General features: G+C 63.3%; 50 protein-coding genes, 1 tRNA gene, 3 rRNA genes and 2 pseudogenes (1 of these 56 running past the window's edge). 39 read left to right on the forward strand and 17 right to left on the reverse strand.

Annotated elements, in window-relative coordinates; all coding sequences use genetic code 11:
• A protein-coding gene (locus ACTXG5_RS13335; RefSeq protein ID WP_445164084.1) for an SDR family NAD(P)-dependent oxidoreductase crosses the window boundary here: on the reverse strand, nt 1-565 show its 5' portion. Its footprint begins 224 nt before the window's first position; the window shows 565 of its 789 coding nt (coding positions 1-565); its start codon is at nt 563-565; its stop codon lies off the left edge, out of view.
• Between the two features lie 55 nt (nt 566-620).
• On the opposite strand from ACTXG5_RS13335, the gene ACTXG5_RS13340 reads away from it, so the two are divergent.
• Together ACTXG5_RS13340 and ACTXG5_RS13345 are read left to right on the forward strand one after the other, a co-directional pair.
• Nucleotides 621-1187, forward strand: coding sequence for a carboxymuconolactone decarboxylase family protein (locus tag ACTXG5_RS13340; protein WP_445164085.1), 567 nt, complete (start codon nt 621-623; stop codon nt 1185-1187).
• A 2-nt stretch (nt 1188-1189) separates the two neighbouring features.
• Nucleotides 1190-1690 carry a nitroreductase family deazaflavin-dependent oxidoreductase gene (locus ACTXG5_RS13345; protein ID WP_445164086.1) on the forward strand — a complete coding sequence of 167 codons (501 nt, stop codon included), beginning with the start codon at nt 1190-1192 and terminating at the stop codon, nt 1688-1690.
• Nucleotides 1691-1707: 17 nt separating this feature from the next.
• Here ACTXG5_RS13345 and ACTXG5_RS13350 read toward each other — a convergent pair whose 3' ends face one another.
• Entirely contained in the window at nt 1708-2367 is a 660-nt protein-coding gene (locus ACTXG5_RS13350; protein WP_445164087.1) for a transmembrane-type terpene cyclase, read from the reverse strand.
• A 100-nt stretch (nt 2368-2467) separates the two neighbouring features.
• On the opposite strand from ACTXG5_RS13350, the gene ACTXG5_RS13355 reads away from it, so the two are divergent.
• From ACTXG5_RS13355 to ACTXG5_RS13365, 3 genes are all read left to right on the forward strand, one after another.
• A complete protein-coding gene (locus ACTXG5_RS13355) occupies nt 2468-3106 on the forward strand; it encodes a TetR/AcrR family transcriptional regulator (RefSeq protein ID WP_445164088.1) in 639 nt (212 codons plus the stop codon).
• Between the two features lie 102 nt (nt 3107-3208).
• Complete coding sequence (locus ACTXG5_RS13360; RefSeq protein ID WP_445164089.1) at nt 3209-3850, forward strand: hypothetical protein; 642 nt, start codon at nt 3209-3211, stop codon at nt 3848-3850.
• An 81-nt stretch (nt 3851-3931) separates the two neighbouring features.
• Entirely contained in the window at nt 3932-4432 is a 501-nt protein-coding gene (locus ACTXG5_RS13365; protein ID WP_445164090.1) for a DUF4232 domain-containing protein, read from the forward strand.
• Nucleotides 4433-4590: 158 nt separating this feature from the next.
• Here the strand turns inward: ACTXG5_RS13365 and ACTXG5_RS13370 are convergent, their stop codons facing one another.
• From ACTXG5_RS13370 to ACTXG5_RS13380, 3 genes are all read right to left on the reverse strand, one after another.
• Complete coding sequence (locus ACTXG5_RS13370; protein ID WP_445164091.1) at nt 4591-5100, reverse strand: hypothetical protein; 510 nt, start codon at nt 5098-5100, stop codon at nt 4591-4593.
• Nucleotides 5101-5264: 164 nt separating this feature from the next.
• Nucleotides 5265-5600, reverse strand: coding sequence for a hypothetical protein (locus ACTXG5_RS13375; protein WP_445164092.1), 336 nt, complete (start codon nt 5598-5600; stop codon nt 5265-5267).
• Nucleotides 5601-5878: 278 nt separating this feature from the next.
• The gene (locus ACTXG5_RS13380) at nt 5879-6367 is read right to left on the reverse strand and encodes a TNT domain-containing protein (protein ID WP_445164093.1); all 489 of its coding nucleotides are present in this window, start codon (nt 6365-6367) and stop codon (nt 5879-5881) included.
• Between the two features lie 696 nt (nt 6368-7063).
• Here ACTXG5_RS13380 and ACTXG5_RS13385 point away from each other — a divergent pair.
• Complete coding sequence (locus ACTXG5_RS13385) at nt 7064-8227, forward strand: hypothetical protein (RefSeq protein ID WP_445164094.1); 1164 nt, start codon at nt 7064-7066, stop codon at nt 8225-8227.
• Nucleotides 8228-8311: 84 nt separating this feature from the next.
• The gene (locus tag ACTXG5_RS13390; protein ID WP_445164095.1) at nt 8312-8926 is read left to right on the forward strand and encodes a hypothetical protein; all 615 of its coding nucleotides are present in this window, start codon (nt 8312-8314) and stop codon (nt 8924-8926) included.
• 290 nt (nt 8927-9216) lie between these two features.
• Here the strand turns inward: ACTXG5_RS13390 and ACTXG5_RS13395 are convergent.
• A tRNA-Arg gene (locus ACTXG5_RS13395) sits at nt 9217-9292 on the reverse strand.
• Nucleotides 9293-9419: 127 nt separating this feature from the next.
• On the opposite strand from ACTXG5_RS13395, the gene argS reads away from it, so the two are divergent.
• The 22 genes from argS (at nt 9420) to ACTXG5_RS13505 (ending at nt 32587) form a co-directional block, all read left to right on the forward strand.
• Nucleotides 9420-11072, forward strand: coding sequence for an arginine--tRNA ligase (gene argS / locus ACTXG5_RS13400; RefSeq protein WP_445164096.1), 1653 nt, complete (start codon nt 9420-9422; stop codon nt 11070-11072).
• A gap of 35 nt (nt 11073-11107) precedes the next feature.
• Nucleotides 11108-12487, forward strand: coding sequence for a diaminopimelate decarboxylase (gene lysA, locus ACTXG5_RS13405; protein ID WP_445164408.1), 1380 nt, complete (start codon nt 11108-11110; stop codon nt 12485-12487).
• A gap of 3 nt (nt 12488-12490) precedes the next feature.
• Nucleotides 12491-13816 (forward strand): homoserine dehydrogenase, encoded by a 1326-nt coding sequence (locus ACTXG5_RS13410; RefSeq protein ID WP_445164097.1) that lies wholly within the window; start codon nt 12491-12493, stop codon nt 13814-13816.
• On the forward strand, nt 13813-14898 hold the full coding sequence (gene thrC, locus ACTXG5_RS13415; RefSeq protein WP_445164098.1) for a threonine synthase: 1086 nt from the start codon (nt 13813-13815) through the stop codon (nt 14896-14898). The genes ACTXG5_RS13410 and thrC overlap by 4 nt, the downstream gene beginning before the upstream one ends.
• A 19-nt stretch (nt 14899-14917) precedes the next feature.
• Nucleotides 14918-15853: a homoserine kinase gene (gene thrB / locus ACTXG5_RS13420; RefSeq protein ID WP_445164409.1), complete on the forward strand. Its 936-nt coding sequence runs from the start codon at nt 14918-14920 to the stop codon at nt 15851-15853.
• 266 nt (nt 15854-16119) lie between these two features.
• Nucleotides 16120-18018 (forward strand): transcription termination factor Rho, encoded by a 1899-nt coding sequence (gene rho, locus ACTXG5_RS13425; protein WP_445164099.1) that lies wholly within the window; start codon nt 16120-16122, stop codon nt 18016-18018.
• A 22-nt stretch (nt 18019-18040) separates the two neighbouring features.
• Nucleotides 18041-19615, forward strand: a complete 1575-nt coding sequence (gene fadD1, locus ACTXG5_RS13430) for a fatty-acid--CoA ligase FadD1 (protein WP_445164100.1) — start codon at nt 18041-18043, stop codon at nt 19613-19615.
• A gap of 184 nt (nt 19616-19799) precedes the next feature.
• Nucleotides 19800-20042, forward strand: coding sequence for a 50S ribosomal protein L31 (rpmE, locus tag ACTXG5_RS13435; protein ID WP_445164101.1), 243 nt, complete (start codon nt 19800-19802; stop codon nt 20040-20042).
• Nucleotides 20043-20162: 120 nt separating this feature from the next.
• Complete coding sequence (gene prfA / locus ACTXG5_RS13440) at nt 20163-21236, forward strand: peptide chain release factor 1 (RefSeq protein ID WP_313863734.1); 1074 nt, start codon at nt 20163-20165, stop codon at nt 21234-21236.
• Complete coding sequence (prmC, locus tag ACTXG5_RS13445) at nt 21233-22081, forward strand: peptide chain release factor N(5)-glutamine methyltransferase (RefSeq protein WP_445164102.1); 849 nt, start codon at nt 21233-21235, stop codon at nt 22079-22081. Before prfA ends, prmC begins: the two co-directional genes overlap by 4 nt.
• Nucleotides 22074-22727: an L-threonylcarbamoyladenylate synthase gene (locus ACTXG5_RS13450; protein WP_445164103.1), complete on the forward strand. Its 654-nt coding sequence runs from the start codon at nt 22074-22076 to the stop codon at nt 22725-22727. Before prmC ends, ACTXG5_RS13450 begins: the two co-directional genes overlap by 8 nt.
• 41 nt (nt 22728-22768) lie before the next feature.
• Nucleotides 22769-23989 (forward strand): glycosyltransferase family 4 protein, encoded by a 1221-nt coding sequence (locus ACTXG5_RS13455; protein WP_445164104.1) that lies wholly within the window; start codon nt 22769-22771, stop codon nt 23987-23989.
• A 224-nt stretch (nt 23990-24213) separates the two neighbouring features.
• Nucleotides 24214-24672, forward strand: coding sequence for an ATP synthase subunit I (locus ACTXG5_RS13460; protein WP_445164105.1), 459 nt, complete (start codon nt 24214-24216; stop codon nt 24670-24672).
• Nucleotides 24665-25423: a F0F1 ATP synthase subunit A gene (atpB, locus tag ACTXG5_RS13465; RefSeq protein ID WP_445164106.1), complete on the forward strand. Its 759-nt coding sequence runs from the start codon at nt 24665-24667 to the stop codon at nt 25421-25423. The genes ACTXG5_RS13460 and atpB overlap by 8 nt, the downstream gene beginning before the upstream one ends.
• A gap of 82 nt (nt 25424-25505) precedes the next feature.
• Entirely contained in the window at nt 25506-25754 is a 249-nt protein-coding gene (locus tag ACTXG5_RS13470; protein WP_156671142.1) for a F0F1 ATP synthase subunit C, read from the forward strand.
• A gap of 9 nt (nt 25755-25763) precedes the next feature.
• Nucleotides 25764-26267, forward strand: a complete 504-nt coding sequence (locus ACTXG5_RS13475; protein WP_445164107.1) for a F0F1 ATP synthase subunit B — start codon at nt 25764-25766, stop codon at nt 26265-26267.
• Nucleotides 26268-26273: 6 nt separating this feature from the next.
• Entirely contained in the window at nt 26274-27614 is a 1341-nt protein-coding gene (locus ACTXG5_RS13480; protein WP_445164108.1) for a F0F1 ATP synthase subunit B/delta, read from the forward strand.
• A gap of 44 nt (nt 27615-27658) precedes the next feature.
• Entirely contained in the window at nt 27659-29341 is a 1683-nt protein-coding gene (gene atpA / locus ACTXG5_RS13485; RefSeq protein ID WP_445164109.1) for a F0F1 ATP synthase subunit alpha, read from the forward strand.
• 6 nt (nt 29342-29347) lie between these two features.
• Nucleotides 29348-30265 carry a F0F1 ATP synthase subunit gamma gene (locus ACTXG5_RS13490; RefSeq protein WP_445164110.1) on the forward strand — a complete coding sequence of 306 codons (918 nt, stop codon included), beginning with the start codon at nt 29348-29350 and terminating at the stop codon, nt 30263-30265.
• 25 nt (nt 30266-30290) lie between these two features.
• Nucleotides 30291-31742, forward strand: coding sequence for a F0F1 ATP synthase subunit beta (atpD, locus tag ACTXG5_RS13495; protein WP_445164111.1), 1452 nt, complete (start codon nt 30291-30293; stop codon nt 31740-31742).
• Between the two features lie 29 nt (nt 31743-31771).
• Nucleotides 31772-32137, forward strand: a complete 366-nt coding sequence (locus tag ACTXG5_RS13500) for a F0F1 ATP synthase subunit epsilon (RefSeq protein ID WP_445164112.1) — start codon at nt 31772-31774, stop codon at nt 32135-32137.
• 6 nt (nt 32138-32143) lie between these two features.
• Entirely contained in the window at nt 32144-32587 is a 444-nt protein-coding gene (locus tag ACTXG5_RS13505) for a DUF2550 domain-containing protein (protein WP_445164113.1), read from the forward strand.
• A 41-nt stretch (nt 32588-32628) separates the two neighbouring features.
• On the opposite strand, the gene ACTXG5_RS13510 is transcribed toward ACTXG5_RS13505, so the two are convergent.
• On the reverse strand, nt 32629-33213 hold the full coding sequence (locus ACTXG5_RS13510; protein WP_445164114.1) for a cob(I)yrinic acid a,c-diamide adenosyltransferase: 585 nt from the start codon (nt 33211-33213) through the stop codon (nt 32629-32631).
• Nucleotides 33214-33283: 70 nt separating this feature from the next.
• On the opposite strand from ACTXG5_RS13510, the gene murA reads away from it, so the two are divergent.
• From murA to rrf, 4 genes are all read left to right on the forward strand, one after another.
• Nucleotides 33284-34537, forward strand: a complete 1254-nt coding sequence (gene murA / locus ACTXG5_RS13515) for a UDP-N-acetylglucosamine 1-carboxyvinyltransferase (RefSeq protein WP_445164115.1) — start codon at nt 33284-33286, stop codon at nt 34535-34537.
• 385 nt (nt 34538-34922) lie between these two features.
• Nucleotides 34923-36442: ribosomal RNA gene (locus ACTXG5_RS13520) — 16S ribosomal RNA — on the forward strand.
• Nucleotides 36443-36721: 279 nt separating this feature from the next.
• A 23S ribosomal RNA gene (locus tag ACTXG5_RS13525) occupies nt 36722-39808 on the forward strand.
• 92 nt (nt 39809-39900) lie between these two features.
• A 5S ribosomal RNA gene (gene rrf / locus ACTXG5_RS13530) occupies nt 39901-40013 on the forward strand.
• The 16S, 23S and 5S rRNA genes sit together here, the layout of an rRNA operon.
• A 47-nt stretch (nt 40014-40060) precedes the next feature.
• Here the strand turns inward: rrf and ACTXG5_RS13535 are convergent.
• Nucleotides 40061-40552 carry a methylated-DNA--[protein]-cysteine S-methyltransferase gene (locus ACTXG5_RS13535; protein ID WP_445164116.1) on the reverse strand — a complete coding sequence of 164 codons (492 nt, stop codon included), beginning with the start codon at nt 40550-40552 and terminating at the stop codon, nt 40061-40063.
• A complete protein-coding gene (locus ACTXG5_RS13540; RefSeq protein ID WP_445164117.1) occupies nt 40549-42036 on the reverse strand; it encodes an AlkA N-terminal domain-containing protein in 1488 nt (495 codons plus the stop codon). Before ACTXG5_RS13540 ends, ACTXG5_RS13535 begins: the two co-directional genes overlap by 4 nt.
• 118 nt (nt 42037-42154) lie before the next feature.
• Here ACTXG5_RS13540 and ACTXG5_RS13545 point away from each other — a divergent pair, with 118 nt between their 5' ends.
• Nucleotides 42155-42631: a VOC family protein gene (locus ACTXG5_RS13545; protein WP_445164118.1), complete on the forward strand. Its 477-nt coding sequence runs from the start codon at nt 42155-42157 to the stop codon at nt 42629-42631.
• Here the strand turns inward: ACTXG5_RS13545 and ACTXG5_RS13550 are convergent.
• Nucleotides 42628-43497 (reverse strand): LysR family transcriptional regulator, encoded by an 870-nt coding sequence (locus tag ACTXG5_RS13550; RefSeq protein ID WP_445164119.1) that lies wholly within the window; start codon nt 43495-43497, stop codon nt 42628-42630. The two genes, ACTXG5_RS13545 and ACTXG5_RS13550, sit on opposite strands and share 4 nt — an antisense overlap.
• A 90-nt stretch (nt 43498-43587) precedes the next feature.
• On the opposite strand from ACTXG5_RS13550, the pseudogene ACTXG5_RS13555 reads away from it, so the two are divergent.
• Nucleotides 43588-44796, forward strand: a pseudogene (locus ACTXG5_RS13555) (MFS transporter); the annotation flags it as partial.
• A 29-nt stretch (nt 44797-44825) separates the two neighbouring features.
• On the opposite strand, the pseudogene ACTXG5_RS13560 reads toward ACTXG5_RS13555, so the two are convergent.
• The 4 genes and pseudogenes from ACTXG5_RS13560 to ACTXG5_RS13575 form a co-directional block, all read right to left on the reverse strand.
• Nucleotides 44826-45254, reverse strand: a pseudogene (locus ACTXG5_RS13560) (cupin domain-containing protein); the annotation flags it as partial.
• A gap of 277 nt (nt 45255-45531) precedes the next feature.
• On the reverse strand, nt 45532-46305 hold the full coding sequence (locus ACTXG5_RS13565) for a PIG-L deacetylase family protein (protein ID WP_445164120.1): 774 nt from the start codon (nt 46303-46305) through the stop codon (nt 45532-45534).
• 224 nt (nt 46306-46529) lie between these two features.
• Nucleotides 46530-47462: an LLM class F420-dependent oxidoreductase gene (locus ACTXG5_RS13570; RefSeq protein WP_445164121.1), complete on the reverse strand. Its 933-nt coding sequence runs from the start codon at nt 47460-47462 to the stop codon at nt 46530-46532.
• Nucleotides 47463-47571: 109 nt separating this feature from the next.
• On the reverse strand, nt 47572-49215 hold the full coding sequence (locus tag ACTXG5_RS13575; protein WP_445164122.1) for an adenylate/guanylate cyclase domain-containing protein: 1644 nt from the start codon (nt 49213-49215) through the stop codon (nt 47572-47574).
• 45 nt (nt 49216-49260) lie between these two features.
• On the opposite strand from ACTXG5_RS13575, the gene nucS reads away from it, so the two are divergent.
• Both nucS and ACTXG5_RS13585 read left to right on the forward strand, forming a co-directional pair.
• Nucleotides 49261-49932: an endonuclease NucS gene (gene nucS / locus ACTXG5_RS13580; protein ID WP_445164123.1), complete on the forward strand. Its 672-nt coding sequence runs from the start codon at nt 49261-49263 to the stop codon at nt 49930-49932.
• Nucleotides 49933-49955: 23 nt separating this feature from the next.
• The gene (locus tag ACTXG5_RS13585; protein WP_445164124.1) at nt 49956-50264 is read left to right on the forward strand and encodes a hypothetical protein; all 309 of its coding nucleotides are present in this window, start codon (nt 49956-49958) and stop codon (nt 50262-50264) included.
• A gap of 13 nt (nt 50265-50277) precedes the next feature.
• Here ACTXG5_RS13585 and mce read toward each other — a convergent pair whose 3' ends face one another.
• The gene (gene mce, locus ACTXG5_RS13590; protein WP_445164125.1) at nt 50278-50745 is read right to left on the reverse strand and encodes a methylmalonyl-CoA epimerase; all 468 of its coding nucleotides are present in this window, start codon (nt 50743-50745) and stop codon (nt 50278-50280) included.
• Nucleotides 50746-50823: 78 nt separating this feature from the next.
• Here mce and ACTXG5_RS13595 point away from each other — a divergent pair, with 78 nt between their 5' ends.
• Both ACTXG5_RS13595 and ACTXG5_RS13600 read left to right on the forward strand, forming a co-directional pair.
• Nucleotides 50824-52017: an acetyl-CoA C-acetyltransferase gene (locus ACTXG5_RS13595; RefSeq protein ID WP_445164126.1), complete on the forward strand. Its 1194-nt coding sequence runs from the start codon at nt 50824-50826 to the stop codon at nt 52015-52017.
• Between the two features lie 190 nt (nt 52018-52207).
• On the forward strand, nt 52208-53122 hold the full coding sequence (locus ACTXG5_RS13600) for a co-chaperone YbbN (RefSeq protein WP_445164127.1): 915 nt from the start codon (nt 52208-52210) through the stop codon (nt 53120-53122).
• Here ACTXG5_RS13600 and glgB read toward each other — a convergent pair whose 3' ends face one another.
• Complete coding sequence (gene glgB, locus ACTXG5_RS13605; RefSeq protein ID WP_445164128.1) at nt 53123-55327, reverse strand: 1,4-alpha-glucan branching protein GlgB; 2205 nt, start codon at nt 55325-55327, stop codon at nt 53123-53125.
• A gap of 24 nt (nt 55328-55351) precedes the next feature.
• A complete protein-coding gene (locus ACTXG5_RS13610) occupies nt 55352-57442 on the reverse strand; it encodes an alpha-1,4-glucan--maltose-1-phosphate maltosyltransferase (protein ID WP_445164129.1) in 2091 nt (696 codons plus the stop codon).
• Between the last annotated feature and the right edge of the window lie 229 nt (nt 57443-57671).

Raw genomic sequence — 57671 nt, forward strand, 5'->3', positions numbered from 1 at the left:
TGGTGTTCGCCCGTATGCCCTGCTTTCCCTCGCTGGTCGCCACATACATCGTCAGGGCGTGCACCCCAGCCTTCGAGACGCCGTAGGCCAACCGGGTCCGGTCGCCCGACAGGGCGGCGCCCGACGACATGTTGATGATCGAACCGCCTCCGGTGCTTCGCATTTCGGGGACAGCGTATTTGCACATCAGCATCTGACTTCCGAGATTGACCTGCAACGACCGCTGCCATACGTCGAGCGAAATCTCGGAGACCGTGGTGTCGCGGGCCAAGAAGCTGCTGGCGGTCAGCGCCGCGTTGTTGTGCAGGACATCGAGTCGGCCGAACTCCGCCACCGTGGCCTGCACCACCGACCTCGCCACGTCTTCCTCCGCGAGGTCGCCGCCGAGGGCGATTGCTTGGGCCCCGGTGCGCCGAATCGCGTCAGCGACTTCGCCGGCCTTTGCCTCGTCGATATCAACGACGGCAACGGCCGCGCCTTCGCGGGCCAATTCGTCTGCCGTCGCCGCACCAATCCCGCCCGCACCTCCGGTAACTATCGCGACTTTTCCGGCAAGTCTGGACATCGAGTTCTCCTGGTCGCTTCTTTTCAGTGACGCATAAAAAAGATAGCCTGAATTCATGCCGCGTATTGCACCAATCCCGATGGAAGAGCTCAGCTCGCACTCCCGCGAAATCGTCGATGCCGGTGTCGCCGCCGGGCTGTACGCGACGCCGGTGCCCTTGCAGATCTTCGCCTATCGCAGCACGCAGCTCGAACAGGTCAATATGGCGAGGACCCACCTCGGTGCCGGCACGCTGCTCGGCGGCAGGATCCTGGAGTTATTGCGTATCCGCAGCGCCCAGCTCGGTGAATGTGAACCCTGTAGCCAGTCTCGTAAGCATGATTCGATCACCGACGAGGATGTCGCTTGCCTGCTCGCGCCGGGCCACGGCGAGCTCACCCCGCAGGAGCAGATGGCCGTCGAGTTCATCGACCTGCTGTCCGCCGATCACCACGCCATGGACGACGAGTTCTACAAGCGGTTGGGTGAGCATTTCACTGCCGCGCAGATCATCGAGCTCGGTTTCACCTGCGCGGGCGTGATGGGATTGCACCGCTTCATCCACACCCTCAACGTGTACGGCGACTCGGCGCCTGTCATCGAATATGACCAGGACCAGGTCGACAGCGCTAAGCCGGTGTGAGGATGCCAAGCCGATCCTTCAACGATGCCAACGCATTTCATCGGGCGATGCGCACCTTCGCTGCCACCAAGCTCGGGTCCGCAGTCTTCCGCCCGACCGCACACCACCTGGACCGGCTCGCCAGCAGGCTCACCGGTGGTAAGCGCAGCTTCGCTGGGCTGGTAACCGGTGTCCCTGCCGTCACTCTCACCACGATTGGGGCGAAGTCGGGTGAACCGCGAACTGTCGCGGTTTACGGAATCCCGCATTCCGAGGGCCTGGCCGTCATCGCGTCGAACTGGGGTGGCGCCAAGCACCCGGCCTGGTACCACAACCTCAAGGCCAACCCACAAGGCACCGTGTCGATCGAGGGCAGTACCTGGGATGCGGTGGCGCGGCCCGCCACACCTCGCGAGCGTGACGAGATCTGGGCAAAAGGACTCGAGCTGTATCCGGGCTGGCGGAAGTACGAAGCGCGGGCTGGCGAACGCCACATCGAGGCATTCGTCCTCGTCCGGAGTTGAGGCTGACTCGAATCTCGCTAGACCGATGCTGTCGCAGGGTCGGCGCTTACCTTGTCGCGTTGATACCGCGGGGCTTTCGACAACAGGAACACATAGAGCGCATCGAGAACCAGAATCTCGACGTAGATCACCAGCCAGACGACGTTTCCCGGGGCGTAGAGGCACTGGGAGATGGAAGCGGTCACAGTGCCCAGCAGCTTGCCCCAGGCTATCCACATGCTCTGGCCGCGCCGGTCACCGCGACGCATGAGCATGCTCAGGAACAGTGCAGACATGATCAGGTTGTCGACGTAAGCCGTGTAGACCGAACCGTTTTCGCGCCCGAACACCGACACCGTGGCGACCATCATCGGGGTCACCATCACAAAAGCGAAGACGAACTTGGGCCAAAAGTAATACTGGGGAAGGCTTTTCGGGTAGTCGGAGCGCCAGTGCTTCACGAAGACCGCGAGGATGGCGATATCGGCGGCGAACCAGATCGCGTTGATTACCTCCTGGATCATCCCGCCGACCGACGGGTAGACGAACGTGAACAGGAACTCCCAGGTGATGTTCATTGCTAACGCGAGAAAGGGCATCGCGTAGCTGCGGTCGAGCAGGCCCTGCCGTATCACGCACGCGTAGGTGATGATCCAGAAGATCCCGCTGGCAAGCCCGAACATGTCGATCAGGGACACAGGAGACCTCATTCCGCCGTAGTCAGATACAGACTAGTAGTCTGTATCTTGTGGCGTGGCCGAATGAACGACACAGTGCCGGACACCGGAGCGTCGGACGATGACGAGACGAACTCAGGCGGATCGTCGTGCCGCAACCCGCGCGGCCATCCTCGCGGCCGCCCGCGAGTTGTTCACCGAGCACGGCTATCACGGGTGCAGCATCGACGCGATCCTGAATCGCGCCGGATCCAGCAAAGGGGCCTTCTATCACCACTTTTCGGACAAAGCCGCGGTGCTCGAGGCGCTGCTCACCGACTTCGAGGAGGAGGGCGTCCGCAGGGCCAGGGAGTGGAGTGCCGGGATAACGTCGCCGCTGGAGATCATGCGGGTGTCGGCCCGCAATCTGTTGGATTGGTGCACGGATCCATACATCCGGCAGGTCGTGCTGACCGACGCGCTATCGGTGCTGGGCTTCACCCGGTGGCATCAGATTGACGACCGCTACACCCTCGACGTTCTGGATCAACTGCTGCAGCGCGGGATCGCCGCTAAAGAGGTGCGACCGCTGCCCTCGACCCGCATGACCGCCCGGCTGATCATCGCCGCAATAAATGAGGCGGCGCTGTTCGTCGCAAACGCGGTCGATGTCGACTCCGCCCGCGCGGAGGCGCTTGCCTCCATCGACTTCATGATTACGTCGATCGCGGCCGCGGGCCCAGCCGGTCGGCGCGGCGACGGACGCAGTGGCAACCAATAACTGTGTGGCACGGCCGATTACATCTTTCGATATTCCGCTAGCGACCATGGGCGGCAGGATTCTGTGCACGAACGTGGGAAATTGAGAGGGAATGGACTGGAAATGGGGTCATCACCGATGATGAGGTCTCGCTCAATCGCGCCGCTCGTTGTCATTGTCGCGCTGATCGCAAGCACCGCCGTCACAGCGTGCGGTCGAGGCCAAGAAGCGCCCGCGGCCGATTACGCCGTCTACGCGGAATACTCGCTGTCGAACAAGCCGATGGTTGCCGGCTGGAACGCACGCGTCTTCAACAAGAAGGAAGTTCAGGAAGGCGGGAACATCAGCCTCGACGAGCGGACCGGCGTTGTAACGCTGAGGGCTGGTCGGTATCACGTCACGGCTATGTCGCTCGTCAATTACTACGACGTGGCGAACCCGACCATCATCCCAACGTCGGTGACGCCACCGGCCGGCTACGCGCGCCTGCGGTATCTCGAGGATGCCCTGAGCCCCGATGTCGTCCCGACGGTTGACGTGATCAACGCCAGCAACGCCAAGGCGCTCTCCGTCGGCACGGGAAGCGACGCTAACGCGCTGCCGAGCTTCATGGACACGTTCGTGAGAGTGAAGGACAAGGCCAACCTCGTTGTCGAGCACCAGGTTGGCAATGAGGTGAAGGGTCTCTATTTGCAGGTCAATGCGAACGGCTCGGTCTGGCACGTCAACGCACGAATCACGATCCAACGTATGGATGCGGGCTAGGCGGTTAGAGTTCTCGCACCGGCCTTGAAATACGAAGGTGCGAAGGCGAACCCGATGAGACTCTCACGATGCGCGGCCGCCATGACCCTTGCAGCTGTACTCGCTCTGCCGGCAGCGACGAATACGACCGCGGCAGCCGTGCCATGGTGCGGTGCCGATTCGCTGAGTCTTCGTACCAGTCCACCCATTTCACCCGGCCAACAGGTATATCTGCACTTTTACGTGATTTTGACGAATGTCTCTCAGCAGACCTGCACCCTGCGGGGCTATCCCGGTGTGGACCTCGTCGGCCCCGATGATCCGACGCTAGGGCCGGTCTACAGCCTGCCGAGGGAGAGCGGGGATGTTCAGCCCGTCGTAGTCGCGCCCGGGGCATCCGCCGCCAGCCTTCTGGCCTTCCTGCCGAAGATGGGCCCCGACGGTTTGGAGCCGGCCTGGCCGCCGACCACGATCGTGGTGACTCCGCCGGACTCCACGACACAGCTCCAGACTCCGTGGATTCCCGGCGAATTCACTGTTCTACGACAGGGCGATGGGACACACGCAGGTGGCCACATCGGGCCGCTGCAGCCGTACCGCTAAATCTCTTGAACGCGTGGGTGAATGCCCCTTCCGAGGAATAACCGACCTCGGCTGCCACCGAACTAACGGTGCGTGCGGTGGACCGACAGCAGCCGAGATGCCGCGCGCTTGACGACGCAGCGACTCCTCGAAGCTCACGTCCTCGGCGACAGTTCCTGCTATCCGGTGAAGGTGACGACGTTCCCCGCGAACAACTGCCCGCCCGGTTGTGGCGGCCGTGGTCCGCAGGATCGGTCCGCGCTCGCCCAACAGTTCACCGAGCTGGACCACACGTCATTGCCGCCCGCGTCGAACTGAATGTCCATGGTGGCCATGCCGGCCGGGATATCGGTGCCTGCGGCGTTGAAGGTGTGGAAGTTGGCCTTGATTGTGGTGCGCCCGTTGTACCGCTTGTCCTGCCGGCTGCCCTCCATCTGGCGAAGGGCGAAGGTGAACTTCTGCCCGGGCTTGGCGCGGTCGCCGTGATTGGGACCTGACTGCGGGTACTTGTCAGTGGTGCTGTAATCCCAGAACACAAGGTCATAGTTGGTGTTGTTCACGATGTCGAAAGGGCTGGTGTTGTAAACCGGATCGGCGGCGGCGGTCCCGGAACCGCCTGCGGTGAAAGCGATACCGACGATCGTTGTTAATACCGCCGCTCGCATCAGCTGATTCGCCGACGATGTCATCGTCCTCCTCCTTCAAGCGCGTAGTGGCCGTGCGGTATTACCGTGAAACAGTACGGCTTCGTCAGGAGTATCGCTGCGAGATGAACTAAGGCGCTAGCGAAGACGTCGCGGGCGCCACTCAACGCCTGAAATGCTAAGCAAGCGAGTCTCTGGGCCTACGCTGTTCACTCGCCCACGTTCGGGATGATCGGCATGTTCGGCCATGGGATCGTGCCGGGCGGACACTGAAACCATTGAAACTGCGGGAGGACACAAGCTTTTCCTTCCCGAACGTGGTTGCCCGTGGTGCCGTAGTCGTGGCAGACGGACGTGTCCCAAGCCGGGTAGATGGGAACCGGCATCATTCCGCCATTTGGAGCCGGCGCAGCTCCCATGACCGGGGGATCACCGGGGCACCAGTAAAAAGGCTTGGCGTCAGCGGTCCCTGCGCCGAGGCCTACTGCCGCTGCCGCGACGGCGCCTGACAGCAGCGCCCCGGCGATGATTCGATTGGTCTTCACGGCAGGTCCTTTCTGGCCACCCGCCACGTTGCGCAGCGTCGTTGTAGCAAGTGCATAGGGGCGAGTCCGCTACCGATCCCAACAAACAGAGTCCTTCCGCTCAGGACACCGCCAATGGGCAAGGAGACGCCGAAAGCTACGGCGGATAGCGATGACTGCTGTTGGTGGCCAGCGGTATTCAGTGGCACAGGCCACCGGGCTACCACTCAAAGCTCAAACCCCCAGCGCAGTTGCCAGCGTTGGGGGTTTGAGCTGCTGTCGGACCTAATGGGCTTTGACTATGAGGCCGGCGCCACTTCCACTATTTGTCCGCTGGTGATGAGATCGGTGACTCTGGCGTTTCCGAGCACGTATTGAATTCCGCCGCCAGGCTGCCCAAAAGCAGCTGCAATCTTCCCGCTCCGTATCGCCAGCGGCTTCAAGAAGCAGTAGACGTGGTAACTGGCCTGTGAATCGCCTTGCTGGGTATTGAGGGATGCCGGCGGCAATGCGCGTGCTGCGAACGGAGTATTCCTTTCGTTGGCGAGGAACGATCCGTAAATGCTCCCGAACCGGTCGACCACGTCGCCGGGGTTTAGCGTCCAGGGTTTGTCTGCTCCGTCAAACCCCCAGTTCGTCGGATAAATCCAGCCGCCCGACCCGTCTGGGTTAAGCCTGTAGAACTGATTGAGGAAAGCCTTGTCGTCCGTGGGCGGAGTGCCTAATCGGTTGTAAGCCACTAGCAGTTTCGACACCGGTCCGCTGGGCAATGTGTTGGGTCCCAGCACGCCCGCGGGATACCCGTCTGGGACTTTGTAGGGCGTGGAATCCGCGGTTGCGAGGACCGGACTGACTTGGTGCGGACAAGTAGCTGCCTTCGCGCTGACCGGCAATAGCAGGGACATCGTCAGCGCTGTCAGCACACCGATGGTGAAAGACCGGCACCGCATACGAGAGCTCCTTGGGGTTTGCTGGTAAGCCTGACAGGGACCCTAGCGGATTCCACCGCCGCCGTCTCGTTATTCCGCGCCAAGCTCTCCGACTGCTCAATCAACAAGTCGCCCAACGATAAAGCGGGCGCGCGGGTCCGACGCTCGGCACGAACCGAGCGACCGGCAAGTGGGACAGGCCCGCCAAGGTTTTCGCTGCAAAGAACCGGGCGGCGCGAAAAGTGGAGCCTCCACAGTTCGGCGTGAATGTCTACGCGGACGTTCGACAAGCTCGCCGATCTTGGTTGAACGTATGTGATCCGATCGCTCGATAGTCTCGAATAGTGTTCGGGCGGAACTCGAATCGTCGATGTTAGCTCGCCGATTCGCCCAAAGGGCACCGGCGCAATCCTTAGAAAGCCAGCGGCGACAACGCGGGGCACGTATGTTGTGGGTTCTGCGCGCGATCGCAGTGGCTGTCCACGGCCCTGCGGGCAGGTCACGTACGGACACTGCCAGCACACGGATCAGCGCCACGACGAGCTAGGAGTAGCAATGGAGTCGCCGAGACTGCGTCGACGTTTTCTTGTACCAGCCTTGGCCTTTGGATCCGCCGTTGCGGTGTTTGCCGCGACGACATGCTTCGGACCGCCTGCTTGCTCGCTGGCAGACCCGGACCCAGACCAGAGCACAACAGCGTTTGCCATCCCGTTTCCGGCCAACCTTCAGGGAAAGATCGACCACCTCGAGAAAGAGGCGCTGACGGACACATCGAAGGAGCAGAGAGCCGCCAAGAAGGCCTGGATCCTTAAGACTGCCTTGGCTGATTTATTGCCGCAGCCTTTCACGAGCAATGCATCGCTGTACGGCCTGAAAAATCTAGGAGACTATCGGTTCGACCTCTCGAAAACGTCCGGCGACCCAGCGTTTTACCCGAAATATTTCGCCAGTCCGTTCAAGAACAACGTCGTCACCCTAACGCCTGAGGCTGGGGGTCACTATAACTACGCTGGCGACGAGGTTTGGGTCGATTTCGCCAACCATGATCTCGGCGGCGGTGTCTTTGGCAATGGGATGGTGCAAGAAGAGACCATGGCCCTGACCATGCCCCAACTCGCGGAGGCGGCCGCCCTCGGCTATCACACCCGCTCCCAAGGCCACCCGGGCGTCTTGGGGAGCAATCCAGAACCGCTAGTGCTGACGAATGTCCAGCGCTCGATCAAGCTCGGTGCCGGGCTTTATAAGGACGGGTGGTTGACGATGACGCTGGACAAGATCCAGGAAGTCGCCAACACCACGCCCCAAAAACCTAACCAGCATTTACACGTCCTGGCGGTTGCGGTGGAAAAGGTCGAGAAGTCGTGGGCGCAGCAATCCGACATAAAGACGCTCGACGACCTGTTCAACACGTTCGTCGCCGGCTTTACGTTGGCTAAAAATATCAAGCCCAACGTGATGATTAACACCGGCCCCATCGGTACCGGAGACTTCCAGAACGATCCCAAAGTCATCTATGTCATGCAGAACTTGGCTGCACAGCAGGTCGGCGGAATCACGTTGCGGTACTGGGGTTACGACCCAAAGACTTACACGGAGCAGAAAAGCTACGAACCAATGGTCAACCAGATCATTGACAAATGGAAAAAAGACCCAGACAAGAAGGTAGCTAACCTGCTACTGGTCGCATACGGGTGCCTCACCGGGAAGCCCTCGGGATAAGTGCCACTGCGCCAAGCGAATTACGAACATTCAGCAGAGTTATGCCCTGGGGTCGGCGGCGGTAAAGAGAGGTGCGTGGTGAGGATGAGCAGGGCGCCCTGGGGGCGGGCCATCATCGCATTGGCCGCCGCAACGATCGTGACTGCCGCCGCCGTGGTCGCCGGGCGGGCAACGATGAGTCCCGCTGTGGGGCGAGCACCCGCAGTGGTTCCGGTAGCTACAACTGAGCCGGGGCCTCTGTCTCCGCCGCCGCCCGGATTTCCGGACTTAACTGGGTTCACCGACGTGTCGCACAGTCACGAATTATCCCGCTCCTACGTCTTGGCAACGTTTACCAGCCCGACGGGATTGCAGTGCTCGATGTGGAGCAGCCTGGGAGATACAGCGGCGTTCTGTTTCGGAGCGATTCCCGGACTCGATCACCCAGCAAACCAGGTCTATGCGGGGGACCATAGGTCAGCTTTCGACCAGGGCGCGCCCCCCGATTCCGACAAGCTCAATGGGAAGCCGCTGGCATCGGGCGAGAAGGTGATACTGGGTGCTGGGGGGACCCTGATGGGCGGCGATCAGATCACCTGCGGTGTTCAGAATTCTCTCGTCGCGTGCATAGTGATTGAAGGATTCAGCCAAAACCACGGTGACGACACTGCCCAACGGCATGGCTTCGTCCTCAATCCCCAACGCAGTTGGACGTTTTGAGCGGTCGATTCGCGCACGGTCACGGAGCGCTAGCCCGAAGACACCCTCTTCCCCTCGATGCGCCCGAGCCCTGTCGTGACGTAGGGCCGGACCTCCAGGGGTGAGATGAGCGACATATCGGCAGCCTGCCAGGCCGCAAATCTTCAGTGACGCGGGCAGCATGGGCTGCCGCACTTGATTGACTCGCTCAGCAAACAGGGTTTCAGCTGACCTGCGAGAATCGAGATAGCCACTGGATAGCAACGGGCCTGCGACCGGGGCCAAAAACATCTTCTGACCTGCTAAAACTTTGGTGCCCCCGGCAGGATTCGAACCTGCGGCCTTCTGCTCCGGAGGCAGACGCTCTATCCCCTGAGCTACGGGGGCGCACTGGTATCAATACTGCGCCATTGGGGCTTGAAACTGTCCGGGACAGACTAACCCATCCCGGTCGCCGCTTCGTCACCCCAATGGATTCGGGGCGTAGGCACGCTAACCAATAGGATGGACGCTCGTGACCCCCGCTGACCTGGCTGAGCTGCTCCGAATCACCGCTGCCGCGGTGCTGGCCGAGCATGGTCTCGACGTGTCCGCGCTGCCTGCGACGGTCACTGTGGAGCGGCCCCGTATTCCCGAGCACGGCGATTACGCCAGCAACCTGGCGTTGCAGCTGGGCAAGAAGGTCGGCGCCAACCCGCGTGAACTGGCCGGATGGCTCGCCGAGGCGCTGGCCCAGGCCGACGGTGTCGCCTCGGCGGAAGTGGCCGGACCGGGCTTCATCAACCTGCGCCTCGAGGCGTCGGCGCAAGCCAAGGTCGTCAGCGACGTCATCGATGGCGGCGACCGCTTCGGTCACTCCGACGCGCTGGCCGGCACCAATATCAACTTGGAATTCGTCTCGGCCAATCCGACCGGGCCGATTCACATCGGCGGTACCCGCTGGGCCGCCGTCGGCGATGCGCTGGGCCGGTTGCTCACCACCCAGGGCGCCGACGTGGTGCGCGAGTATTACTTCAACGACCACGGCGTCCAGATCGACCGCTTCGCCAGCTCGCTGATCGCCGCGGCCAAAGGGGAATCGACCCCGGAAGACGGCTACGCCGGCAGCTACATCACCGACATCGCCGCGCAGGTGCTGGAAAAGGCGCCCGACGCACTCAGCCTGTCCAACACCGAGATGCACGAGACGTTCCGCGAAATCGGTGTCGACTTGATGTTCACCCACATCAAAGAGTCGTTGCACGAATTCGGCACGGACTTCGACGTCTTCACCCATGAAGACTCCATGCACATCGGTGGCCTCGTCGACCAGGCCATCGCAAAGCTTCGCGACACCGGCAACATCTACGAGAAGGACGGCGCAACCTGGTTGCGTACCAGTGCTTTTGGCGACGACAAAGATCGCGTCGTGATCAAGAGTGACGGCAAGCCGGCCTATATCGCCGGCGACATCGCCTATTACCTGGACAAGAGGCAGCGCGGTTTCGACTTGTGCATCTACATGCTGGGTGCCGACCACCATGGGTATATCGCGCGGCTCAAGGCGGTGGCTGCCGCCTTCGGAGACGACCCGGCCACGGTCGAGGTGCTCATCGGTCAACTGGTGAACCTGGTTCGCGACGGGCAGCCGGTCCGGATGAGTAAGCGCGCCGGGACCGTGATCACGCTCGACGACCTGGTCGAGGCGCTGGGCGTGGATGCCGCGCGCTACAGCATGATTCGCTCGTCGGTGGACACCCCGATCGATATCGACCTAGCGCTGTGGTCCTCGGCGTCCAATGAAAACCCGGTCTATTACGTGCAATACGCGCATGCCCGGCTTTCCGCGCTGGCCCGTAGCGCTGCCGAACTCGGCCTCATCCCCGACACCGGGCACCTCGAACTGCTCAGCCATGACAAAGAAGGTGCGCTGCTGCGCACTATCGGAGAGTTCCCGCGGGTACTCGACACCGCCGCGTCCCTGCGCGAACCACACCGGATCTGCCGTTACCTCGAAGACCTCGCCGGTGATTACCACCGGTTCTACGACTCATGCCGGGTCTTGCCCCAGGGCGATGAACAACCGAGCGACCTGCACATCGCGCGTCTCGCGCTGTGCCAGGCCACCCGCCAGGTCATCGCCAACGGTCTGGCAATACTCGGCGTCAGCGCCCCGGAGAGAATGTGAACGTCCATCCCGCCGGTCCCCGGCACGCCGAAGAGATCCGTCACACGGACAGCCCGCCCCGGCCGCAGTCCCCGGAGGATCTGCTGCTTTTGGCGCCGAATGTCTGGCCGCGCAACATGGTTCGCAGCGATGCCGGGGAAGCCGTCATTGCCGGAATCGCGGTGACTGATCTTGCCCAGGAGTATGGCACTCCGCTCTTCGTCATCGACGAGGACGACTTTCGCTCTCGGTGCCGAGAGATCGCGGCGGCATTCGGCGGCGGCGCCAACGTCCACTACGCCGCTAAAGCCTTCCTGTGCAGCGAGATAGCGCGCTGGATCGACGAGGAAGGCCTCTCGCTCGACGTGTGCACCGGCGGAGAATTGGCCGTTGCGCTGCACGCAAACTTCCCGCCGGAGCGGATTACCTTCCACGGCAACAACAAATCCGTCCCGGAGTTGACGACCGCAGTCAAAGCTGGTGTGAGCCATGTCGTTGTGGACTCGATGACAGAAATCGAACGACTCAAAACTATCGCGGGGGAGGCGGGCGTCGTCCAGGACGTCTTTGTTCGTCTCACGGTTGGTGTCGAGGCGCACACCCATGAGTTCATCTCCACCGCGCATGAGGACCAGAAGTTCGGACTGTCGGTAGCCGGCGGGGCGGCGATGGCAGCGGTGGAGCGGGTATTCGCCGCCGATCACCTGCGGCTGGTCGGGTTGCACAGCCATATCGGTTCGCAGATCTTCGACGTCGCCGGCTTCGAACTCGCCGCGCGCCGTGTCCTCGGCCTGCTGCAGGAGGTCGTTAGTCAGTTCGGGGTGGCCAGGACCGCCCAGATCTCCACCGTCGACCTCGGTGGCGGCCTGGGCATTTCGTACCTGGCGTCCGATGATCCGCCCCCGATGGCCGAACTGGCGGCCAAGCTGACCACGATCATCACCAACGAGTCGGCGGCCGTTGGTCTGCCCACGCCACGGCTGGTGGTGGAGCCCGGGCGGGCCATCGCCGGTCCGGGGACGATCACGCTCTACGAAGTCGGCACCGTCAAGGACGTCGAGGTCAGCACGACGGCGCACCGACGTTACGTCAGCGTCGACGGCGGCATGAGCGACAACATCCGTACCGCGCTCTATGACGCGCAGTACGACGCCCGGTTGGTGTCGCGGATCAGCGACGCGCCGGCGACGCTGGCCCGCATCGTTGGAAAGCACTGCGAGAGTGGCGATATCGTCGTGCGCGACACATGGGTACCCGGCGACCTGGGACCGGGCGACCTGCTGGGAGTGGCCGCGACCGGTGCCTACTGCTATTCGCTCTCGAGCCGTTACAACATGATCTGCCGGCCCGCCGTGGTCGCGGTTCGCGATGGGCGGGCCCGCCTGATCCTGCGCCGGGAGACGGTCGACGATCTGCTGAGTCTGGAAGTGAGGTGAACTGTGTCAGGCAATGAAAAGCCAGTCGGCGTAGCGGTACTCGGGTTCGGCAACGTCGGCAGCGAGGTTGTCCGCATCATCGAGGAGAGCGCGGACGATCTCGCGGCCCGTATCGGCGCGCCTCTTGCGCTGCGCGGCATCGGGGTCCGTCGTGTGGCCCCCGACCGTGGCGTCCCCGTCGAACTCCTTACCGACGACATCGAAGCGCTCGCGTCGCGGGAAGACGTCGATATCGTCGTCGAATTGATGGGGCCGGTCGAGCCGTCCCGCAAGGCAATCCTGACCGCGCTCGAGCACGGCAAGTCCGTTGTCACGGCGAACAAGGCGTTGTTGGCGACCTCCACTGGGGAATTGGCGCAAGCAGCCGAAAATGCGCACGTCGATTTGTATTTCGAGGCGGCCGTCGCCGGCGCGATTCCGGTCATTCGTCCGCTCACCCAGTCGCTCGCCGGTGACACGGTGGTGCGGGTGGCCGGCATCGTCAACGGCACCACCAACTACATCCTTTCCGCGATGGACAGCACCGGCACCGACTACGAGAGCGCCCTGGCCGACGCGAGCGCGCTGGGTTACGCCGAGGCCGATCCCACCGCCGATGTCGAGGGCTACGACGCCGCGGCCAAGGCGGCGATTCTGGCATCCATCGCCTTCCACACCCGGGTGACCGCCGATGACGTCTATCGCGAAGGCATCACCAAGATCACCCCGGCCGACTTCGCGTCCGCACATGCGTTGGGCTGCACCATCAAGCTGCTGTCCATCTGCGAGCGGATCACCACCGACGACGGGCAGCAACGGGTCTCGGCGCGCGTCTACCCGGCGCTGGTTCCGCTGTCGCATCCGCTGGCCACGGTCAGCGGCGCGTTCAACGCGGTGGTGGTCGAGGCCGAGGCGGCGGGCCGGCTGATGTTCTACGGCCAGGGGGCCGGCGGGGCGCCCACCGCATCAGCGGTGACCGGCGACTTGGTAATGGCCGCCAGAAACCGGGTGCTGGGCAGCCGCGGACCGAAGGAATCCAAATACGCTGAACTGCCCATCGCACCAATGGGTTTCATATCCACCCGCTACTACGTCAGCATGAACGTCGCCGACCGGCCCGGCGTACTGTCCTCGGTGGCAGCAGAATTCGCCAAGCGCGAGGTCAGCATCGCCGAGGTCCGTCAGGAAGGCGTGGTGGACGACGGGGGACGTCGGGTGGGGGCCCGGATCGTCGTGGTCACGCACAGCGCCACCGACGCTGCACTCTCCGAAACCGTCGATGCGCTGGCTGATTTGGACGTCGTGCAGAGTGTGGCAAGCGTGCTGAGATTAGAAGGAACCACCCTATGAGCACGCCGCGAACCGCCATCCACAAACCCTGGCCGGGACTGATCGCGGCCTATCGCGACCGATTGCCGGTCGGCGACGATTGGACGCCGATCACCCTGCTCGAGGGCAATACTCCGCTGATCGCCGCGACCCGGCTCTCGGAAAAGACCGGCTGCACAGTCCACCTCAAGGTCGAGGGCCTCAACCCCACCGGCTCCTTCAAAGACCGGGGGATGACGATGGCGGTCACCGACGCGGTGGCCCGCGGGCAGCAGGCCGTGTTGTGTGCCTCGACCGGAAACACCTCGGCGTCGGCTGCGGCATACGCTGCGCGCGCCGGCATCACCTGTGCGGTGTTGATACCGCAGGGCAAGATCGCGATGGGCAAGCTGGCGCAGGCGGTTATGCACGGCGCCAAGATCATTCAGATCGACGGCAACTTCGACGACTGCTTGGAGCTGGCCCGCAAGATGGCCGCCGACTTCCCGACGATCTCGTTGGTCAACTCGGTCAACCCGGTGCGCATCGAGGGCCAGAAGACGGCGGCGTTCGAAATCGTGGATGCACTGGGCACCGCGCCGGACGTGCATTCGCTTCCCGTCGGCAACGCCGGGAACATCACCGCGTACTGGAAGGGCTACACCGAGTACCACCAGGAGGGCGTGTTCGAGAAGCTGCCCCGCATGCTGGGAACCCAGGCCGCGGGCGCGGCGCCGTTGGTACATGGCAAGCCGGTGAAGAACCCCGAGACCATCGCCACCGCGATCCGCATCGGTTCACCGGCGTCGTGGACGGCCGCGGTTGCGGCACAACAGCAATCCAACGGGCGCTTCCTGGCCGCAACCGACGAGGAGATCCTGGCGGCATACCATCTGGTGGCCCAGTCCGAAGGCGTCTTCGTCGAGCCCGCGTCCGCGGCCAGCATTGCGGGTCTGCTCAAGGCCGTCGACGACGGTTGGGTAGCCCGTGGATCGACCGTCGTGTGCACGGTGACGGGCAACGGCCTCAAGGACCCCGACACGGCGCTGAAGGATATGCCGACTGTGTCCGCGCTGCCGGTGGATCCCGCGCTCGTCGTGGAGAAGTTGGGTCTAGTCTCGTGAGCGTTTGCCGGTGAATCAGATGCTGCCCGCTGGGCTGGTGGCCAGCGCCGTGGTGTCGGCGTCCAGCGCCAATCTTGGCCCGGGTTTCGACAGCATCGGTCTGGCATTGAGTCTGTACGACGAGATCGTCCTGGAGACAATCGATTCCGGGTTGGTTGTACAGGTCGAGGGGGAGGGCGCCGATCAGGTACCGCTGGGACCCGAACACCTGGTGGTGCGCGCCATCGAGCGCGGGTTACAAGCTGTCGGCGTCCGTGCCCCCGGCATGATCGTGCGCTGTCGCAACGCCATCCCGCATTCCCGCGGCCTCGGCTCGTCGGCGGCCGCGGTGGTCAGCGGTCTTGCTGCAGTCAATGGCCTTGTCGCACAGACGGATTCAACCCCACTCAGCGAAGCGCAGCTGATCCAGCTGTCCTCGGAGTTCGAGGGCCATCCCGACAACGCCGCCGCCGCAGTGCTGGGCGGTGCGGTGGTTTCGTGGATCGACCGGACCGGGGATGCACCCGATTACTCGGCGGTGTCGCTGGCACTGCATCCCGATATCCGACTGTTCTGCGCGATCCCCCAGGAGCGCTCATCGACCGCGGAGACTCGGGTGCTGCTGCCCGTCCAGGTCAGTCATGAGGACGCAAGGTTCAACGTCAGCCGCGCCGCATTGCTGGTCGTCGCGCTGACCAAGCGCCCGGATCTGCTGATGGCGGCCACCGAAGACGTCCTTCATCAACCACAACGGGCACCCGCGATGCCGGCGTCGGCGGAATATTTGCGGCTGCTGCGGCGTCTTAATACGTCAGCGGCGCTTTCGGGGGCGGGTCCGTCGGTGATTGCACTGACCACACAGTCGGAGTTGCCCGCGGAGGCGTTGGACTACGGCGCTGCCAACGGATTTACCGTCACTGAGCTGGCACCCGGCGAACGAGTTCGCTGGAGTCCGGGCGTCAGAGTCGCCCGTTAATCCACAGGCTCACCGGAGGGTTTGCTTGCTTCCAACACAGATGCGGGCTATCCTCGGACCCGTCCAGCAATCGCAGCATCTGCATCTGCATACATACTGCCTTGCCGCTGGGACAACACCAATTCTTCTCGTGGACGAGGTTCGCCTTTTTCTCCGCCCATCCAGGCGATCACCGTTGCAGAGTCGATGATTGGGCGCACTCGGCAATTTGGCTGAATGCAACGAACCCCCCTATGACGTGATCAGCGGGGGAAGAAAGGAAATCCGTGACTGATACGGACCTGTTCACGGCTGACGAAAGCACCGACAGCAATCAGCCGTCGGACGCCGTGACCACCGACACTCCAGGCGTCAAAACCAACGCCTCGACCGGCTCCCTGTCCACCATGGTGCTGCCCGAGTTGCGTGCGCTGGCTAATCAAGCCGGCGTCAAGGGGACGTCGGGTATGCGTAAGAACGAACTCATTGCCGCGATCAAGGAAACTAGGGGACAGGCCGACGGCACTTCCGCCGGCGCCGCCCCATCCGAGGACAGTGGCAACTCCGACCAAGACAAAAACCAAGAAAAAAATAGTGCCGAAGCACCGGCCGCCCAAGCCGAAGCACCGGCCGCCCAAGGGGAACAGAAGGATTCGCCGACCGAGGGGGGTTCGCCCCGGGAACGGCGCGGCGCCTCCCGCGAAGCGGGATCGGCCACCCGCACCGCTGATGAGGCGGACCGCGGGAGCTCGAAGAACCGCAATGGCAGGGCCAGAGAGTCCGACAACCGCGACGCGGGCCAACGGGATACCAAGACCGACGAGCGCGCATCGGATGCGGGTGATCAGAACGGTGACCGCGACCAACAGAGCTCGGGTGGCCAGCAGAACCGCGGCGGCTCGAATCAGCAAGACGATGACGGTGACGGCCGTGGTGGCCGGCGGGGACGTCGGTTCCGCGACCGCAGGCGCCGTGGCGAACGGTCCGGCGAAGGCGGCGGCGGCGGCGGTGGCGGTGAAGCCGAACTGCGCGAGGACGATGTCGTCCAGCCGGTAGCCGGCATCCTTGACGTCCTCGACAATTACGCGTTCGTGCGTACATCCGGTTATCTGGCCGGTCCGCACGATGTCTACGTGTCCATGAATATGGTGCGCAAGAACGGCCTGCGCCGCGGAGATGCGGTGACCGGTGCGGTTCGGGTGCCCAAAGACGGCGAGCAGCAGAACCAGCGGCAGAAGTTCAACCCGCTGGTCCGTCTGGACAGCGTCAACGGCGGACCGGTCGAAGACGCCAGGAAGCGTCCTGATTTCACCAAGATGACACCGCTCTACCCCAATCAGCGTCTTCGTTTGGAGACCACTCCGGACCGGCTGACCACCCGGGTCATCGACCTGATCATGCCGATCGGCAAGGGGCAGCGCGCCCTGATCGTGTCTCCGCCCAAGGCGGGTAAGACCACGATCCTGCAAGACATCGCCAACGCGATCACCAAGAACAACCCGGAATGCCACCTGATGGTCGTGCTCGTCGACGAGCGCCCTGAAGAGGTCACCGACATGACGCGCTCGGTCAAGGGCGAGGTTATCGCCTCGACCTTCGACCGGCCGCCGACAGACCACACGGCGGTCGCCGAGCTGGCCATCGAGCGCGCCAAGCGGCTCGTCGAGCAGGGCAAAGATGTGGTGGTGTTGCTGGACTCGATCACCCGCCTGGGCCGCGCGTACAACAACGCGTCACCCGCGTCGGGCCGGATCCTTTCCGGTGGTGTCGACTCCACTGCGCTGTACCCGCCCAAGCGATTCCTCGGTGCTGCACGCAATATCGAGGAAGGCGGCTCGCTGACGATCATCGCTACCGCGATGGTCGAGACCGGGTCCACCGGTGACACGGTCATCTTCGAAGAGTTCAAGGGCACCGGTAACGCCGAGCTCAAGCTGGACCGCAAGATCTCCGAACGCCGTGTGTTCCCCGCAGTCGATGTGAACCCGTCCGGCACCCGTAAAGACGAGTTGTTGCTGTCGCCCGACGAATTCGGCATCGTGCACAAGCTGCGCCGCGTGCTGTCGGGTCTGGACTCCCACCAGGCCATCGACCTGCTGATGTCGCAGCTGCGCAAGACGAAGACCAATTACGAGTTCCTGGTGCAGGTGTCTAAGACAACGCCGGGTTCCATGGACAACGACTAGCCGACGACTAGCCTCGCAAGTTGTGGCGGAGACGCTTCAGCAATTACTTCGTGAACGCTTGGCGCAGGACGCGCCGGCGCTGAAGTACGGCGACCGAGTCTGGACCTGGCGAGAACATCTGGCCGAGGCCACCGATACTGCCGCCGCCCTGATCGGCGTCGCCGATCCGGCCCGCCCGCTGCACGTGGGCACGTTGCTCGGTAACACCCCCGAGATGCTGACCGCGATGGCTGCGGCCGCGCTCGGCGGATACGTGTTGTGCGGAATCAACGACACCCGCCGCGGCGCCGAACTGGCCAGGGATATTTTGCGGGCCGACTGCCAGATCCTGCTCACCGATCCAGCCCACAAAGGTTTGCTGGACGGGCTGGAACTGCCGGGTGTGCAGGTGTTCGACGTGTCCGACGAGTCCTGGTCGGAGCAGCGTGAGGGTGCCCGGCCGCTGATTCCCTATCGCGAGGTCGTGCCGACCGACACCTTCATGATGATCTTCACCTCGGGCACCAGTGGCGAGCCGAAGGCGGTACAGATACCGCACCTGGTCGTGTTGTTCGCCGGTCCGGCGCTGGTAGCGCGATTCGGTATCGATGCCGCCGACGTCTGCTACATGTCGATGCCGCTTTTTCACTCCAATGCTCTGCTGGCGGGGTGGAGCGCGGCGGTGTGCGCCGGTGCGACCATGGTCCCCGCGACTTTTTCGGCGTCTGGGCTGCTGGCCGATTTGCGCCATTACGGGGCGACATACATGAACTACGTGGGCAAACCGCTCGCGTACGTGCTCGCGACGCCGGAGCAACCCGATGATCGCGACAACCCGCTGCGCGTCGCGATGGGCAATGAGGGCAGCGAGCGTGATACCGCCGAATTCAGTCGACGGTTCGGCTGCAGGGTCTGGGACGGCTTCGGGTCGACTGAGGGCGCGATCTACATCTTTCCGGAAGACGGTTGCCCGCCGGGGTCACTGGGGCGAGGTCTTGCCGGAGTCGCAATTTACGACCCGGAGACACTCACCGAGTGTCCGGTCGCGGCATTCACTGTGGACGGCTCCCTGACGAACGCCGAGGAGGCGACCGGTGAGATCGTCAACACCACGGGCGGGGGCTTGTTCGCCGGTTATTACAACGACAAGGAAGCCACCGACGCCCGGCTGCGCCACGGCATGTTCTGGTCGGGGGACCTCGGGTACAAGGACGCTGACGGTTGGATCTACTTCGCCGGACGCAGTGGCGACTGGCTGCGCGTCGACGGCGAGAACATGACCACCGCGCCCATCGAGCGGATCCTGCAACGCTTGACGCCGATCAGCCAGGTGGCGGTGTACGCGGTCCCCGACGAACACGTCGGTGACCAGGTGATGGCGGCGATTGTCCTGCAGGACGACGCCGACATCACTCCCGACGAGTTCAGCCGGTTTTTGGCTGGTCAGCCCGACTTGTCACCCAAGGCCTGGCCACGCTATGTCTGGCTCACCGATCGGCTGCCGGCCACGGCGACCAACAAGGTCCTCAAGCGGGAGCTCACAGCACGCGGCGCGGCTCCCGAGGGCGGCCTGCTGTGGACGCGCAACGGGCAAAGCAGGGCCTACACGACGGCCTGACCCGCGACACTCGAGCCACACCCGTCGCCGGGAATGTGTGCGCGCATCTCGGTGTTTGGGGAGAAGGTGGTTGACCTGGCATAATCGAGCGTCGACTGCCCAGAGCCGGTTGAGGTTCTGAGTTCGCGGCCAATGGCCGGATCCCTACGGGGAACCAGAGCGACAAACGATCGAAGAGGACATCATGAAAGCTGACATTCATCCCGGCTACGCGGAGACCACGGTGCTCTGCGGGTGCGGCAACACGTTCGAGACGCGTAGCACCAAAGATGGTGGTCGCATCGTCGTCGAGGTTTGCTCGCAGTGCCACCCGTTCTACACCGGCAAGCAGAAGATCCTTGACAGCGGTGGCCGCGTGGCGCGCTTCGAGAAGCGCTACGGAAAGCGGAAGGGCGGGGCTGACAAGCCTGAATCGACCGACAAATAGCTGCCTTACCGACGCCCGAACTGCGCACGACGTTGCGCAGGCCGGGCGTCGGTTCGCGTTTGCGGCACATAAGCTCGCGGAGTCTGATCAGCAGGGCAACAACGGTGGAGGAGGTGTGTGATGGCGCAGCCGGTGCAGACGATTGACGTGCTGCTCGCCGAACACGCCGAACTTGAGCAGCGACTGGCGGACCCCGAGCTGCACAGCAATCCCGACGAGGCACGCAAGGCCGGCCGCCGCTTCGCCCGCCTGGCCCCGATCGTTGCCACGCATCGCAAGCTGGAGTCGGCCCGCGGCGACCTGGGGGCCGCACGCGAACTGGCCGCCGACGATGAGTCGTTCGCCGACGAGGTCGTCGAACTCGAAGCACGCGTGGCCGAGCTGGATACCCAGCTCACCGACATGCTGTCGCCGCGCGACCCCCATGACGCCGACGACATCGTGCTGGAAGTCAAGTCCGGTGAGGGCGGCGAAGAATCGGCACTGTTCGCTGCCGACCTGGCCAGGATGTACATCCGCTACGCCGAGCGGCATGGCTGGTCGGTGACGGTGTTGGACGAAACCACCTCGGATCTCGGCGGATACAAGGATGCCACGCTCACTATCGCCAGCAAGGGCGACGCGGTCGACGGAGTCTGGTCGCGCATGAAGTTCGAGGGCGGGGTGCACCGGGTACAACGGGTCCCGGTGACGGAATCCCAAGGCCGCGTTCACACTTCGGCGGCCGGCGTGCTGGTCTACCCGGAACCCGAGGAAGTCACTGAGGTACAGATCGACGAATCGGATCTGCGCATCGACGTCTACCGGTCATCCGGCAAAGGCGGGCAGGGTGTCAACACCACCGACTCCGCGGTACGAATCACCCATCTGCCCACCGGGATAGTCGTCACTTGCCAAAACGAACGGTCCCAGCTGCAGAACAAGGCCCGTGCCATGCTGGTGCTGGCCGCTCGACTTCAGGCATTGGCCGAGGAGCAGGCTACCGCCGACGCCTCGGCCGACCGGGCCAGCCAGATCCGCACGGTGGACCGCAGCGAACGCATTCGCACCTACAACTTCCCCGAGAACCGAATCACCGATCACCGCATCGGTTACAAGTCACACAATCTCGACCAAGTTCTCGACGGCGACCTGGATGCGCTCTTCGACGCGCTGAGCGCCGCGGACAGACAATCCCGGTTGCAACAGGCATGACTGTCCTGCGGCGCGCAATCGACTCTGCTGCGGCGTTGCTCGCCGAAGCCGGAATCGATTCTGCGCGTTGCGATGCCGAGCACTTGGCCGCTCACGTGGCAGGTACCGAGCGGGGCCGGCTGACCCTGATCGAGTCAATCGATGACGAGTTCTTCGTGCGATACCACGACGTCGTCGCTGCGCGCTCGCGGCGCGTGCCGTTGCAGCATCTCACCGGGACGGCGGCATTCGGGCCGGCGGTGCTGCACGTCGGTCCCGGCGTTTTCATCCCGCGCCCGGAGACCGAGGCCATCTTGGAGTGGGCCACCGCGCAGCGCCTCGCAGCTGAGCCGGTGATTGTCGATGTGTGCACCGGATCCGGTGCCTTAGCGGTGACGCTAGCCCGGCACTGGCCGGCGGCGCGGGTCATCGGCATCGATGACTCCGACGCGGCCATGGACTACGCACGTCGCAACATCGAGGGCACCGCCGTCGAACTCCTACCCGCCGATGTCACCACACCGGGCCTGCTTCCCGAGCTCGACCGACGAGTCGACCTCGTGGTGGCCAATCCGCCCTACGTGCCCGACAGCGCCCCGCTGGAACCCGAAGTCGCCCAGCATGATCCGCCGCACGCGGTGTTCGGTGGCCCGGACGGGATGGCGGTGATCGCCGCAGTGGTCGGCCTCGCCGGACGCTGGCTGCGCCCCGGCGGCCTGTTCGCCGTCGAGCACGATGACACCACGTCGTCGCGGACTGTCGAATTGATCGAGGACACCGGACTTTTCGAAGAAGTCCAGGCTCGGCGAGATCTGACCGGGCGGCCAAGATTCGTGACGGCCCGTCGGAGGGGCGCCCGTGACTGAGACCTTCAATTGTGCTGAACCCGAACAGCGTTCGGCCGGAATCAGTTCGGCGGTAGGTGCGCTCAAGGGCGGCCGACTGGTCGTGATGCCGACGGACACGGTGTATGGCATCGGCGCCGACGCATTCGACAACACCGCCGTGACTGCGCTGTTGTCGGCGAAGGGACGCGGACGCGACATGCCGGTGGGCGTGCTGGTGGGCTCCTGGCACACCATCGAGGGCTTGGTCTACACCGTGCCGGACGGGGCCCGCGAACTGATTCGCGCGTTCTGGCCTGGCGCCCTGAGCCTGGTAGTGGCACAAGCGCCGTCGTTGCAATGGGATCTCGGCGATGCCCGTGGCACTGTCATGTTGCGGATGCCGCTGCACCCGGTCGCCATCGAGCTATTGCGCGAGGTGGGGCCGATGGCCGTATCCAGCGCCAACATCTCCGGTCACCCGCCTGCGGTGAACGCCGCCGAGGCGCACAGCCAACTCGGCGATCTCGTCGACGTCTATCTCGATGCGGGACCCTCCGAACAGCAGGCCGCTTCCACAATCGTCGATCTCACCGGAGACGCCCCGCGCCTGCTGCGAGCCGGACCGGTGAGTGTCGAGCGCATCGCGGAAGTACTCGGAATGGACCCAGGACGGTTGATCGCCTAGCGGCGGACCGGAAACGAAGCGAGGGTTGAGGTCTCAGGAAGGTGGCGTACGGTCTCGTGGTGTCTAGCGACCCAGCCGGCGGTCTAGCCAGCCTTGCCACCGGTCTGCACGCACTCTCGGATCGCGGCGCCGGGGTACCGCTGCGCGAGCTTGCGTTGGTCGGACTGACCGCGGCGATCATCACCTACTTCGTGACCGGACCCGTGCGGGTGCTGGCCACCCGGCTGGGAGCGGTCGCCTATCCGCGGGAACGTGATGTGCACGTGACGCCGACCCCACGCATGGGCGGGCTGGCGATGTTCGTCGGTGTTATCTCGGCCGTGTTTTTGGCATCCCAGCTCCCCGCGCTCACACGCGGGTTCGTCTATTCCACTGGTATGCCTGCGGTTCTGGTGGCCGGCGCCGTGATCATGGGTATCGGACTCATCGACGACCGTTGGGGCCTGGATGCCCTGACGAAGTTCGCCGGCCAGATCACCGCGGCCAGCGTGCTGGTCACCATGGGTGTTGCCTGGAGCGTGCTGTACATCCCGTTCGGGGGCGTCGGCACCATCGTGCTGGACCAGGCCTCGTCCATCCTGCTCACCCTGGCGCTGACGGTGTCGATCGTGAACGCGATGAACTTCGTCGACGGACTCGATGGATTGGCTGCCGGGCTGGGACTCATCACGGCGTTGGCGATCTGCATCTTCTCGGTCGGCCTGCTGCGTGACCATGGCGGCGACGTGTTGTTCTATCCGCCCGCCGTCATTTCGGTCGTGTTGGCGGGGGCCTGTCTCGGCTTTCTGCCGCACAACTTCCATCGCGCCAAGATCTTCATGGGCGATTCTGGCTCGATGCTCATCGGCTTGATGCTTGCTGCCGCCTCTACGACCGCGGCCGGCCCGATCTCGCAAAACGCCTACGGTGCCCGCGACGTATTTGCTCTGCTGTCACCGTTCCTACTGGTGGTTGCGGTGATGTTCGTGCCGATGCTCGACCTGCTGTTGGCCATCGTGCGACGCACCCGTGCGGGCCGCAGCGCGTTCAGCCCCGACAAGATGCACTTGCACCACAGGTTGCTGCAGATCGGTCATTCGCATCGCCGAGTAGTACTGCTCATCTATTTATGGGTCGGCATCGTCGCGTTCGGTGCCGCCAGCACGATCTTTTTCAACCCGCGCGACACCGGCGCGGTCATGTTGGGCGCCATTGTGGTGGCCGGCGTGGCTACGGCGATACCGCTCTTGCGCCGCCGCGACGACTACTACGACGAGGAGTAGTAGTAGCGCTGACCTTATGGTACGGTGCTGGTAGAACCCCAAAATGAATCTTGAGGGTTGCCGGCCAATCGGCCCGTCGGATGGCTTCCCGATAGTGCCGATTCACGACCGACAGAGGGAGCTACCCCTTGAGTGATTCCAGTGTGACGTGCGATACGCTCGGCGGGCCACCGATCAGTCGGTCGGAAGTTTTCCGCTCCATCAATCCGGATTGAGGTGCTGCAGTGACGACACCAGCGCAGGACGCGCCGTTGGTGTTCCCCTCTGTTGCTTTCCGTCCGGCCCGACTCCTGGTGATCAGCGGTGCGATCACGGCGGTGGCGATAGCTGCCGCCGGTTTCTCCGGTCACCTCATGGTCGGAGTGTTCTTCGGCATCGGATTGCTGCTGGGTTTGCTCAACGCTCTTCTGGTGCGTCGCTCGGTTTCGTCGATAACCGCCAAAGAACATCCGATGAAAAGTTCCATGGCGATCAACTCGGCAACCCGGCTGGCGATCATCACCGTCATCGGGTTGATCATCGCCTATATTTTCCGGCCCGCCGGGGTGGGCGTGGTCTTTGGCCTGGCACTGTTCCAGGTGCTGTTGGTGCTTTCGACCGCATTGCCGGTGTGGAAGAAACTGCGCACCGGCGATTGGGCGGAATCGGAAGGCTCGGAAGGAAGTACGACCAGCGATGACTGATATGACGTTCCTGGCCGAATCCGCAATCGAGGTCGGCGAGCACAAGCACGCCACCTGGCTCGGGCTGACCGTCAACACCGACACGATCCTGTCGACGGCCATCGCTGCGGTGGTCGTCCTCGCGCTGGCGTTCTATCTGCGCGCGAAGATCACCTCGACCGGCGTGCCCAGTGGAGTCCAGTTGTTCTGGGAGGCCATCACGGTCCAGATGCGCGACCAGATCGAAGGCGCCATCGGGATGCGGATCGCGCCGTTTGTGTTGCCGCTGGCGGTCACCATCTTCGTGTTCATTTTGATCTCGAACTGGCTGTCGGTGCTGCCGCTGCAGTACACCGAGAAATCCGGGCGCACCACCGAGTTACTCAGCTCCGCAGCGGCGGATATCAATTATGTGCTGGCACTGGCCCTTTTCGTGTTTGTCAGCTACCACGTGGCCGGCATCTGGCGTCGCGGCATCGTCGGACACCCGCTCGCGGTGCTCAAGGGACATGTGGCTTTCCTGGCGCCGATCAACCTGGTCGAAGAGCTTGCGAAGCCAATCTCGTTGTCACTGCGACTTTTCGGCAACATCTTTGCCGGCGGTATCCTGGTCGCGCTGATCGCACTCTTCCCGCCCTACATCATGTGGGCGCCCAACGCGATCTGGAAGGCGTTCGACTTGTTCGTCGGCGCAATCCAGGCGTTCATCTTCTCGATTCTGACCATCTTGTATTTCAGTCAAGCCATGGAGCTTGAGGATCACCATGACTGAGACCATCATGAATTGTTTTGAGCCACAAACCATTACAGGAGCCTGGTAGACCACTACCAGAACAAAGGAGGATAGAATGGCCCTGGACCCCCAAGTCGCTGCTGCTGCTCTCATCGGCGGTGGGCTGATCATGGGTGGCGGCGCAATCGGCGCCGGCATCGGTGACGGCATTGCCGGTAACGCATTGGTTGCGGGTATCGCACGGCAGCCCGAGGCGCAAGGACGGTTGTTCACACCGTTCTTCATCACCGTCGGTCTGGTTGAGGCGGCCTACTTCATCAACCTGGCATTCATGGCGCTGTTCGTCTTCGCCACCCCCGTCGGCACCTAGTTCGCAGTGATGGGCGACGCGACCCTGAGTGTTCTGGCATCCAGCCAGGCTGCGGGAAGTAACAACTTCCTCGTTCCGAACGGCACCTTCTTCTTCGTGCTGGCCATTTTCCTTGTGGTGCTCGGCGTCATCGGCACTTTTGTGGTGCCGCCGATAACGAGGGTCTTGCGTGAACGTGACGCGATGGTCGCCAAGACCGTTGCCGACAGCAAGAAGGCGACGGAGCAATTCGAAGCCGCGCAGGCCGATTACGAGAAAGCGATGAAGGACGCCCGAGTTCAGGCGTCGTCCTTCCGGGATAACGCCCGGGCGGAAGGCCGTAAGGTCGTCGACGACGCGCGTGCCCATGCCGAGCAGCAGGTGCTCGTGACATTGCAGCAGGCTGGCGAGCAATTGAAGCGGGAGAGGGACACCGTGGAGTTGGATTTGCGTGCCAACGTGGCGACGATGTCGGCGACACTGGCCAGCCGGATCCTCGGCGTCGACGTCACTACCTCAGCCGCGACGAGGTAATTACGAATGTCGACATTTATCGGTCAGCTGGTCGGATTCGCGGCCATCGTGTGGTTGGTAGTGCGCTATGTCGTGCCGCCGGTGCGCAATTTGATGGCGGCTCGACAGAACGCTGTGCGCCAGCAGTTGGATGATTCCTCGGCGGCCGCCGAGCGGCTGACTGAGTCGACCACCGCCCATAGCAAGGCTGTGGAAGCGGCCAAGTCGGATGCAGAGCGGGTCGTCGAAGAGGCCAAGGTAGACGCGGAACGGATTACCGAACAGCTACAGGCCCAGGCCGAGATCGACGCGGAGCGCATCAAAACACAGGGTGGACGCCAAGTTGAGCTGCTGCGGGCACAGCTGAGCCGCCAGCTTCGTCTGGAGCTCGGGCACGAATCTGTGCGCCAGGCAGAAGGATTGGTGCGCAACTATGTCGCCGACGCGGACCAGCAGTCGGCCACTGTCGATCGCTTCCTGGACGAGCTCGATGCCATGGCGCCTGCGGCGGCCGACGTCAAGTACCCCTTGATGGCGAGGCTGCGTTCGGCAAGTCGTGAGGCGCTGAAAAGCGTCACCGACCGTTTCGACGCCATAGCCAAAGATCTCGACAATCAAGGACTGGAAAAGCTTGCCGGTGAGCTGGTTTCGGTAGCCAAAATGCTGGCCGGCGAACTCGTCGTCACCCGGTATCTCACCCTGCCTTCCGAAGACGCCGCGCCCAGGGTCAGGTTGCTCGAGCGGCTGCTATCCGGCAAAGTCGGCGATCCCACTCTGGAGCTGCTAAGAGCAGCCGTCTCGGAGCGCTGGTCTGCCAACGCCGATCTCGTCGATGCCGTCGAACACGTGGCGCGGCAAGCGTTGTTGGAAGTTGCCGCACGCGAGGATCGGGTCGACGAAGTCGAAGACCAGTTGTTCCGGTTCGCCCGGATCCTCGAGGCCCAGCCGCGCCTCGCCGTCCTCCTGGGCGAGTACGGGGCTCCGGCGGAAGGCCGAGTCGGGTTGTTGCGCAGTGTGCTCCAAAGCGCGACCGGCAGGAGCAACAGGATTACGAACTCATTGCTGGCGCAGACTATCGAGCTATTGAGAGGTCAGTCGGCCGACGACGCCGTGATGTTCTTGGCCGAAGCGGCGGTGGCACGACGCAACGAAGTCGTCGCCCAGGTGACTGCGGCGGCCGAGCCCAGCGATGCTCAGCGCACTCGCCTCACCGAGGTGCTCAGCCGCATCTATGGTCATCCGGTGGCCGTGCAGCTGCAGACCGACGCCGCACTGCTGGGTGGGCTCCTGATCTCCGTGGGCGACGAAGTGATCGACGGTACGCTCTCGTCTCGTCTCACTGCGGCCGAGGCTCATCTGCCCGACTGAACACGAACTAGTCAGCAATAACCGAAGTAGGAAGACGAAAAGCTATGGCCGAGTTGACAATCTCCGCTGATGACATCCAGAGTGCGATCGAAGAGTATGTAGATTCCTTCACCTCCGACACCTCACGCGAGGAGGTCGGCACGGTCCTCGACGCCGGGGATGGCATCGCGCACGTCGAGGGTTTGCCATCGGTGATGACCCAGGAGCTGCTTGAGTTCCCGGGCGGTGTCCTCGGCGTGGCCCTCAACCTCGATGAGCACAGCGTCGGCACGGTGATCCTCGGTGACTTCGAGAAGATCGAACAAGGCCAGCAGGTCAAGCGCACCGGTGAAGTCCTGTCGGTCCCCGTCGGCGACGCGTTCCTGGGGCGGGTGGTCAACCCCCTCGGCCAGCCGATCGACGGCGGCGGCGACATCGACGCCGAGAAGCGCCGCGCGCTGGAGCTGCAGGCGCCGTCGGTGGTGGAGCGGCAGAGCGTCAAGGAGCCGCTGCAGACCGGGATCAAGGCCATCGACGCGATGACACCGATCGGCCGGGGCCAGCGTCAGCTGATCATCGGCGACCGCAAGACCGGCAAGACCACTGTCTGTGTCGACACCATCCTCAACCAGCGTCAGAACTGGGAGACGGGCGACGAGAAAAAGCAGGTGCGCTGCGTCTACGTGGCCATCGGGCAAAAGGGCACCACGATCGCCTCCGTCCGCCGCGTTCTGGAAGAGGGCGGCGCGATGGACTACACCACCATCGTCGCGGCGCCGGCATCGGATGCCGCGGGCTTCAAATGGCTTGCGCCGTACACCGGTTCGGCGATCGCCCAGCACTGGATGTATCAGGGCAAGCACGTGCTGATCGTCTTCGACGACTTGACCAAGCAGGCCGAGGCGTACCGCGCGATTTCGCTGCTGCTGCGCCGCCCGCCCGGTCGCGAAGCCTATCCCGGTGACGTGTTCTATCTGCACTCGCGGTTGTTGGAGCGCTGCGGAAAACTCTCCGACGAGCTCGGTGCTGGTTCGCTGACCGGTTTGCCGATCATCGAGACCAAGGCCAACGACATCTCGGCCTACATCCCGACCAACGTCATCTCGATCACCGACGGGCAGTGCTTCCTGGAAACCGACTTGTTCAACCAGGGTGTGCGGCCGGCCATCAACGTCGGCGTCTCGGTGTCCCGGGTCGGCGGCGCCGCGCAGATCAAGGCGATGAAAGAGGTGGCAGGAAGTCTCCGTTTGGACCTGTCGCAATACCGCGAATTGGAATCCTTCGCGGCCTTTGCTTCTGATCTGGACGCCACATCGAAGGCGCAGTTGGCGCGGGGCGCGCGGTTGGTCGAACTGCTCAAGCAGCCGCAAAACCAGCCGATGCCCGTCGAGGAACAAGTGGTTTCCATGTTCCTGGGAACCGGTGGGCACCTGGACTCGGTGCCGGTCGAGGATGTCAAACGGTTCGAAACCGAACTGCTGGACCACATCCGGGGCTCCGAAGAAAAGATCCTCGAAGAGATCCGCACGAGCCAGAAGCTCAGTGAGGAAAACGAGAACGCGCTCACCGAGGTCATCAACCACTTCAAGAAGGGCTTCGCGGCAACGGGCGGTGGATCGGTGGTACCCGACGAGCATGCCGAGGCCAAGGACGCGGACAAAAAAGAATCGGTGAAGGTCAAAAAGGCCGAACCTCAGGACAAGGACACCAAAAGCGAGTCCAAGAAAGACAAGAAGGACAAGAAGTAGCTAACAATGGCTGCCACACTTCGCGAACTACGCGGGCGGATCCGCTCCGCGGGCTCGATCAAGAAGATCACCAAGGCCCAGGAGCTGATCGCGACGTCGCGCCTTCCCAAGGCGCAGAATCGGCTCGAATCCGCGCGGCCGTATGCCTTCGAGATCACCCGGATGCTCACCACCCTGGCCGGCGAAGCCGCTCTGGACCATCCGCTGCTCGTCGAGCGCCCCGAACCGAGACGGGCCGGTGTGCTGGTGGTGTCGTCGGACCGCGGTCTGTGCGGCGCATACAACTCCGGCATCTTCCGTCGCTCCGAGCAGCTTTTCTCCCTGCTTCGAGATGAGGGCAAAGAGCCGATCCTCTACACCGTGGGCCGAAAGGCGCAGAACTACTACACCTTCCGGAACTGGGACATCGCCGCGTCGTGGTCGGGCTTCTCTGAGCAACCCCAGTACGAGAAGGCCGCGGAGATCGGTTCGACGTTGGTGGATGCGTTCATGCAGGGCGCCGACGACGGCGATCAGCAGGCCGACGACGTGCAGGGCGTCGACGAATTGCACATCGTGTACTCGGAATTCAAGTCGATGATGTCGCAGACGGCGGTGGCTCACCGGATGGCTCCCCTGGTGGTGGAGTATGTCGAGGAAGACACCGGACCGCGCACCCTGTACTCGTTCGAGCCGGATGCGACGACGCTGTTCGAGGCGTTGCTCCCGCGCTACCTGACCACGCGGGTTTACGCGTCCATGCTCGAGTCCGCCGCATCGGAGCTGGCATCGCGTCAGCGGGCGATGAAATCGGCAACCGACAACGCCGACGACCTCATCAAGGCTCTGACGCTAGAGGCCAACCGCGAGCGGCAGGCCCAGATCACCCAAGAAATCAGCGAAATCGTCGGTGGCGCAAACGCGCTCGCCGACGCCGCTAAGTAGAGCCCCACAAGGAAGCGAAAAAGATATGAGCGCTACTGCCGAGAAGACCGACAAGCCGACAAGGTCGGACACCAGCGGCCGCGTGGTACGGGTGACCGGCCCGGTCGTTGACGTCGAATTCCCGCGGGGTTCGGTCCCCGAGCTGTTCAACGCATTGCACGCCGAGGTCACGTTCGAGGAGCTCAAGAAAACCCTCACGTTGGAGGTGGCGAACCACCTCGGCGACAACTTGGTGCGCACGATCTCGATGCAGCCCACCGACGGCCTGGTGCGCGGCGTCGAGGTGACCGACACCGGCAACTCGATCACGGTGCCGGTCGGTGAGGACGTCAAGGGCCACGTTTTCAACGCGCTGGGACACTGCCTGGACAAGCCGGGATACGGAGATGACTTCGAGCGCTGGTCGATTCACCGCAAGCCGCCCGCCTTCGAGGATCTCGAACCCCGCACCGAGATGCTCGAGACCGGCCTGAAGGTCGTCGATCTGCTTACGCCTTATGTGCGTGGTGGCAAGATCGCCCTGTTCGGCGGCGCCGGCGTCGGCAAGACGGTGCTGATCCAGGAGATGATCAACCGCATCGCTCGTAACTTCTCCGGTACTTCGGTGTTCGCGGGCGTGGGGGAGCGCACCCGTGAGGGCAACGACCTCTGGGTCGAGCTCAAGGAAGCCGACGTGCTCAAGGACACCGCATTGGTCTTCGGTCAGATGGACGAGCCGCCCGGTACTCGTATGCGAGTGGCACTGTCCGCGCTGACGATGGCGGAATGGTTCCGCGACGAGGCGGGCAAGGACGTGCTGCTGTTCATCGACAACATCTTCCGGTTCACCCAGGCCGGTTCCGAGGTGTCGACGCTGCTCGGCCGGATGCCGTCGGCGGTGGGCTACCAGCCCACGCTGGCCGACGAGATGGGCGAGTTGCAGGAGCGCATCACCTCGACGCGAGGCAAGTCGATTACCTCGATGCAGGCGGTGTACGTGCCGGCCGACGACTACACCGACCCCGCGCCGGCGACGACGTTCGCCCACCTGGACGCCACTACCGAGTTGTCTCGTAACGTGTTCTCCAAGGGCATCTTCCCCGCGGTGGACCCGCTGGCGTCGAGCTCCACGATTCTGGACCCCAGCGTCGTCGGTGAGGAACACTACCGCGTCGCACAGGAAGTCATTCGAATCCTGCAGCGGTACAAGGACCTTCAGGACATCATCGCGATTCTGGGTATCGACGAGCTGTCCGAAGAGGACAAGCAGCTGGTCAACCGCGCGCGGCGTATCGAGCGGTTCCTCTCGCAGAACATGATGGCTGCCGAACAGTTCACCGGCCAGCCGGGTTCGACGGTCCCGGTGAAGGAGACCATCGAGGCGTTTGACCGCCTGAGCAAGGGCGATTTCGACCACGTGCCCGAGCAGGCCTTCTTCCTCATCGGTGGCCTCGACGACCTGGCCAAGAAGGCCGAGACTCTTGGTGCCAAGCTCTAACTGCTGGCCGAGTCGAAAGGTGGTGTGACATGGCTGAATTGAATGTCGAGATCGTTGCGGTTGACCGGAAGATCTGGTCGGGTGAGGCAACCTTCCTGTTTACCCGCACCACCTCGGGCGAGATCGGCATCCTGCCCCGCCACATCCCGCTGGTGGCCCAGTTGGTCGATGACGCCATGGTGCGCGTCGAGCGGGAAGGCGAAGACGATCTGCGGATCGCGGTCGATGGCGGGTTTTTGTCGGTGACGGAGGAGACGGTGACCGTTCTCGCCGAATCCGCCGAGTTCGAGTCGGAGATCGACGAGAGCGCGGCCAAGGAGGATTCGGAGTCCGACGATCCGCGCATCGCCGCCAGGGGACGTGCGAGATTGCGCGCCGTCGGCGCGATTGACTAACCGCCGATGAGCGCGCCCCTGATTGGCATGGCCGTGCTCGTCGTCGTGTTGGGGCTTGCGGTCCTCGCCCTGAGCTATCGGCTGTTGAAGCTGAGGCAGGGTGGCACCGCGGGGATCATGCGGGATATCCCCGCGGTCGGTGGTCACGGCTGGCGGCACGGCGTGATCCGATACCGCGGTGGCGAGGCCGCCTTCTACCGGCTGTCCAGCCTGCGTCTGTGGCCGGATCGCCGGCTCAGCCGCCGCGGCGTGGAGATCGTCGCCCGGCGGGCGCCGCGCGGGGACGAGTTCGACATCATGACCGACGAGATCATGGTGCTGGAACTGCGCGACACCACACAGGAGCGCAGGCAGGGGTACGAGCTCGCGCTCGATCAGGGCGCGTTGACCGCGTTCTTGTCCTGGCTGGAGTCACGTCCGTCACCGCGCGCACGCCGTCGCAGCGTGTAGCTTCGAAAGCTAAGTGGCAGCAGGAGTTTCGATATCCGTCACTAGTCCGCGCCGGATGCGCCGCCGCCCGGCTTCCACAGCACATCCCCATCGGGGTTGGCTGCCCGCGACAGGATGAAGAGTAGATCCGACAAGCGATTCAGATACTTCGCCGGCAGCACGCTGACTCCGTCCGGCGCGGATTCGACCGCGCCCCACGCCGCTCGCTCGGCTCGACGCACCACGGTGCGAGCGACGTGCAACAGTGCTGACAACGGCGAACCACCCGGTAGCACAAAGGAATTCAGCGCCGGCAAGGGCTCGTTGTATTTGTCGCACCACCCTTCGAGGCGATCGATGTAGGACTGGGCGACACGTAGCGGCGGGTATTTCGGGTTTTCCACCACCGGGGTCGACAGATCCGCGCCGGCGTCGAACAGGTCGTTTTGGATCTGCCGCAGCATGTCGGCGATTTCCTGATCGGGGTGACCCAGAGCGATGGCGACGCCGATCGCGGAGTTGGCCTCGTCGCAATCCGCGTAGGCGACCAGGCGGGGATCGTTCTTCGAGACCCGCGAGAAGTCGCTCAATCCGGTGGTTCCGTCGTCGCCGGTCCGGGTATAGATGCGGGTCAGGTGTACTGCCATGAACAAACCGTACCCGGCTAACTGACTCGGCTGACTGACAAGGCGATACCGCATCACTAGACTGACGCGGGTGTCTGAGCGATTCGTGGTGACCGGCGGTAACCGCTTGTCAGGCGAAGTCGCAGTGGGGGGCGCCAAGAACAGCGTGCTCAAGCTGATGGCCGCGACCTTGTTGGCCGAAGGCACCAGCACCATCACCAACTGTCCCGACATCCTCGATGTGCCGTTGATGGCCGAGGTCCTGCGCGGCTTGGGCGCCACCGTCGAACTCGACGGCGACGTCGCCCGCATCACCTCACCCGACGAGCCCAAGTACGACGCCGACTTCGCGGCAGTGCGGCAGTTCCGGGCCTCGGTCTGTGTGCTGGGGCCGCTGGTCGGCCGATGCAAGCGGGCCAAGGTTGCGCTCCCGGGCGGTGATGCCATCGGATCGCGTCCGCTCGACATGCATCAGGCCGGCCTGCGCCAACTCGGCGCAACGTGCAACATCGAGCACGGCTGCGTCGTCGCTCACGCGGATACGTTGCGCGGCGCGGAGATTCAACTGGAATTCCCCTCGGTAGGAGCCACCGAGAACATCCTGATGGCCGCGGTCCTAGCCGAGGGCGTCACCACAATCCACAACGCGGCGCGCGAACCCGACGTGGTCGATCTGTGCACGATGCTCAACCAAATGGGCGCCCAGGTCGAAGGCGCGGGCTCGCCGACGATGACCATCACTGGTGTCCCACGGTTGTATCCCACTGAGCACCGCGTGATCGGGGACCGCATTGTGGCCGCGACCTGGGGCATTGCGGCCGCCATTACCCGCGGGGACATCTCGATCACCGGTGTCGACCCGGCACATCTTCAAGTGGTGCTGCACAAACTGCACGACGCTGGTGCCACCGTCACCCAGACGGATAACAGCTTTCGGGTGACCCAATACGAGCGCCCGAAGGCCATGAACGTTGCAACGTTGCCGTTTCCGGGTTTTCCGACGGACCTGCAGCCGATGGCGATAGCGCTGGCGTCGATCTCCGACGGCACCTCGATGATCACGGAGAACGTGTTCGAGGCGCGCTTCCGGTTCGTCGAAGAGATGATCCGACTCGGCGCCGATGCCCGTACCGACGGACATCACGCCGTGGTGCGAGGTCTGCCACAACTGTCCAGCGCCCCGGTCTGGTGTTCGGACATCCGGGCCGGCGCCGGCCTGGTGCTCGCCGGGTTGGTCGCCGACGGTGACACCGAGGTCCACGACGTGTTTCACATCGATCGCGGCTACCCATTGTTCGTGGAAAACCTGGCGATTTTGGGTGCGGAGATCGAGCGGGTACAGTAACCAAAGTCAGTGCCTCACAAGCGCGGTCACCACTCAAAGGAGACCGAGACCGGGGCCTTGACTCCCTCGCCGGAACGGTACTAACCTGGCACGGCTGCCCCTGCGGCGATCATCACGATCGCAAAGAAATTGGGGGTTGACGCCTCAGCCGGGTTCGTATTAAGCTGGCAGGGTTGCCCCGAAGCGGGCGAAACAAGCAAGAGTGTTGTTTGAGAACTCAATAGTGTGTTTGGTGTTTTTGTTTGTTGTTGTTTTTTTTTGACTACATTCAAGCACCCCCGTGTGAGGGTGTAGTCGCAATTTATTTTGATGCCAGTTTTTGGTGTCTTTTTGTTAGGTCAGATTTTCTCTGATTGTAAATTCACCTCGTTTATCGAGGAGTTTTTGTTTGGAGAGTTTGATCCTGGCTCAGGACGAACGCTGGCGGCGTGCTTAACACATGCAAGTCGAACGGAAAGGCCTCTTCGGAGGTACTCGAGTGGCGAACGGGTGAGTAACACGTGGGTAATCTGCCCTGCACTTCGGGATAAGCCTGGGAAACTGGGTCTAATACCGAATATGACCACGAGACGCATGTCTTGTGGTGGAAAGCTTTTGCGGTGTGGGATGGGCCCGCGGCCTATCAGCTTGTTGGTGGGGTGATGGCCTACCAAGGCGACGACGGGTAGCCGGCCTGAGAGGGTGTCCGGCCACACTGGGACTGAGATACGGCCCAGACTCCTACGGGAGGCAGCAGTGGGGAATATTGCACAATGGGCGCAAGCCTGATGCAGCGACGCCGCGTGGGGGATGACGGCCTTCGGGTTGTAAACCTCTTTCAGCAGGGACGAAGCGCAAGTGACGGTACCTGCAGAAGAAGCACCGGCCAACTACGTGCCAGCAGCCGCGGTAATACGTAGGGTGCGAGCGTTGTCCGGAATTACTGGGCGTAAAGAGCTCGTAGGTGGTTTGTCGCGTTGTTCGTGAAAACCGGGGGCTTAACCCTCGGCGTGCGGGCGATACGGGCAGACTGGAGTACTGCAGGGGAGACTGGAATTCCTGGTGTAGCGGTGGAATGCGCAGATATCAGGAGGAACACCGGTGGCGAAGGCGGGTCTCTGGGCAGTAACTGACGCTGAGGAGCGAAAGCGTGGGGAGCGAACAGGATTAGATACCCTGGTAGTCCACGCCGTAAACGGTGGGTACTAGGTGTGGGTTTCCTTCCTTGGAATCCGTGCCGTAGCTAACGCATTAAGTACCCCGCCTGGGGAGTACGGCCGCAAGGCTAAAACTCAAAGGAATTGACGGGGGCCCGCACAAGCGGCGGAGCATGTGGATTAATTCGATGCAACGCGAAGAACCTTACCTGGGTTTGACATGCACAGGACGCGTCTAGAGATAGGCGTTCCCTTGTGGCCTGTGTGCAGGTGGTGCATGGCTGTCGTCAGCTCGTGTCGTGAGATGTTGGGTTAAGTCCCGCAACGAGCGCAACCCTTATCTTATGTTGCCAGCGGGTAATGCCGGGGACTCGTGAGAGACTGCCGGGGTCAACTCGGAGGAAGGTGGGGATGACGTCAAGTCATCATGCCCCTTATGTCCAGGGCTTCACACATGCTACAATGGCCGGTACAAAGGGCTGCGATGCCGCAAGGTTAAGCGAATCCTTTTAAAGCCGGTCTCAGTTCGGATCGGGGTCTGCAACTCGACCCCGTGAAGTCGGAGTCGCTAGTAATCGCAGATCAGCAACGCTGCGGTGAATACGTTCCCGGGCCTTGTACACACCGCCCGTCACGTCATGAAAGTCGGTAACACCCGAAGCCAGTGGCCTAACCCTTTGGGAGGGAGCTGTCGAAGGTGGGATCGGCGATTGGGACGAAGTCGTAACAAGGTAGCCGTACCGGAAGGTGCGGCTGGATCACCTCCTTTCTAAGGAGCACCACGAGAAACACTCCAATTGGTGGAGTGATAGCCGTGAGGGGTTCTCGTCTGTAGTGGACGAGGGCCGGGTGCACAACAGCAGATGAATCGCCAGACACACTATTGGGCCTGAGGCAACAGTCGGGTTTGTCCGAGTGCTGTCCCTCCATCTTGGTGGTGGGGTGTGGTGTTTGAGCATTGAATAGTGGTTGCGAGCATCTAAATGAACGCGTTGCCGGCAACGGTGCGTGTTCGTTTTGTGTAATTTTTTTCTTTTGGTTTTTGTGTTTGTAAGTGTTTAAGGGCACATGGTGGATGCCTTGGCATCGAGAGCCGATGAAGGACGTGGGAGGCTGCGATATGCCTCGGGGAGCTGTCAACCAAGCGTTGATCCGAGGATTTCCGAATGGGGAAACCCAGCACGAGTTATGTCGTGTTACCCGTACCTGAATATATAGGGTACGGGAGGGAACGCGGGGAAGTGAAACATCTCAGTACCCGTAGGAAGAGAAAACAAAAGTGATTCCGCAAGTAGTGGCGAGCGAACGTGGAACATGGCTAAACCGCACGCATGTGATACCGGGTAGGGGTTGTGTGTGCGGGGTTGTGGGAATGATATGTCTTGGCCCTACCTGGCTGAGGGGCAGTCAAAAAGTGTCGTGATTAGCGGAAGTGGCCTGGGATGGTCTGCCGTAGACGGTGAGAGCCCGGTACGCGAAAATCTGACGCCTGCCTTGTATCAACTCCCGAGTAGCAGCGGGCTCGTGGAATCTGCTGTGAATCTGCCGGGACCACCCGGTAAGCCTAAATACTTCTCGATGACCGATAGCGGATTAGTACCGTGAGGGAATGGTGAAAAGTACCCCGGGAGGGGAGTGAAATAGTACCTGAAACCGTGTGCCTACAATCCGTCAGAGCCTCCTTGTGGGGTGATGGCGTGCCTTTTGAAGAATGAGCCTGCGAGTCAGGGGCATGTCGCAAGGTTAACCCGTGTGGGGTAGCCGCAGCGAAAGCGAGTCTGAATAGGGCGCTTGAGTGGCATGTTCTGGACCCGAAGCGGAGTGATCTACCCATGGCCAGGGTGAAGCGCGGGTAAGACCGCGTGGAGGCCCGAACCCACTTAGGTTGAAGACTGAGGGGATGAGTTGTGGGTAGGGGTGAAAGGCCAATCAAACTCCGTGATAGCTGGTTCTCCCCGAAATGCATTTAGGTGCAGCGTTACGTGTTTCACCACGGAGGTAGAGCTACTGGATGGCCAATGGGCCCTAAAAGGTTACTGACGTCAGCCAAACTCCGAATGCCGTGGTGTATAGCGTGGCAGTGAGACGGCGGGGGATAAGCTCCGTACGTCGAGAGGGAAACAGCCCAGATCGCCGGCTAAGGCCCCTAAGCGTGTGCTAAGTGGAAAAGGATGTGCAGTCGCAAAGACAACCAGGAGGTTGGCTTAGAAGCAGCCACCCTTGAAAGAGTGCGTAATAGCTCACTGGTCAAGTGATTGTGCGCCGATAATGTAGCGGGGCTCAAGCACACCGCCGAAGCCGCGGCAACCGTAAGGTTGGGTAGGGGAGCGTTCCTCATTCAGCGAAGCCATTGGGTGACCGGTGGTGGAGGATGGGGAAGTGAGAATGCAGGCATGAGTAGCGATTAGGCAAGTGAGAACCTTGCCCGCCGAAAGACCAAGGGTTCCTGGGCCAGGCCAGTCCGCCCAGGGTGAGTCGGGACCTAAGGCGAGGCCGACAGGCGTAGTCGATGGACAACGGGTTGATATTCCCGTACCCGTGTATGAGCGTCCCTGATGAATCCATTCTGCTAACCACCCAAATGGTGGTCTATCAATCCCTTCGGGGTGCGAGGACTATCGGCTGCGTGGGACCCGGATGGGTAGTAGTCAAGCGATGGGGTGACGCAGGAAGGTAGCCGTACCAGTCAGTGGTAATACTGGGGCAAGCCTGTAGGGAGAGCGATAGGCAAATCCGTCGCTCATATTCCTGAGAGGTGATGCATAGCCGATTGAGGCGAATTCGGTGATCCTCAGCTGCCAAGAAAAGCCTCTAGCGAGCGCATACATGGCCCGTACCCCAAACCAACACAGGTGGTCAGGTAGAGAATACCAAGGCGTACGAGATAACTATGGTTAAGGAACTCGGCAAAATGCCCCCGTAACTTCGGGAGAAGGGGGGCCGGCATACCGTGAACAGCCTTGCGCTGGGAGCGGGAACCGGCCGCAGAAACCAGTGGGAAGCGACTGTTTACTAAAAACACAGGTCCGTGCGAAGTCGCAAGACGATGTATACGGACTGACGCCTGCCCGGTGCTGGAAGGTTAAGAGGACCCGTTAACTCGTAAGGGTGAAGCGGAGAATTTAAGCCCCAGTAAACGGCGGTGGTAACTATAACCATCCTAAGGTAGCGAAATTCCTTGTCGGGTAAGTTCCGACCTGCACGAATGGCGTAACGACTTCCCAACTGTCTCAACCATAGACTCGGCGAAATTGCACTACGAGTAAAGATGCTCGTTACGCGCGGCAGGACGAAAAGACCCCGGGACCTTCACTACAACTTGGTATTGGTGTTCGGTACTGTTTGTGTAGGATAGGTGGGAGACTTTGAAGCGCTCACGCCAGTGAGTGTGGAGTCGTTGTTGAAATACCACTCTGACCGTATTGGATACCTAACTTCGAACCCTTATCGGGTTCAGGGACAGTGCCTGGCGGGTAGTTTAACTGGGGCGGTTGCCTCCTAAAATGTAACGGAGGCGCCCAAAGGTTCCCTCAACCTGGACGGCAATCAGGTGTTGAGTGTAAGTGCACAAGGGAGCTTGACTGCGAGACCTACAAGTCAAGCAGGGACGAAAGTCGGGACTAGTGATCCGGCACCTCTGAGTGGAAGGGGTGTCGCTCAACGGATAAAAGGTACCCCGGGGATAACAGGCTGATCTTCCCCAAGAGTCCATATCGACGGGATGGTTTGGCACCTCGATGTCGGCTCGTCGCATCCTGGGGCTGGAGCAGGTCCCAAGGGTTGGGCTGTTCGCCCATTAAAGCGGCACGCGAGCTGGGTTTAGAACGTCGTGAGACAGTTCGGTCTCTATCCGCCGCGCGCGTCAGAAACTTGAGGAAACCTGTCCCTAGTACGAGAGGACCGGGACGGACGAACCTCTAGTGCACCAGTTGTCCCACCAGGGGCATCGCTGGATAGCTACGTTCGGAAAGGATAACCGCTGAAAGCATCTAAGCGGGAAACCTTCTCCAAGATCAGGTTTCTCACCCTTTTAGAGGGATAAGGCCCCCCGCAGACTACGGGATTGATAGGTCAGACCTAGAAGCTCAGCAATGAGTGTAGGGAACTGGCACTAACCGGCCGAAAACTTACCAACACAACTCGCAACCACTATTCATTTCGCGGCATATTTGTCGCGCCAAATGCCACACCCCCCATCAATACACTTGAATGAAAAATAAATAGAGTTACGGCGGCCACAGCGACAGGGAAACGCCCGGTCCCATTCCGAACCCGGAAGCTAAGCCTGTCAGCGCCAATGATACTGCCCGATCGGGTGGAAAAGTAGGACACCGCCGAACATACACAAAAATGCCCCCTGCAAAGGGGGCATTTTTGCATTCCCGATTTAATCGAATAACGTCAAATTCGCGCATTGGTTTTCCAATTCCAGCAGCGTTCGCTTTCGGTCCAGTCCGCCGCCGAAGCCGGTGAGGCTCCCGTTGGCGCCGATGACGCGATGGCAGGGAACAACGATGGCAATCGGGTTGTGGCCGTTGGCCAATCCGACTGCCCGTGCGGCGCCGGGGGCGCCGATCTGTTGGGCGATTTCTCCATACGACCGGGTTTCACCAAACGGAATTGTCAGCAGCGCCTTCCACACTCGCCGCTGGAATTCAGTGCCCTGCAGCTCGAGTTCGACATCGAAGTCGGTGAGCTCGCCGGCGAAATACGCCTCGAGCTGGGCCACCGCGGCACCGAATGCGCCCGGATCGGGCGACCAGTCGGCGCGGCTCGGTTCATAGGTCTGATCGACCATCCGCAGGTTGGTCAAAACCGGGCCGCGGCCGGCCAGGGTCAGCAGCCCGATCGGGCTGTCGATGGTGCGGTACTGGATCATGCAACCTCCTGAGGCGGCCAATGGTTTACCGGGTGCTCGAGAGTGGTCCACAAATGTTGAGTGGCGTAGGAGCGCCAGGGCCGCCACTGCGCGCTGTGCTCAATAAGTTTTCGTTGATTCGTCGGCAAGCCCAGCTGCTTGGCGGCGAGTTGCAGCCCAAGGTCGCTGGCGGGAAAGGCGTCCGGATCGCCAAGGCCCCGCATCGCGATCACCTCGGCGGTCCAGGGGCCGACTCCCGGCAGGGCCAGCAATTGTGTTCGTGCGCTGTCCCAGTCGCTTCCGGCGTCCAGGACCACGGTTGCATCGAGGAGGCCGGCGATGAGGGCACTCAGCGTCCGTTGCCGGGCCTTGGGCACCGCCAGGTGGACGGGATCGATCTCGGCGAGCTGTTCGACTGACGGGAAGGTATGCGTCAGTGCGCCTTCGGAGTCGTGGACCGGTTGCCCGTAGGCAGTGACCAATCGGGCCGCGTGGGTTCGTGCGGCCTTGGTCGATACCTGTTGACCCAGTACCGCGCGCACCGCGAGTTCGGCCTCGTCGACCGCGCGGGGAATGCGTTGTCCCGGCGCCTTGGCCACGACCGGGGCAAACAGCGGATCGCGGCTGAGGCTGTCCACCACCGCTTCCGGGTCGGCATCGAGGTCGAGGAGTCGCCGGCAGCGGGCGATCGCGGTGGTGAGGTCGCGGAAGTCGTCGAGCACGAGCAGGCAGCGGACGTGATCGACGGCCGGTGTCAGCGTGACCACGGCGTTGCCGGCCGGAAGCCGCAGACTTCGTCGATACGCGCCGTCGCGTACTTCCTCGCAACCGGGAACGGCGCCGGCCGCCAGGTGGCCGAAGACGCCCTCATAGGCGAACGGGGTGCGCATCGGCAGCCGAAGGCACACTGTCCCAGGCGAAGTCGCGTCGGAGCCGAATCGGGCCGCCGCGCGCTTGCGCAAGGCGGTCGGCGTGCTTTCGAACACCAGGCGCACGGTGTCGTTGAACTGGCGGATGCTGGAAAAGCCCGCGGCGAACGCGACGTCGCCGAACGGCAGGTCTGTCGTCTCGATCAACAGCCGGGCGGTCTGGCCTCGTTGCGCGCGAGCCAGCGCGAGCGGGCCGGCACCGACCTCGGCCTGCAAGACTCGTTCCAGCTGCCGGGTGGTGTAACCGAGGTGGGCGGCAAGTCCGCCGACGCCGTCACGGTCCACCGTGCCGTCGGCGATGAGCCGCATGGCCCGTGCAACGACGTCGCCGCGCACGTTCCACTCGGGCGAACCCGGAGAAGCGTCGGGACGGCATCGCTTGCACGCCCGGAAACCCGCCCGTTGCGCGGCCGCCGCCGTCGGTAGGAACAGCACGTTACGGGCGAACGGCGGGTGCACGGGGCAGCTGGGCCGGCAGTAGATCCCGGTCGTGCGCACCGCGGTGACGAACCAGCCGTCGAACCGGGCGTCCTTGGATTGGACCGCCCGGTAGCAGCGTTCGAAATCGTCGTGCACCATTCCACAGTTACACCTGCACGCCGACAAAACTGGCGGAAAAGCGACATGATGGTGGGGCGGTTGGTGAGCGTCCACGACGCCTGAACCGCCCGCCTATCGCCCCGAAGGAGTCCGCATGACCGAGCCGAACCCCATCGCCGTCGAGAACTTCTCCCACGTCTGTATCGGTGTCTCCGATATGGAGAAGTCGTTGGCTTTCTATACCGCGGTCCTGGGCATCGACGTCGTCTTCGATATCGAGCTCGACGGTGGCGGACTCGATGCCGTCACCGGCGGCGTCGCACAACAAGGGCGCATGGTCGGCGGGCTGATCGGGGGAGCGATGATCGAACTGCTCTTTCTCGGCGATGTTCCCGCCAGCCCTGCCGGGCCGCACCGTGGCTACACCAATATTTCGTTTCGCGTCGCTGACCTGGACGAGAGCTACGAAACTCTTCGGCGTGAGCATCCCGAGGTGCGGACCGATCCGGCCGTCGACATTGGTGGTGTGCGAATGTTCTTCGTCTATGACCCCGATGACACGCCCATCGAAATTCTTGAGCTTCCGGGTGGCGCGCGTACCACTGTGGGGCTTTGGCGACCTGCCGGCTAAGCCGTCGCGGCGGAAGCGATGAAGTCCCGGGCAGCGCGGGACAACGGTCGAGCCGAATCCCAGATCATCCCGATGTCGCGGTAGGCGTCGGCGTCGGCCAGGCGCAGCACGCTGACACCGGGCGCATGCTCGCTGCCGTCGATCGGCGTCAGGCTGATGCCCAACCCCGCGGCGACCAGCCCGGCGGTGGTGATCAGGTTCGCCGATTCCAGGACGATGCGTGGCTGGAATTGCGCTGCGGCACAAAGCTCATCGAGCAGTCGTCGCATGCCGAATCCCGGATGCATGGCAACGAAGGGCTCGTCGGCGAGGTCAGTCATGGATACTGCGGCCACACCCATCAGCCGGTGATCGCGGGGGACGGCGACACCGAGGCGCTGACGAAACAAACTGCGCCAGGCCAGGGTCGGCTCTTGCGGCCGTGGTGACACCACTCCGACGTCGACGAAGCCGGCCAGCACGCGATCGCTGATCGATTCAGCAGCACCCTCCTCGAGCGTGAACGTCACCCTCGGCGACACCGCTGTGAACCCCGCGATCAACCGGGGCACAACGATTGATCCAAACGAACCCAGGAAACCCAGTCGGATCTCACCGGCCGCGGGATTGCTCAGGTCCTCGATTTCGCGTCGGGCCGAATCGAGCTCCGACTGCGCCCGGCGCGCGTGCTCGTAGAAGATCCGGCCGTAGGTGCTCAGCGAGACTCGGCGGCCGTGGCGATCGAACAATGCCACCCCCAGCCGGCGTTCCAGGCGTGCCAGCATTCGGGTCAGAGTCGGCTGCGCGATGTGAAGTTGTTGGGCTGCCGCCGTAACGTGCTGAAGTTCTGCGAGTGTGAGGAACCACTCGTAATCGCCATCGGCCATGACCGCCACCTTTGCTTATGTCGTAACAGCATCATAATTGGGGCAATAATTCATTTCCGATTCTGTGCGGTGGCGCGGAGCATCGTTGGTATGCCCCTGGTCGCCGCCGCTCCCACCGCGCATCAAGCCGGCAGCAGCGGATACCGCCGAGTGACCGCGGCGCTGTGCGGCGCCGGCATGGCCAGTTTTGCCGCGATGTACTGCACCCAGGCGCTTCTTCCCGCCTTCTCGGCGTACTACCGGATCGCGCCGGCCACCTCGGCGCTGACCGTCTCGCTCACCACGGGAATGCTGGCGCTGTCCATCGTCCCGGCAAGCGTGCTCTCCGAGCGCTACGGGCGCATCACCGTGATGCTGATCTCGGGGATTGCGTCCGGTGTGATCGGGTTGCTCGTGCCGTTCAGCCCCACACTCGGCGTTCTGCTCATCGGACGGGCGCTGCAGGGTGTCGCCCTGGCCGGGATACCCGCGGTCGCGATGGCGTTTCTGGCCGAGGAGGTGCACACCTCTTCACTGGGATCGGCGATGGGACGCTATATCGCCGGGACGACGATAGGGGGCTGCGCCGGGCGGATCATCCCGTCGCTGGTCCTCGGGGTCAGCAACTGGCGGATCGCGCTGTTGGTGTGCTCGCTGATGACGTGGGCCGCCACCGTGGTATTCGCCCTTCTCGTGCCGCGGTCCCAGTTCTTCGCCCCGAAGCCGGTGAGCATGCGGGTCACCACGCATAGCCTCCTTTCGCATCTGCGAAATCCGGTGTTGCTGAAGCTTTTTGCCTTGGCATTCACGCTGATGGGCGGATTCGTCACCGTGTACAACTACCTCGGCTACCGACTGGCCGCCGCGCCGTTCGAGTTGGAGCCGTCAGTGGTGGGTCTGTTGTTCCTGCTGTACCTGGTGGGCACCTGGACATCGGTCGTGGCGGGACGGCTCGCCGACCGCAGGGGACGCGCGCTGGTGCTGGGCGGTGCCTTGCCACTTGCGGTGGCAGGCCTGCTGATGACACTGCCGGATGCATTGCCCGTGATCGTCGTCGGGACAGGGGTTTTCACCGGCGGATTCTTCGCCGCGCACACCGTGGCCAGCGGATGGGTCGGCGCCGTGGCACGCCGGGATCGCGCCGAGGCGTCGGCGCTGTACCTGTTCACCTACTACCTCGGCGGATCGGTGGCCGGCGTGTTCGGCGGGTTCGTCTATAGCGTGGGCGGCTGGTCGGCCACGGTGGGATTCGTGGGAACGCTGTTGGTGGTCGCCCTACTGCTCGTGACATCGTTGGTGAGAGAACGTGCGTCGGAACACGAGCCGTCGTCGGTCGACAGGTTTGTGTGGATTGCAAAGTCGGCGAAGTCGAAGCCGGGTGCCACCACGCAGCTGACCAGGGCGGGTTCGTCGTCGCGAGGTCGGGCGCGTTGCCAATAACCGGGCGGAACGACCAGTTGCGGGTGCTGCGCACCATTGACATCGGCGCCAATCACATACGTTGTCGTAGTGGACCGTTGGCGCCCCATCTCCAGCATTAGTGGACCGCCGCGATGGAAGAACCACAACTCGGCGCTGCGGACCGCGTGCCAGGCGGACTGTTGGCCCGGCATCAAAAGGAATAGAATCGCCGTGCCGACACTACGTGGGCCAGCGTACTCGGCGGGCAGTGCTGATTGGCCGATCGTCAGGTTGCTGCGCCATGTTTCTCGGAACCAGCCGCCCTCTGGGTGGGGGGACAGCTGCAACCGACGAGCCCAGTCGGGCAATTCAGTCACGACGATCGGCGTGCCGGGTCGGTAAGGGCGGCAACCTCCGGGCTTGTCACGTCTAAACGTTATGTGGGCCAACGCAAACCGCCTACCCACCCTGCGCAGCCTACTTGCCGATTCACGCATGGACGGCCCGAAGGCGGGTTGGCATCCGCGAATGTCCAGCCGTCTGGGTACCTTCCGACTGGTTCAGATGCCGGGCAGTCGCGAGGCGATCTTCACCAAGCCGATCACTGTGGCGGACAAGATCGTCGAGGCGGGACGCGACTAGATCAAGCTTCTGCTAGTCGTCGAAGATGGCGCGGCGGACGGTGCCCTGCGGAGCCGCCGGATCGACGAACCATTCGTGGCTCAACAGCAGCCCGAACACCTGAGGCGGCAATAGCATCAGCAGCCTGAACAAACGCGCGTTGAGCCCCCCGCCGATCTGCGAGCGATGGGCGGCGAACGCGTCTCGCTTCTGCCGGGCGAACCGCCGGACGTCGATCCGGTGGGTGATGGTTGCCCGTGGGGCGTATGCGGTGCGCACCGTGTCGGAATCGTAGGGTGCCGGAAGCCGCAGCCGGCGACAGAGATCGCTGACACGGCGCAACAATTCGCGTGGCATCGTCACTTCGAGCACCCGCGGGGTCGCGGCCAACTCGGCGGCACGCTTGCCGACATGATGAACCTGCACATGATCCCGGTGACCGTACCCGCCGTTGCGCTGATAGCTCAGTAGTAGCTGCGCGTCCTCGTCGCGAAGTATGTCGGCCAGCCGTTGGGCGGCCGTTTCGATGTCGGCTCGCGCGAACCTGACCCGGCCGGGTGGATCCGGGTAGAAGATGGGCCCGTAGCCGCTGTCGGCGTAGTCAAGGCACTCCACCCGGTGCACGCCGAGAATGCCTGCACTCGAAAGCAATTCATCCATCCGAATCTCGGGTTCATCGTCCATGCGTCCGTCGGTCGCGGTGACGAGGACTACCCGGTGCCCCGCTGCCACCGCACCGGCGAGCGTGCCGCCGGTGAGGATCACCTCGTCGTCGGGGTGGGCATGAAAGGCGACCAGGGTGGCCATGGAACCTACTAGGTGGCGACCCCGGCTACCCGCCGGACGCACTGGCGTCCGTGGGCGCGACAAGCCGGGGTGGGGTGGTTTGCCCGCGAAGTGTCACCGTATCACCTAAAGACCAACGGGCACCTTCACTTTCGCCGGCTAAAGCGTAACGAGGCCACGCCCACCGACAACATCAGCCTGCGACCCTCAAGTTTGTCGAACAGGTAGCTTGTCGCCTGCGAGCGTCAACGCAGCTGTGGCATGACCTCGCCGGCGAACAGCTCCAGGTGCGCCAGATCGGACAGATCGAGCAGCTGGGTGTACGCACGCTGCACGCCGATCTCCGCCCAGTGACCCAACTTGTCGACGATCTCGGCGGGCGTGCCGACCAACGGGCTGTTGGAGCGCAGTTCGTCCACGTCCCGGCCGATCACATTGGCGCGGCGGGCCACTTCGCCATCATCGCGGCCGGCGCAGATCACGAACGCGCTCGAGTAAACGATGGAGTCGGCCGGTCTGCCCGCCGTGGCAACCGCCTCGGCTACCCGCTCGCACTGGGCTTTGGCGACGTCGATCGGCACGAACGGGAGATTGAATTCGGCCGCATACGCGGCGGCCAGTGCCGGAGTGCGGTTGGCGCCGACGCCCCCGATCACGATCGGTGGATGCGGGCTTTGCACCGGTTTGGGAAGCGCCGGTGAGCCGGCGACTGTGTAGTGCTTGCCGGCGTAGTCGAATGTCTCACCCGGCTTTGTAGTCCACAACCCCGTGATGATGGCAAGCTGTTCACTAAGCCGGTCGAACCGCTCCCGCACCTGGGGGAACGGAATCCCGTATGCCTGGTGCTCTTTCTCGAACCAGCCGCTGCCGAGGCCCAATTCGACCCGCCCTCCGCTCATTTCGTCGACCTGTGCTACCGCGATAGCCAACGGACCCGGGTAGCGGAAGGTTGCGGAGGTCACCAGCGTGCCAAGGCGGATACTCGACGTTTCCCGGGCGATTGCGCCGAGCGTTACCCACGAATCGGTCGGCCCGGGCAGGCCGTCGCCGCTCATCGCCAGGTAATGGTCGGATCGAAAGAAAGCCACAAAGCCGAGCTGTTCGGCGGTTTGGGCAACGGCGAGCTGGTCGGCGTAGCTGGCGCCTTGTTGTGGCTCGACGAATACACGGAATTCCATGGGCACCTGTCTTTCTTATCTGTCGTAGCTGGCAAAAAACTGTGGCCCCGGGTGTCGGTCAAAGCGATTGACACGGTGAGGCAAAGGCGCGGTTCGGCGTGACGCGCCATTAGTGACCGGGCGCAGGGGCGCACGTGGGTGAGGCCAGCCGGGTGGGGTGCTCGTGCCCGCGCAGTGTCACGGTTTCGCCCAAAGACCAACGCGCACGCTCATTTTCGCTCGCGCCCTGCACGGTATCCGCGGTCGCCAACAATCTGCCCGGGTGCGACTTGGCGAGCTCGCACAGCCGGGCCGCCTCGTTGACGGGTTCACCGATCACGGTGTATTCGAACCGTTCTTTGGCGCCGACGTTGCCGGCGACGACCTGCCCGGCCGCCACACCGACGCCGGCCTCGAGCTCGGACATTTCGCCGGTCAGCCGTTCGCAGATGGCGCGCGCCGCGGCCAGCGCCTCGTCTTCGGGACAGTCGAGGCGATTCGGGGCGCCGAAGATGGCCAGCGATGCGTCGCCTTCGAACTTGTTGACCAGCCCGCGGTGACGGTCCACCTCTTCGACGACGATCGTGAAAAACCGGTTGAGGAACGCAACGACTTCGGCCGGAGGTCGGCTCGTTACCAATTGCGTGGAGCCGACGATGTCGATGAACACGACCGCGACATGGCGTTCTTCCCCGCCCAGTTTCGGGCGTTCACGTTCGGCGGCCAGGGCGACTTCACGCCCGACGTGCCGGCCGAACAGATCGCGCACCCGCTCGCGCTCACGCAGGCCGTCGACCATGGAGTTGAAACCACGCTGCAGCTCGCCGAGCTCGGTGCCGTCGAAGACCACCAGATTGCCCTGCAGATCGCCCTGCTCGACGCGCTTGAGTGCCGCACGGACCACCCGAACGGGTGTCGCCGTCAGCCAGGACAGGATCCACATCAAAACGAAGCCGAAGATCAGCGCCGCGCTCGACACGATCAGCACCGCCACACTCAGTTGGGTCTCGCTCAGATTTCCCAGCGCCAGGGCGAAGAATGCGATCAGTGCGATGCCGAGCACCGGGACACCGGAGCCAAGGAACCAGACCGTCAGGGTTCGGCCCATGATGCCCGGCGCCAGCCGCTGGGGGGCCCGTCCGGCCTCGAGGGCCTGGGCGGCCACCGGTCGCAACCCGAACTCGGTGAACAGGTAGCACGCGGTGGCCACCAGAACCCCGCAGATGCTCACCGAGAAACCCACGATCGGGATGAACAGCTTGTTGACCAGCCCGTAGAGCGTGGTCAACAATGCCGTCCCGATTCCCCACAGGATCAGCACCCCGATCGCCAGCCAGAACGGGACCAGGAAGGTGTTGCGTTCGTCGTCGAGCGTGGGCTTGCGCGATTCGATCGCCCACCGCAGGGCGGTCATTGTCCGGTGGGTAATCCAGTAGGTCCCGAGAGCCAGCGCGACGGCGATGTATCCGGGAGCGACGGCGAAGGTGATCCACCGCGGCGCGTCGGTGAAAATGCTGGGCGACGGTAACGCGACGGCCAGCAGCAGCACGGCCACGCCGAGCCCGATCAGATTCGTGCCGAGGATGAAGACGGTCAGGATGATCTGGATGCGTACCCGGCGTCGGGCCTGGCTCTCGGACAGCCGGCCAAGCAGCAGGGATCCATAGGCCGGCGTCTCGTCCAACCGGCCGCTCTGACGAGTCACCGCCTCAAGCACCCGGCCCAACCGTTGCGCCAAGGTCTTGTTGGCCGACGTCCTCTTTTTGGCCGACATGGTGGCGTCAGCCTAATTTGTCGGTCACGCTCTAAGGTGAGTCGGGTGCGTCTAGTGATCGCCCAGTGCACCGTGGATTACATCGGCCGGCTCACCGCGCATTTGCCCTCGGCGCGCAGATTGCTCCTGTTCAAAGCCGACGGATCGGTCAGTGTGCACGCCGACGACCGCGCCTACAAGCCGTTGAACTGGATGAGTCCGCCCTGCTGGTTGACCGAAGAGCTCAGCGGCGAAACGCCGGTGTGGGTGGTCGAGAACAAAGCGGGCGAGCAGCTGCGCATCAGCGTCGAGGAGATCGAACACGACTCCAGTCACGATCTGGGCATCGACCCCGGGTTGGTCAAGGACGGGGTCGAGGCGCACCTTCAGGCATTGCTCGCTGAACACGTTCAGTTGCTGGGCGAGGGTTTCACGTTGGTCCGCCGCGAGTACATGACCGCGATCGGCCCCGTCGATCTGCTGTGCCGGGATGAACTCGGCGGCTCGGTCGCGGTGGAAATCAAGCGGCGTGGCGAGATCGACGGCGTGGAGCAACTCACCCGCTACCTCGAACTGCTGAATCGCGACAGCGTGCTCGCCCCAGTCAAGGGAGTATTCGCGGCGCAGCAGATTAAACCTCAGGCACGCACTTTAGCCACCGACCGTGGCATTCGTTGCCTCACACTGGATTACGACAGGATGCGAGGAATGGACAGCGACGAGTACCGGCTGTTCTGACTTGCCCGATTAGACTTGCTGGCATGGCTCGGCGCCGCACACCGCCCCGCCGGCAACAGCTACCCCCGCTGCCGGCGGTCTTGAATCGGGTAGAAACCGGGCCCGACGGCCACGAGTACGAAGTGCGCCCGGTCGCGGCAGCGCGCGCCGCCAAGACCTACCGCTGCCCCGGCTGCGATCACGAAATCCGTTCCGGCACTGCGCATCTAGTGGTATGGCCGGCGGACTCAGCCGGCGGCGCGCTGCAAACAAGAGAAGAGGACCGTCGGCATTGGCACACCCCATGCTGGACCAATCGGGCGAACCGCAGCCCGACCCGAAGGTGGTCGTGAACTTAGTGCGCGGCTAGGAAGCCTGCTCGACCAACTCGATCAGTACGCCGCCGGCATCCTTGGGGTGGATGAAGTTGATCCGCGAGTTCGCTGTGCCGCGGCGCGGCGCCTCGTAGACCAGCCGCACGCCCTGCTCGAGCAGCCGCTCGCAGAGGGCGTCGAGGTCGCTGACCCGGACGGCCATCTGCTGGATGCCCGGTCCGCGCTTGTCCAGGAACTTCGCGATCGTCGAGGAGTCGTCGATCGGCGCCATCAACTGGATCTGCGCGGTGCCGGCCAGACCACCGGGCACGGCGATCATCGCTTCGCGGATTCCCTGGTCCTCGTTGACTTCCTCATGCACCAGGATCATGCCGAGGGTGTCGTGGTACCAGGCGATGGCTGCGTCGAGGTCGGCGACTGCGATGCCGACGTGATCGATCGCCGTCACCAACGAGGTGGCCAGGATCTGACGGGCGTCAACTTGATCGGTCGTCATCACATAAAGGTAACCTGACGGCAAAGATTGCGCTTCTCGGGGAGGCCAAATCGGCCGCCCGCGAATGGCTAGGAGGTTGTCATGACGACGTCGGTGATCGTTGCTGGGGCGCGGACCCCGATCGGCAAGCTGATGGGTTCGCTGAAGGATTTTTCGGCCAGCGATCTGGGTGCCATCGCGATCGCCGGGGCGCTGGAGAAGGCCTTCCCAAATAGCGATGTGGCGGCCGATCTGGTCGAATACGTGATCATGGGCCAGGTGCTGACCGCCGGGGCCGGCCAGATGCCCGCCCGCCAGGCAGCGGTAGCGGCCGGCATCGGATGGGACGTTCCGGCGCTGACCATCAACAAGATGTGCCTGTCCGGTATTGACGCCATCGCGCTCGCTGACCAGCTGATTCGCGCCGGGGAGTTCGACGTCGTGGTGGCCGGTGGTCAAGAGTCCATGACGAAGGCACCGCATTTGCTGATGGACAGCCGTGCCGGCTACAAGTACGGCGACGTGACGGTGCTCGATCACATGGCCTACGACGGCCTGCACGACGTGTTCACCGACCAGCCGATGGGCGCGCTCACCGAGCAGCGCAACGACGTCGACAAGTTCACCCGCGTCGAGCAGGACGAGTTCGCTGCCCAGTCCCATCAAAAGGCGGCCGCAGCGTGGAAGGACGGCGTCTTCACCGACGAAGTGGTGCCGGTGAACATCCCGCAGCGCAAGGGTGATCCGCTGCAGTTCACCGAGGATGAGGGGATTCGGGCAAACACCACCGCCGAGTCGTTGGCCGGTCTCAAGCCGGCCTTCCGCAGCGATGGCACCATCACCGCGGGCTCGGCGTCCCAGATCTCCGACGGCGCGGCCGCGGTCGTGGTGATGAACAAGGACAAGGCGCAGGAGCTAGGGCTGTCGTGGCTTGTCGAGATCGGTGCTCACGGCGTCGTGGCGGGGCCCGATTCGACGCTGCAGTCGCAGCCGGCCAACGCGATCAAGAAGGCACTTGGCCGTGAGGGCATCTCGGTTGACCAGCTCGACGTGGTGGAGATCAACGAGGCGTTCGCGGCGGTAGCGCTGGCCTCCACCCGCGAACTCGGCTTGGACCCCGAGATCGTCAACGTCAACGGCGGCGCGATCGCGGTGGGACATCCCATTGGCATGTCAGGCGCCCGGATCGCGCTGCACGTGGCCCTGGAACTGGCGCGGCGCGGCTCGGGTTACGGCGTCGCCGCGCTGTGCGGAGCCGGCGGCCAGGGCGACGCGCTGATTCTGCGGGCCGGCTAACTTCCGAGGCGATCCCGACGCTCGTCGTTGCGACGTTGCTGGAACGCGACGTTCGGGGATCGTTGTGATTTTGGTCATATGAGCTGGCCCGGAGCCCTCGCAGCGCCGATTTTCGGCCGGTTTTGCCCGTGCCGGAACACCCGCGCCACCGAGTGGATCGCTAGTCGGCGCGCATGACAGACTTGACGGCGTGACGCGTCCGAGATCCTCGATCGGGCCCGCGCTGGCCGGTGCGGTCGACCTGTCCGCTCTCAAGCAGCGGGCTCAGCAGAGCGCTCCGGCCGCTGGCGCCCCGGGCCCGTCAACGCCCGCGGGGCCGGGTACCACAGAGGTCACCGAGGCCAATTTCGAAGCCGAAGTGCTCGTCCGCTCCGACGAAGTGCCCGTCGTGGTCGTCTTGTGGTCGCCGCGCAGCGACGCCTGCGTCGAATTAGTCGACACTCTCGCCGGCCTGGCCGTCGAGGACGACGGAATATGGTCGCTGGCGACGGTGAATGTCGATGTGGCACCCAGGGTGGCCCAGATCTTCGGTGTCGAGGCGGTCCCCACGGTCGTCGCCTTGGCCGCCGGTCAGCCGCTGTCCAGCTTCCAAGGCATACAACCTGCCGATCAGTTGCGCCGCTGGTTGGACCAACTGCTGTCGTCGACGGCCGGAAAGTTAAAGGGCTCAACCGACTCCGAGGACGCGGCGGAAGTCGATCCGGAGTTGACACAAGCCCGCGAGCAGCTGGAAGCCGGTGACTTCGAGGCGGCCAAACAGTCCTATCAGGCGTTGCTGAATGCCAACCCGGACAGCGTCGAGGCGAAGGCCGCAATCCGCCAGATCGACTTCCTCACGCGCGCAACCGCACAACGTCCCGATGCCGTGGCCGTCGCGGATGCCGCTCCGGGGGACATCGAAGCGGCCTTCGCGGCAGCCGATGTGCAAATCCTCAGCCAGGATGTGACGGCGGCGTTCGAGCGCTTGACCACGTTGGTGCGCAGCACATCCGGAGACGAACGCATCCAAGTGCGAACCCGGTTGATCGAGTTGTTCGAACTCTTCGATCCTGCCGACCCCGAGGTCGTGCTCGGTCGGCGAAACCTCGCCAACGCGCTCTACTGACTACTCCGGTTCCAGCCACAAGGCTGACGTGGGTGGCAACACCAGCAGCGCCGATGCCGGCCGGCCATGCCACGGGTCCTCGGTGGCGTCGACGCCGCCGAGGTTGCCGATTCCGGAGCCGTGGTAATCCGTCGCGTCGGTGTTGAGTACCTCGCGCCAGCGCCCCGCGGCGGGCAGACCCAGGCGGTATCCGCTGTGCTCCGATCCCGCGAAATTGAACACGCAGGCCATGACCGAGCCATCCTTGCCATAACGCAGGAAGCTCAACACGTTGTTGGCGGAATCGTTGGCATCGATCCACGAATAGCCGTCGGGGGTGGTGTCCTGGCTCCACAGCGCCGGATGGCCACGGTAGATGGCATTGAGGTCGCGCACGAAACGCAGCACCCCGTTGGAAAAGCCTTGCTCGTCGAGCTGCCACCAATCCAAACCATGCTGCTCGGACCACTCGGCGCGCTGCCCGAATTCCTGTCCCATGAACAACAATTGCTTACCGGGGTGGGCCCATTGATAGGCGAGCAGGCTGCGCAGCCCGGCGGCTTTGACGTGATTGTTGCCCGGCATCCTGCTCCACAGCGTGCCCTTGCCGTGCACCACCTCGTCGTGGCTGAGCGGGAGCACGAAGTTCTCGCTGAACGCATACAGCAACGAGAACGTCATCTCATGGTGGTGGTAGTTGCGGTAGATCGGGTCGCGGCCGATGTAGTCGAGCGTGTCATGCATCCAGCCCATGTTCCACTTCATCGAAAAGCCCAGGCCGCCAAGGTTGGTCGGTCGCGTCACACCCGGCCACGACGTCGATTCCTCGGCGATCGTGACGATGCCCGGCGCGGCTTTGTGTGCCGTGGCGTTCAACTCCTGCAGGAACTGGACTGCTTCGAGGTTTTCTCGTCCGCCGTAGATGTTGGGTGTCCAGCCGTCCGCGGGGCGCGAGTAGTCCAGGTAGAGCATCGACGCCACCGCATCCACCCGCAGCCCGTCGATGTGATACTCCTCGAGCCAGTACAACGCGTTCGCGACGAGGAAGTTACGCACCTCGCGGCGGCCGAAGTCGAAAACGTAAGTACCCCAGTCGAGTTGCTCGCCCCGCTTGGGGTCGGAATGCTCGAAGAGCGGAGTGCCGTCAAAGCGGCCCAGCGCCCACGCATCCTTGGGGAAGTGCGCGGGGACCCAGTCCACGATGACGCCGATGCCGGCCTGATGTAGTGCGTCGACGAGCGCCCGAAAATCATCGGGCGTGCCGAATCGCGACGTCGGCGCGTAGTAGGAGGTGACCTGATATCCCCAGGATCCGGCGAACGGATGCTCGGCGACCGGCAGCAGCTCTACATGGGTAAACCCATGTTCGACAACATAATTCGTCAGGTCCTCGGCAAGCTGGCGATACGTGAGCCCGGGTCGCCACGAGCCAAGATGCACCTCGTAGGTGCTCATCGGCTCGAACACCGGATTGCGCTGCGCGCGCTGGGTCAGCCAATCCTCGTCGGCCCAGGTGTAGTTGCTCGTCGTCACCCGCGACGCGGTGTGGGGAGGTACTTCGGTGGCAAACGCGAACGGGTCGGCCCGCTCGGTGACGACGCCGTCCGCCCCGTGCACGCGAAACTTGTACAGGCCGTCGTCCGGGAACCCGGGCCAGAACAACTCCCATACCCCGGTGGAGCCCAGCGCTCGCATCGGAGACTCATTGCCGGTCCAGCCGTTGAACTCGCCGATCAAGCTGATGCCCTTGGCGTTTGGCGCCCACACGGCGAACGACACGCCGGCGACGTCGCCGTCGGCGGTGGTGAATGTGCGGGGATGGGCCCCAAGGACCTCCCAGAGTCGCTCGTGGCGACCCTCGGAGAACAGGTGAAGGTCGACCTCGCCCAGGGTGGGCAGGAAGCGGTAGGCATCGGCGGTGACGTGCGCGCCGGAGCCATAGTTCACGCTCAGCCGGTAGTCGATGAGGTTCGTGAACGGCAACGCGACGGCGAACAAACCGGATTCGAGGTGTTGCAGCGCGAACTCGTCGTCACCGACGACGGCGACGACTTCCTCCGCATGCGGACGGAAGGCCCGGATGACTGTGTGGTCGCCGTACTCGTGAGCGCCCAGGATGCTGTGCGGGTTGTGGTGTGTGCCGGCCACCAGGCGGGCCAAGTCGCCCGGATCAGGCGCCAGGTGCGTCCTGGCGAGTTGATCGGTGCGGCTCTCGGTTCGGCTCATGCGGTTATCCCCTTTCGGGACCTGTTACCTCCTGCGCAGCAATGTGTCTCGAGACTCCTGCGGGATGAGTGGCATGTTGATGATGTGGGCGACTGCCTGCCCAGGATCGATGCGAACGTAATTTGACTGCCCCCACTGGAATTCCTGGCCGGTTATCTCATCGCGCACCCAAAATCGCTCATAGGGCTCCATACCCAATGCCGCCATGTCTAACCACAGGGTGGCTTCCTCCGGCCCGAATGCGTTGAGCGTCACCACCACCAAGACACAGTCCCCGGTGGCCGGATCGAACTTGCTGAAGGCCAGTAACGCATCGTTGTCGATGCCGTGAAAGTGGATGGTGCGTAGTTGCTGCAGAGCGGGATGCACCCGGCGAATTGCGTTGAGCTGTTTGAGCAACGGTTCGAGCGATCTTCCTTCGGCGAGTGCCGCCGCATAGTCGCGGGGCCGTAATTCGTACTTCTCCGAGTCGAGATATTCCTCGCTGCCCTCGCGTACCGCGCGGTGCTCGAAGAGCTCGTAGCCCGAGTAGACACCCCAGGCCGGACTCAGCGTCGCCGCCAGCGCCGCGCGAATGGCGAACATGCCGGGGCCGTTGTGCTGCAGTATCGCGTGCAGGATATCGGGGGTGTTCACGAACAGGTTCGGGCGTCGGAAGTCGGCGAGCGCGGCGATGTCGTTGCCGAATTCGGTGAGTTCCCACTTGGCTATCCGCCAGGTGAAGTAGCTGTATGACTGGGTGAAGCCCAGTTTGGCCAGCCCGTACTGGCGGGCCGGCGGGGTGAACGCTTCGGACAGGAACAGCACGTCGGGATCGATGTCTTTGACCTGACCGATCAACCACGCCCAGAAGTCGGGCGGCTTGGTGTGCGGGTTGTCGACCCGAAAGAACTTGATGCCGTGGTCAATCCAATGCCGGACCACGCGCAACACCTCGTCGTAGAGGCCCGCGGGATCGTTGTCGAAGTTGAGCGGATAGATGTCCTGGTATTTCTTCGGCGGATTCTCCGCGTAGGCGATGGTGCCGTCCGGCAACTCGGTGAACCACTGTCGGTGCTCACGCGCCCAGGGGTGATCCGGGGCGCACTGCAGTGCCAGGTCCAAGGAGACTTCCATGCCCAGATCGCGTGCCGCGGCAACGAAGTCGTCAAAGTCGTCGATGGTGCCCAGGTTCGGATGAATCGCATCGTGGCCACCCTCGTCACTCCCAATGGCCCAGGGAGAGCCCACATCCCCGGGAGCCGCGGTAGGAGAGTTGTTGCGCCCCTTGCGGTGTACCTTGCCGATCGGATGGATCGGCGGCAGGTACACGACGTCGAACCCCATGTCGGCGATTCGCGGAAGATCAGCGGCTGCGGTGGCGAAGGTGCCGTGCACGAGGTTCCCGTCGGCGTCCCAGCCGCCGGTCGAACGCGGAAACATCTCGTACCACGAGCCGAACCGGGCCAGTGGCCGATCCACCCAGACCCCGTACTGCTCGCCGCGGGTGACGATGTCCCGCAGCGGATAGGCGTCCAAGATCTCCTCGATCTCGGGAGCCAGCGCCAGCGCGGTGCGCGTCACCGGATCGCCGGGCGCACGCAACGCCGCGGCGGCAGTCAGCAGCGGATCGCGACCTGCGCGCGGCACCCCGGTCGCGGCGCGCTCGAACAACGCAGCGCCGATCAGCAGATCGTTGGACAGCTCTTTTTCGCCTTGGCCGGCGTCCAGCTTGGCAACCAGCCCGTGCCGCCAGGTGTGAATCGGGTCACCCCAACCGTCCACGCGGTAGGTCCACAGCCCGACCCGGTCGGGCGTGAACTGGCCGTGGAAGACGTAAGGCTCCAGGCCCATCGTCATCGGCAGCTGCAGCGGTTTGACCCGCTCGGCAGGCTTGCCGTCGAGCGTGGACGCCACCCGTTCGGGCGTCTGGACCGCTGTGACTCGACGCATCTCTGTGACCTGCGGATAGCGCGGTCCCAGATAACGCACTACCAGGGTCGCCGCAACAGCCTCGTGGCCTTCTCGCCACACTGCGGCGCTGACTGGGATCGTCTCTCCGACCACCGCTTTGGCGGGGTACGCGCCGCAGGAAACGACGGGCTGCACGTTATCGATCTCGACACGACCGGGCACCACCACTCCGTTCCGTCCGATTGTCAGCGGGCAAACCGCGGATTGTGCCGCGCCGCGGAACGCCTGTCATCTGAAGAAGCTTCGCCTCGTGGGGAATTTCCTGTACCGGGGAAGCGTCTTTGCGGCCCCAATAACTACCCGTACCCACCCTAGTGTCCGGTCACACACGCTCGACGGCGAACGGTCGACACTGGACCTGCAAACCTGGCGATCCTCAGTAAGGTAGTCA

The organism is Mycobacterium sp. Dal123C01 (genome assembly GCF_052566995.1).

What these genes read in the sequence shown, in the direction of transcription:
- ACTXG5_RS13535 (WP_445164116.1), bottom strand. Translation starts at nt 40,552, where the DNA reads ATGATCCAGTACCGCACCATCGACAGCCCGATCGGGCTGCTGACCCTG.
- ACTXG5_RS13545 (WP_445164118.1), top strand. Translation starts at nt 42,155, where the DNA reads ATGACCGAGCCGAACCCCATCGCCGTCGAGAACTTCTCCCACGTCTGT.
- ACTXG5_RS13370 (WP_445164091.1), bottom strand. Translation starts at nt 5,100, where the DNA reads ATGACATCGTCGGCGAATCAGCTGATGCGAGCGGCGGTATTAACAACG.
- rpmE (WP_445164101.1), top strand. Translation starts at nt 19,800, where the DNA reads ATGAAAGCTGACATTCATCCCGGCTACGCGGAGACCACGGTGCTCTGC.
- prfA (WP_313863734.1), top strand. Translation starts at nt 20,163, where the DNA reads ATGGCGCAGCCGGTGCAGACGATTGACGTGCTGCTCGCCGAACACGCC.
- ACTXG5_RS13505 (WP_445164113.1), top strand. Translation starts at nt 32,144, where the DNA reads ATGAGCGCGCCCCTGATTGGCATGGCCGTGCTCGTCGTCGTGTTGGGG.
- ACTXG5_RS13365 (WP_445164090.1), top strand. Translation starts at nt 3,932, where the DNA reads ATGACCCTTGCAGCTGTACTCGCTCTGCCGGCAGCGACGAATACGACC.
- ACTXG5_RS13360 (WP_445164089.1), top strand. Translation starts at nt 3,209, where the DNA reads ATGGGGTCATCACCGATGATGAGGTCTCGCTCAATCGCGCCGCTCGTT.
- ACTXG5_RS13390 (WP_445164095.1), top strand. Translation starts at nt 8,312, where the DNA reads ATGAGCAGGGCGCCCTGGGGGCGGGCCATCATCGCATTGGCCGCCGCA.
- ACTXG5_RS13500 (WP_445164112.1), top strand. Translation starts at nt 31,772, where the DNA reads ATGGCTGAATTGAATGTCGAGATCGTTGCGGTTGACCGGAAGATCTGG.
- thrC (WP_445164098.1), top strand. Translation starts at nt 13,813, where the DNA reads ATGAGCACGCCGCGAACCGCCATCCACAAACCCTGGCCGGGACTGATC.
- ACTXG5_RS13565 (WP_445164120.1), bottom strand. Translation starts at nt 46,305, where the DNA reads ATGGCCACCCTGGTCGCCTTTCATGCCCACCCCGACGACGAGGTGATC.
- ACTXG5_RS13385 (WP_445164094.1), top strand. Translation starts at nt 7,064, where the DNA reads ATGGAGTCGCCGAGACTGCGTCGACGTTTTCTTGTACCAGCCTTGGCC.
- ACTXG5_RS13575 (WP_445164122.1), bottom strand. Translation starts at nt 49,215, where the DNA reads ATGTCGGCCAAAAAGAGGACGTCGGCCAACAAGACCTTGGCGCAACGG.
- thrB (WP_445164409.1), top strand. Translation starts at nt 14,918, where the DNA reads ATGCTGCCCGCTGGGCTGGTGGCCAGCGCCGTGGTGTCGGCGTCCAGC.
- atpB (WP_445164106.1), top strand. Translation starts at nt 24,665, where the DNA reads ATGACTGATATGACGTTCCTGGCCGAATCCGCAATCGAGGTCGGCGAG.
- ACTXG5_RS13490 (WP_445164110.1), top strand. Translation starts at nt 29,348, where the DNA reads ATGGCTGCCACACTTCGCGAACTACGCGGGCGGATCCGCTCCGCGGGC.
- ACTXG5_RS13550 (WP_445164119.1), bottom strand. Translation starts at nt 43,497, where the DNA reads ATGGCCGATGGCGATTACGAGTGGTTCCTCACACTCGCAGAACTTCAG.
- ACTXG5_RS13355 (WP_445164088.1), top strand. Translation starts at nt 2,468, where the DNA reads ATGACGAGACGAACTCAGGCGGATCGTCGTGCCGCAACCCGCGCGGCC.
- glgB (WP_445164128.1), bottom strand. Translation starts at nt 55,327, where the DNA reads ATGAGCCGAACCGAGAGCCGCACCGATCAACTCGCCAGGACGCACCTG.
- atpD (WP_445164111.1), top strand. Translation starts at nt 30,291, where the DNA reads ATGAGCGCTACTGCCGAGAAGACCGACAAGCCGACAAGGTCGGACACC.
- ACTXG5_RS13475 (WP_445164107.1), top strand. Translation starts at nt 25,764, where the DNA reads ATGGGCGACGCGACCCTGAGTGTTCTGGCATCCAGCCAGGCTGCGGGA.
- ACTXG5_RS13340 (WP_445164085.1), top strand. Translation starts at nt 621, where the DNA reads ATGCCGCGTATTGCACCAATCCCGATGGAAGAGCTCAGCTCGCACTCC.
- ACTXG5_RS13480 (WP_445164108.1), top strand. Translation starts at nt 26,274, where the DNA reads ATGTCGACATTTATCGGTCAGCTGGTCGGATTCGCGGCCATCGTGTGG.
- ACTXG5_RS13345 (WP_445164086.1), top strand. Translation starts at nt 1,190, where the DNA reads ATGCCAAGCCGATCCTTCAACGATGCCAACGCATTTCATCGGGCGATG.
- ACTXG5_RS13570 (WP_445164121.1), bottom strand. Translation starts at nt 47,462, where the DNA reads ATGGAATTCCGTGTATTCGTCGAGCCACAACAAGGCGCCAGCTACGCC.
- ACTXG5_RS13595 (WP_445164126.1), top strand. Translation starts at nt 50,824, where the DNA reads ATGACGACGTCGGTGATCGTTGCTGGGGCGCGGACCCCGATCGGCAAG.
- ACTXG5_RS13510 (WP_445164114.1), bottom strand. Translation starts at nt 33,213, where the DNA reads ATGGCAGTACACCTGACCCGCATCTATACCCGGACCGGCGACGACGGA.
- prmC (WP_445164102.1), top strand. Translation starts at nt 21,233, where the DNA reads ATGACTGTCCTGCGGCGCGCAATCGACTCTGCTGCGGCGTTGCTCGCC.
- ACTXG5_RS13585 (WP_445164124.1), top strand. Translation starts at nt 49,956, where the DNA reads ATGGCTCGGCGCCGCACACCGCCCCGCCGGCAACAGCTACCCCCGCTG.
- atpA (WP_445164109.1), top strand. Translation starts at nt 27,659, where the DNA reads ATGGCCGAGTTGACAATCTCCGCTGATGACATCCAGAGTGCGATCGAA.